The following is a 57,671-nucleotide window of genomic DNA, read 5'->3' on the forward strand; positions in this document are numbered from 1 at the left end:
TACCTTGCGATTGAAGGCGTAGCGATGGTAGCCGAAGAAGTAAAAAATCCGAAGAAAACGATTCCGCGCGGGTATCTGCTCAGCATCGGCACGCTGGTTTTCCTGGCCCTGGGCACCATGATTCTCACGGCGGGCGTTGGCGACTGGCGACTGTTGAGCAAAATCGACTACCCGCTGCCCGAAACGCTGGCGATGGTCTGGGGTCGCAACAGCCCGTGGTCGAAAGTCTTCGCCAGTCTGGGGTTGTTTGGACTCATTGCATCCTTTCACTGCAACACCATTGGCTATTCCCGCCAGATTTTTGCCCTGGCCCGGAGCGGTTATCTGCCCGGTTTTCTGGCGAAGGTCAACCGGCGGTTCCAGACGCCCCACTGGGCACTGATCTGGGGCGGTATTATCGGCTTTATCGCCCTGTTTTCCGGTACTACCGGCGACATCATCATCCTGTCGGCTCTTGGCGCGGTGGTCATGTACATCAGCAGCATGGTGAGCCTGTTCAAACTCCGCCAGAAAGAACCGGATCTCGAACGTCCGTTTATCGCGCCCTTTTATCCCTACATTCCGGCCATTGCGCTTCTGCTATCCTGCGTCTGTCTGGTTGCCATTGTGTATTACAACGTTTGGCTGAGTGTGATTTTTGCCGGATTGCTGGCGGTTTCGCTGGCGCTGTTCCGGGTTATTGGCATTCGATTGCCGGATTCGCGTTAGACCGATCAAAGAGGTTCGACAAGAGAGAAGAGACAAGAGAAAAAAGATCCAGTCCGTCATTTATTGAGGTTATTTTCTTTTTTCTCTTGTCTATCTTCTCTTGTCGAACACAAAACCTCCCGAACCTTTCAGAAAAACCGGTTGTTAGACAATATTATGTCGGTCAGGCCGGTTTTTATACAACACCTTTTGCCCGGTAGTTAACGTTTTGATATGACGTTCGAAGAGCAGCTAAACAACAACTCAACCGTACCGGATTTCCCAACCTTTTCGCCAGAACCCCTGCCGGACTGGTTGAGCGATGACAATCTGCTGCGTGACGAAGCCGCTCTTCTCGGCTTATCCCATGCTCCGCTGGAAGAAAAAACAAGCCTGATCCGTCTGTATTTTAAACAGCAAACGATTCAATTGGAACGGGAACGGGAAGAATTAGGCGAAAAAATCGGCGAGTTGAATTTAGGGATCGAACACATGACCAACCGCATTGAGGAATTGCGGCAAAAAATCACGCGCCTTGAAGCAGCCAAACCCGATGGTGAACCGCATTTTCTCAAAACCGTCACGGGTTTGATCGCTTGCCTGGGTTTGCTGATCGGGACTTACTTCCTGATTCTGGAAACCCTGAAACTGCATTTCGGAGAAAACCGCTTGATCTCCCTCGGTGTCGCTTTAGCCGGTTTTCTGGGTTTGTACCACCGCACAACGATGGCAACGGCCCCCACTACTCCTTTTTCCGTCCGGCAACTCCTGACCGACGCCGGTTTGCCCTTTGCAACCTCTTTTTTCGTCTTTATCTACGCTTACCAAACCCAATCAGCCCTATCGGCACTGGGCATTTTTCTATTTCTTTTCTTCCTGTTTCTGTCCGTCGGGAAGCTGATTCCCGGACTTTTAACGGCTTTGCAGAACGATTTTCGGTATCGAAATCAGGAAAAAAATCTAAAAAATGAGCAAAAACCGAAAACAGTAGCGTGGGAAAATGAGATTAACCTATTAACAATCAGGGTCGACGCGATCCGCGTACAGAAGTGGCAACTCTTGACTCCTCTGAATCGGGTCGAGTCGGAACTGTCTCATACCAACACCCGACGGGACTTGTTGATCCAGTTGTTTGAAAACGAATTTAACCTGGCCCGCAGCCTGCGCGACCGGCTTTCGGAGCACCAAATACGGGCCATTGTGGCGAGTGAATAAGCTGTCGGCATCCCTGACGCCCACAACTTCTAAACGGAAAACGATATGAACGAGCAGCAGCCAAAAGATAGCCAGGATTTTCAGCACGGATATACGAGCGGAGTCGAAGGAACCGACCGCCAGAATTATGAAGGCTATTTATCGAGTCAGGTCAGTGACGAGTGGATTGAGGAGCGCGTGGAGAGCAAGCGTGACGAAATCCGGCAAATCGACCAGAAACTAGCGGATACGACGGCCCAGCGCCGGGCCGCCTTCGACCGGCTTCAGGACCACATCATGCAGACGACGCTGGCCGGAAAAGGAGCCGAGCATCTGGAAGCCGAAATCAAAACCGTGGAGGACGAACGCGAGCAACTGAAAGAACGCCGGCAAAACACGGCGTCGGAATATTCGCTGCTGGCCGGCCTGATCTTTGTGGCCGCCGGTATTTCGTTCGTTGCCGGTGATTTGATCATCTCCCACGAAATTGTGGCCTATGCGCTCAACATCCGCAATAATGTGGAAGCCTGGATGTTTGCGGTAGGGCTGGCGATGGTTTCCATTCTGCTGAAACCAGCCTATGACCGGCTGATCGAGGAACCGTACCTCACCAACTCATCCCCCGAAGCATCCCGACGATACGGCTGGTTCAAAATGGGGCTGGCCATTCTGTCGATTGTTACGCTGGTGATTCTGGGCTGGTTTCGGTATGATGCCTACCGGACCGATAAACTGAAGGAAGCCATCAACAAAAGCATCAAAAACATTCAGTTGAATGCGACGCCCCTGGACCCGGCCAACCCCAATCCGGTGGCCGATCAGCGGGTTTTGCAGAAAATCGAGCGTCAGCTTCAACAGTCCGACGAGTTGAACCTTCAGTTGGTCAACAGTCCGTGGGCGTTGCTGTCGTTTGTGTTGAGTGGTGTTCTGTTTGCCCTGGCCGGAGCGGTCTGTCTGGGAATCGGCTTGCCGGTTTTGCAGAAGTTCTGGTTTCGCTGGCTCCAGGTCGACCCGCGGTTGTGGCGGCTGCGTCGCCGTCGCCGGAAGCTGGAAAAACTGTACCAGGCCGTTCAGCAGGAGGTGGCGAAACACCTGACGCAGAAGAACATCATGGACCATGAGCTGAAGATTCTGGCTTCGCTGGACGAACTGCGGCAACGTAAGCAGCAACTGACGAATGAGATTGACCAATTGATTGACGACCGCAAACTGGCCCGTACCGACAGCCGGATTGCCTCTTTCAATGATGGCTATGAGAAAGGTCAGGCGGCTCGTCAGGCCATGACCGAAGAAGAATTTAACCAGTATCGGAACGGTTTTTTCTCCGTTTCCAATCTGGCAACGAAAGCCCGCTCCTCGTCCGACCAGGAACGCTTGCCTGCCGACAAAACAACGTATGCCAACCAACGCCCCGTCAACGGCCTTCGTCCCCACCAGGCCGTCCGCCAGCACCTCGCCGATGGCTTGGATAATGATATTGAGTGAATTGTGATTGAGCGATTGAGAGAACGGCCTGTCGGTTTTTTCACTCAATCGCTCAATCACAATTCACTCAATAAAATCATTGAATCGGTGAATAGTCCGTTGCCTTCATGTAAACCGACTCGACTTTGGTGGTCAGTGGGCCATTTTTCTCAGATTCGGCTTTGGCTTTTACCCATTTCGGATCGGCCCGGAACTCATCGAAATGCTTCTTGCCTTCGGCTTCACTTGGATGCGCCAGAATGTACACCAGTTTCGACTGACCGCTTTCGTCGGGCTGCGTCGTCAGCCAGTAGCCGATGTTGGTCATTCCGTGTTGCTTAAACAGCTTGAGGGTATGGTTTTTAAAACGGGCCACCAGATCGTTCAGTTTACCGGGAGCCGGTGAATAGGTACGCAGTTCAAAAACCCGTCCCGGTTTTTTCGACGCTTTGATTTTGGGCGAAATTTCGGCCTCGGTCATGAAAATCTGGTCGACTTTGGCGACAATTTTGCCTTTCGCTTCCGTTTTTGCTACGACTTCCTTCCATTCGGGATCGCTGCTGAAGGCTTTCCACGACGCATCCCGGGCTTCGCGGTTCGGGTACGACAGGATGTAAATCAGCCTTTCCGGCGAAGCATCGGTCGGGGTCCAGTAGCCGACGTTGGTCATCCCGTGCTTTTCAAAAATTTTGGTGGTGTATTTTCGGAAACGGTCGATAATATTCTCGTAATTACCGGGCGTCGGATAATAAATCCGGACTTCGTACAAGCGCGATGGATCGGCCGGTTTGGTGGATTTCGGGTCCGAATTAGCTACCGAAAAACTTAGTGCAGTTACAACAAGGCTACAGGTTAATAGGAAATTTCTCATTGGTACGCGGCTGTTAGTTGAAGTACAAATGTAGACAGAGAAGCGACAGGATTAATTGATTAATCATAATTTCGATAAAGGCACTTTTTTCAGATAAAAAACTATCTTTACAAATCAAATATCCCTATAAAATTTTGATTTTATGCTGAGTCGCGTTGCAAACTCTATCTATTGGATGAACCGCTACATTGAACGGGCCGACAATTATTCCCGTTTTATGAGTGTTAATTTTAATCTGGCGTTGGATTTACCGCCCAATGTCGACGAACAATGGGAACCGCTTTTAATTGCCACCGCTGATAATTACCTGTTTTACAACTACTACCAGGAACCAACCCGCGAGAATGTCATCGATTTTATGACCTTCGACAAGCGGAATCCCAACTCCATTGTGAGCTGCCTGAACAACGCCCGGGAGAACGCCCGGACAATCCGGGAAAGCATTTCGAAGGAAATGTGGGAAAACATCAACGACCTGTATCTGCGCGTTCGGGACACGACCACGAAAGGAGAATCAAACCTGAACCGGTTGCAGGATTTTTTAAATAACGTCAAAAATGGTTGTCAGCATTTTTACGGCGTCATCGACTGCACCATTACGCGCAACGAAGCCTGGCATTTCGGGCGGGTGGGCCGGTTTCTGGAGCGTGCCGACAAAACCTCCCGGTTCCTGGATGTGAAGTATTTTACGCTCCTCCCCGATGCCGACGCCGTGGGTTCTACGCTCGATTTGATGATCTGGACGGCCGTTCTGAAATCGGGCAGTGCCTACAACATGTATCGCCAGCAATACAAAATGATCAGTTCATCAACCATTGTTGAATTCCTGATCCTGGACAAACTTTTCCCCCGTTCGGTTGCGCACTGCATCCGCCAGGCCGAACTGTCGCTCTACGAAATATCGGGAAATCTGATTACCAATGGGTTTAAAAACGAGGCCGAAAAAGCGCTCAGCAAACTTCGGTCAGAGATTGAGTTTACCGAAACCTCCGAGCTTTTCAAAACCGGCCTGCATCAATACCTGGATCGTTTTCAGATTCGTACCAACGAAGCCGCCAAAGCCGTTTATGAAACGTATTTCAGCTTGAAACCAGTCGAAGCCTGACAAACGCTCAACGGCTTGGGGGAATTTTCATTGACACAGAAGTTCACTCAAGCCGTTGAACTGTCGTTATTTATAAAACGGAAACGTCAGGGCGACGTACCCCATGGCGGCCCGGTTGCGGAAACGCCGGTTATCATCCTCAATATTCAAATTGCTGGCCCGCATTTCGGTGGTAATCCAGTGGTAACCGACTTTCACGCCCATCCGTCGCAACACATTCAGCCTCACATAGACTTCGCTGGAGAGTGATCCCAGATCATTATCGCCCAGCAATCGCAGATTCAGGCGCTGAGGCTGAGCGTATTGCAGGGGTGAAACCCGAAAACTCACGGTATCGATTTCTGAATCGGCATTGGTGTGTTCAAAACGACCGGTTGTCGACCGGTAGCGTCCTTCCCGGCTTTTGCCGAATCCCAGGCCGATCAGATCGGCACCAGCTCCTACTTCCACCGGTCCCAGCCGAATCTGCGCCCTCAAACCAAAATTGACGGTTGAAACCGTTACCCAATCGAACCGCATGGTATCGATGTTGGCCGCTACTTCGGGAGCAGATAAGGCCCCGAAGCCGGTTTTTTCACGGGTGAGCCGGGCGGGGGCCGTCGTATAATTCAGGTTATCTCCGTAAAAAGTCCCCCCTTTGATCGTCCAGCCAATCGAAAAAATCTTATTGGCGTCCAGATTTAACAATTCGTAGTACGTAAAAGACGGAGCCAGGTAATCTTTTTTAAATGCGGCCCCCACATCCACCCCGCTGCTGATCCGGCTGGCGGTGGGCGTTTGTGAGAAGGCGACGGCAGACGTAAAGACAAGTGCTAATGTTACTATTTTTTTCATATAGGAAACTTACTTTGTAAAGCAAAGTTAATGGGATTAACTGAAAGCTGGTGGTTTTGTTTCGCGCCGACCGCATCGTTTTTTTGCCAAAAATTCGTTCTACGGCCAATCCGATAACATTCAGGCAAGTAAATGGTTTAGAAAACTTACATGTATAGGTCACAACTGACGGTTCGTGAATCCTGCTTTGAAACCGGTGTCAAAGGCCTTGAAATCCATGATTGCCCAAACAATAATTTTCATAAAAAGTATGCCCGCGCGGGGCATACCTGAACTTTATGCTTCATTATTCTGATACTTCAGCACCACCGCTCCCAACGGCGGCACGGTGAGGATGATGGAAGCCTGACGCCCTTGCCACTCCTGCGGTTGCGAGACAAGCGGCTGGCTATTCAGCAGACCACTCCCAAAAAACGCCCGGTCATCGCTGTTGAACAACTCGACCCAGGTGCCTGCCGCCGGAACACCAATGCGGTAGTCGGTGCGGGGAATGGGCGTCATGTTCAGCACAATCACCACCTGCTCTTTGGTACGGGTGCCTTTCCGGGCGTAGACAATCATGCTATTTTCGCGGTCCGTCGTGTCGATCCACTCGAAGCCCTCGGCCACAAAGCTCTGCTCATACAGCGCCGGTTCGCTGCGATACAGCCGGTTTAAGGCTTTCATACACTCCTTCATGCCCTGATGAGGTGTATAATCGAGGAGGTGCCAGTCGAGGCTCCCATCGAATTTCCACTCCGAGGTTTGCCCAAATTCACAGCCCATGAACAGCAGCTTGGTGCCGGGATGTGTGAACATATACGTAAACAACAGCCGCAGGTTGGCAAATCGTTGCCACTCGTCACCCGGCATTTTGCTGATCAGGGCCTTTTTGCCGTAGACTACCTCATCGTGCGAAAATGGCAGCATGAAGTTTTCCGAAAACGCATACACTGTGCTGAACGTCAGCTCGTCCTGGTGCCAGCGACGGTAATACGAATCGCGCTGAAAATACCGCAGGGTGTCGTTCATCCAGCCCATCATCCACTTCATGCCGAAACCCAAACCGCCCGTGTAGGTGGGTCGGGTCACGCCCGGGAAGGCCGTCGACTCCTCGGCAATCATCTGGACTTCCGGAAAGTCCTTGTAAACCGCTTCGTTCAGTTCCTTGAAGAGCGAAATGGCTTCCAGGTTTTCCCGGCCACCGAATACGTTTGGTTCCCATTCGCCGTGGTTACGGGAATAATCGAGGTAGAGCATCGACGCGACGGCATCAACCCGCAGTCCGTCGGCATGAAACCGGTCCAGCCAGAACAGGGCATTGCTAAGCAAAAACGCCCGCACCTCGTTGCGACCGTAATTAAAAATATAGCTTTTCCAGTCGGGATGGTAGCCCTTCCGCATGTCGGGGTGTTCATACAGGTGCGAACCGTCGAACTCATACAAGCCGTGGGCATCACCCGGAAAGTGCGAAGGTACCCAGTCGAGGTACACGCCGATGTTTTCCTGGTGCAGCCGTTCGATCATGTTCATGAAATCCTGTGGCGTACCAAACCGGCTGGTCGGCGCAAAATACCCGGTAATCTGATAGCCCCACGACGGGTCATACGGATGCTCCATAACGGGCATAAACTCGACGTGCGTAAAGCCCAGTTCCTTGATGTAGGGCACCAGTGCATCGGCCACTTCGTTGTACGACAACTGCCGCGTGGGTTCCGACGGATCACGACGCCACGAATTTAGGTGAAGTTCATAGACGGAAATGGGTTTGTTGAGGGCATTGAATTTGCCCCGGTTCCGCATCCAGTAATCATCTTTCCATTCGTACCAGTTGTCCCAGACAACCGAGCCGGTTTTGGGCGGGGTTTCCCACCAGAGCGCAAACGGATCGCCTTTTTCAAGTTCCCGGCCGCTATCGTGCGTGATGGCATATTTATAAATCTCACCCCGGCCAATGTGGGGTACAAAAGCTTCCCAGATGCCCGAACTATCCCAGCGAACTTTCAGCGGGTGGCTTCCTTTGTTCCAGCCGTTGAAATTGCCGATGACGGCGACATACCGGGCCGACGGTGCCCAGACGGCAAAATACGTACCGACAACCCCGTCGACTTCGACGACGTGTGAGCCCAGCTTTTCATACAGACGGGTGTGTTTTCCGGCCCGGAAAAGATAGATGTCAAATTCGCTCAATCGACTGTAATTTCCTGAACCGGTTGAAGGCGACGGCGATTCCGGTGTTTGGTCGACAGTCTCCGTTTCCGGTTTTAGGTCAGTGGTAACAGGACTTTGTTTGGTCGTACGTTTCGCCATAAGAAAGCTATATCGTTTAGCTCGTGAAATATAGACAAATTTTCACCGATGAATCCAATGAATTCAACCGGTTTTATTCTTCGAAGACTTCGTGGAGATCGATTTGGAGGTTCGGAAAGATCAGCGGAGACAAGGTATCGCTCTCGTCGTACGGGTGTTGCCCGATAAACTGCCCCTGTTCGTTGAGCGTATAGACCAGGACGTTATCGTATTCGGGCTGAACAATCCAGTATTCCCGGACACCGGCTTCCTGATACGCATCAAACTTCTCCTTCATTTCTTTCTTCGTATTGCCTTTCGACAATACTTCGATCACCAGGTCCGGTGCGCCAATGCAACCCGCATCGTCCAGTTTGGCCACATCGCAAACGATGCACAGATCCGGCTGAACCACGGTGGTAATCGTTTCATTCGTCAGTTTATTCTTGCGGGGCAGTCGAACATCGAACGGCGCCATAAAGACCTGACAGGGTTTACCCTTCATGTAATTGCCAAACGGCAAATAGAACTTACCAACCAACTGCTGGTGTCGGCGACTGGGTGCGGGCAACATTTTCCAGATGTAGCCGCGTATCAATTCAAGCCGCTCCTGAACCCGCCACGTCAGGTAGTCGGCATAAGTGTATTGCCGGGTTAAATCCAACTGATCCAAACTGGTTATTTCCATAGAAATGCGCGTTTAGCACAAACTTACTCTTTTTTCGTCTGCAACAACCCCATTTGCAGCAGCGGGAGTTCCGAATTTCGGCTCGGGTCGGCAATCCGTATTTTTTCAATTTCCCGGATCACATCCATGATTCCCTTCAGCGGAATTTTGACCCAGGCCGGTCGATAACTGATCTCGTACCCCAGTTCATACACGGCTTTTTCCAGCAAATACACCAGCAGCAGGAAGTTCACTTCGTTGCTGTTCTTAAACAGCGGATGCGGGCTGCCAATCGTGTCCAGATAAGCATCCATGTACGTATCCCGAATGAGTTTGAACCAGCGTTCGGAAACGCGCTGCAGGTGATCAGGCTCGATACCGGCGGTTTCTGTGCTACCAAAGAGTTTGGCCGAAACCGCATAATGATACGACCGGATCATCCCGGCGACGTCTTTCAGGGGTGAATGTTTGATCTTTCGCTCGCTGATGCTGCTTTCCGGCTCGCCTTCAAAGTCAATGATAATGAAATCGTTACCCGTTGCCAGCACCTGTCCCAGGTGGTAATCGCCGTGAATCCGGATGCGCAGCGAGTCGAGCGGGCGGGTGCGAAAATCGTCGACAAATTCGTCGATCATCTCCTTAGCTTCCATGAACACCCACGCCAGGCTTTGCGCCAGCGGATCAAGTTTCGTGTAATTGTCGATGAGCAGGTTATACCGCCGTTCGAGCAGACTTTCAAACCGCCGGATGATGAACTCCCGGTAGTCGTCAGTGAAGGGTTCAGCAGCAAACGCCGGATCGCCCGATTCCGGACCGTACAACGCCAGGTGCATTTGACCCGTCCGTCGGCCCAGCAATTCTACCCGGTCGAACACGTCTTCCCGGATCGTAAATAACCGGTGCGGAACGGCATACAGAAAATCGTTGAGGTAATCCCCGGTCTGGTTCCAGCTATCCTGCTGATTTTCGACCATTCGCTGCATCATTCCGAGTGTAATGTCCGGCACCCCTTCCTGCTCCCAGATCATGCTTCCGGCGTAGGCCGGGATGTGGGCAAAGTTGCTTTTTTCGGTCAGAAAACTGACCAGATCCACTTCCGGATTGGTTTCCTGAAAAAGCTTGCGGTAAAGTTTCAGGAAGTATTTCTCACCCTGAGCCGGAACGCCAAAAACCAATGCAGAATTACTCGAGTCAACGGGCAATACGCGACTGGTAACCAGCACACTGACGTCTTCAATGGCCAATCCCTTTCCCCGGTGGAAGGTCAGTTGTCCGTCTTTTTGAGTCAGTGTTTTCTGGTTCACGAGGTTACCATACAGGGCCTGCCGGAACCGCTCGTCGTAAATGGCATCGACTACCAAACCACGTTTTTTATCAAAAACCGCAATTGTCAGAATCCCTTTCGGCACAATGGCCGGTGCGTCGGGCTGATCAACTTCAACAAATGATAAAGGAAGTAAATAACGCTCCGTTTCACCGTCGGCATAGCCCACTTCAACGATTAGCAGAAACGCTTTTTCGAGGGAAAAGGCATCGGTCTGAAACGCGATTTCGTGTATAAAACGAATACGGAATCCCTCCTGTTGGCGGGCTTTACCGGCAAACCACCGGCACGAGTTCACATAGGGAGGTAGAATCGCCGTTTCCAGGAACCGGATAGCATCCTGATCCCGGATCAGATTACTCCAGGCATGCGGGCTGGTCAGGTTGGTGGCGGTTGAGTCGAACATGGAGACAGATCGGTGGTACAGGCAAAGCGATTCTGCCCGTAATAATACAAAGTGATTCCGTAAATAAGCCTGTTTGATAAGTATAAATTGCGAATCAAAATCTCATTCCAGCAGATAATCCATGAGGATTTTCCACTGAATTTTCTGGTAGAAAAGCCAGCCTGCCGTGGCAATGACGGTATTGACCACTGCACGGCCCCCGGCTTCCGGATTCTGGTTGTTGATTCGCTCGTTCTCACCAATCTGACAAGCCGTAAGGGTATTTCCCACCCATTCCACGCGAAATGTACTGGTCGATTCATCCGTAAAAAAATGTTCAGTCCGGTTTTCGTTTTCGTGTGGATCCGCACAGGGACGGGCGGTAAAACCGGCTTTTCTTTCCTCATCAACGACCTGCGTAACCGTTACCCAGTTTTCGGGCGTTGGGCCGGGGAGTTCCAGGCGAATGAAATCGTTAACCGCAGGCCGACCCGACGGTTTTGGATGACCGGCAGCATCGTGCAACACAAACCCGGCGGTAAGACTGGATACGTCAGACCAGCGGTTGACGTCAAAAACTTTCTCTCTCGCGCGGGCGAAGGCCTGCTGGGCCGTCTGATGGTCCGGAAGATTTTTCTGACTGCAATACGTCTTGTCAACTGAATCATCCCCTTTCAAAAGATCGACACCGTGCTGAATGGTCTCTTTGATGCTGGTTTTCATACGGTTAAAGAGAAATGGTTTACCGGATAGGTATCAAAAACCCATTCCAATCAACCGATCGAAATGGGTTTTGTTAGCAAATAATCAAAAACCGTCCGCTAGTTTTCAGAACCTGCGTCACCGAACGTACGGCCTTTGCTCCGTTCTTTTTTCGTTTTAGGACTGGCTTTCGCTTTTTCTTTCACCGAGACCTTGCCGTCGGCAGTTGACGGCGACCGCGCTTCCCGACTTGCCTGCTTGCCCGAACGTCCGAATTTATTGGAGGTGCTGTTGCTATCCGGGCGAACGCCGGTTACGTTGCGGCTGATGCCCGCCCGGGTTTTGCCGGACTCCGTTTTCTGTTCTTTCACATTCGTACTCTTACCCTGAGACGGATTGGCCGCATTGCCTTCCGAGCTGGTCGTCTGAGCCTGGGTCGGCAAGGTGCTGAACAACCCGGCCACTACCGCTGCGATTAAGATTCCTTTTTTCATTCGTTGAGTTGATTAAATGACGTATTCCCGTCCACAAAAAGTCGGGTTCAGCGCATGACCCGGGGTTGAGACGGATTCAATTCACCCCAAACCCGGCATCAATGGTTGCAAAACCTACCTCGTTAACACCATTCGTTTCTGCATTGTTATCGAAAATAAGCCACGGCCCCCAACTTTATAGTCTAAAAAACCGCATCCTTCCGGCGCAGGAATGGGAATTCCGAAACGGTTCATTCTCTGATCCGGTTTCTGTATTTTGGTCCTGCTGGCAGATAGATTCGTGGAGTTGCAGGTCAGGGGCGTTAGCTCAGCCAGTTCAATGATTCCCATGTCGAAGGCGTTTTCTCCGGCACGTCCTCCTGCGTCAGGCGTTTGAGCAATTCCGCCATATCGGCCATCCGGACGCGGTGATCGACATCGACGAATTCCAGCACACTATCCGGCATACTGGGATACAGCGCATCGTCCGGTTCCTGAATAATGGTCAGACCGCCGAGCCGTTTGATGGACCACATACCCGATGTGCCGTCGTTCAGCATTCCTGTCAGCACAATGCCAATCACGCGGGGACCGTAGGTATAAGCGGCCGATCGAAACAGTGCGTCGATGGATGGACGGAAGCGGTTTTCTTTCGGACCTTTTTTGACAATGATCCGATCGTGTTCAACCAGCAGGTGATGGTCGGGAGGAGCCACATAAATCTGACCCGGTCGAACGCTTTCTCCATCCCGGGGATGAACGGCCTTCAAGGGTCCCGCGTGGGTCAGAATGTCGGGTAAAAAACTGGGCGAGTGGGGCGAAAGATGCTGTACGATAAAAATAGAAGCCCCAAAATCGGAGGAAAGAGTCGGCATCAGTCTTTTCAGAGCCGTTATGCCCCCTGCCGACGAGCCAATGACCACAATATCGCGCTTTGCCACAACCGTTTATCCGTGAACTCCTGGTAATTAGTTTCTATAGTATTCTCTTTAGACCTTTCGCTTTTTGCCCCAAAAGTGGATTTAGGAGCAAAAGCGAAAGTGCAAAGAATTATCAGACAAAAGTCCTGCTTTCATTAAAATACGGTAACAATCCTGGAAGGTCTGGAAATTCCTCACCTTCCAAACGCGCGCTCTTCCCGTTTCAAAGTAAACCAGTAACTTGCACGATAGTTTTTGGAAACTGGTATGGCAAAACGAACCGCATCGACCCATCAGCCTGCAGAGGAATTTACGCCCGTTGTTGCCATTGGGGCTTCGGCAGGGGGGCTGGAAGCGCTGACGCAACTATTCGAAAATCTGTCGTCTACCACCGGTTTTGCCTACGTATACATCCAGCACCTCGACCCTACTCAGGAAAGTCATATTTCCACAATTATTGGCCGCACAACGCCCATGCCGGTTAAAGAGGCCGAGCAGGGCATGCGGATCGAGCCGGATTATGTCTACATCATTCCACCCGACAAGGCGATCGAACTAGCCGATGGAGTCCTGATGCTTTCGCCCCGCCAGCCCCGACCCCACCTGCACATGCCGATCGACCAGTTCTTTGTCTCGCTGGCCAACCGCCAGAAAGAGGGAGCGATCGCCATTCTGCTTTCCGGCGCAGCCTCCGACGGCACCCTGGGCCTGAAAGCGATTAAAGCGGCCGGTGGCATCACCATCGTGCAGGACGAAACCGCTCAATTTCAGAGCATGCCCAAAACGGCCATTCACGAGGGCGTGGTCGATCTGGTGCTCTCCCCGAAAGAAATCGCCAAAGAACTAGAGCGGTTAAGCCACCAAAGTTACCTGTTCCGGTTAACGGCGCTGGTGGAAGGGCCGTCGGAGGTGGAAACGCCGGATGAAGACCTGAAAGCGGTGATCCAGTTTATCAAAAAGTCGACCGGTGTGGATTTCACCCACTACAAAGTGTCGACCATCCGTCGGCGCATCATTCGGCGGATGCTGCTTTACAAACTGGAAAGGTTGCAGGATTACATTCAGTATATGAAGCAGCACACCAACGAGGTCAACGCCCTGTATAGCGACCTGTTGATCAACGTGACGCATTTTTTTCGGGACGAAGAGACCATGGATTACCTGAAGAAAATCCTGCTGCCTCAGATCATTAAAAACAAGCTCCCCCGCGAACCGCTCCGCATCTGGATTCCGGCCTGCTCTACCGGCCAGGAAGCCTATTCGCTGGCGATGCTGATTCTGGAAGTTCTCGACGACCGCGTCCCCGGCCTGTCGATCCATATTTTTGCAACCGACCTGAGCGAGTCCGCCATTGCCAAAGCCCGGCACGGCAGCTACACCCGCAGTGAAGTAATGGACGTTTCACCCCAGCGGCTGCACCGGTTTTTTACAAAAGTAGACGATCACTACCGCATCAGCCGAACCATTCGTGACCTGTGCGTTTTTGCACCCCATAATATTTTCAAAGACCCGCCTTTCTCCCGGCTCGACCTCATCAGTTGCCGTAATCTGCTGATTTACCTGGACCAGGTATTGCAGAAAAAAGCCATCGCGACCTTCCATTATGCGCTGAATCCGACCGGTTATCTGTTACTCGGAAAGTCCGAAACCATCGGTTCTTCCGCGTCGTTTTTTGCTCAGTTGGAAAAGAACTACAAAATCTACGTGCGTAAAAACGACGTTACCAGCCGTCCTACGTTTGAAATGAATCCGCGGATGCCGGAAACAGAGCCTATGGAAGAACCGAATCGAAATCCTAAAAATCCCAAAACCGGCACACCCTCAACCGACCTGGACACCGTTGTCGACACGCTCCTGATGACGCAGTATGTCCCGGCCAGTGTGGTGGTCAATCAGGACCTCGACATTCTTCAGTTTCGGGGTTCTACGGGTTTATTTCTGGAGCCTCTGCCGGGAAAAGCCAGTCTCAACCTCCTCAAGATGGCCCGCCCGTCTCTGCTTTTCGAGTTGCGCAATACCGTCCACAAGGCCCATAAATCGGGGGAGACAAGCCGAAAAACCGGCCTGGAAATCAAGGTGAAAAACAAAACGCACCAGGTTGCCATCGAGGCTGTTCCGCTCAAAACCGCCACGGAAGAACGGCTTTTTCTGGTTGTCTTCGAAGAAATCAGTACCCCGGTTATTGCCGAAAGCGGATCGGCGGGTGTGCGCTCCCGCCGAATCAAGCAATTGGAAGAAGAACTGTCGACGCTGCGGGAAGACCTGCATTCGATTATTGAGGAGCAGGAAGCCAACAACGAAGAACTGCAGTCGGCCAACGAGGAGATCATCAGCAGCAATGAAGAACTGCAGAGCATCAACGAAGAACTGGAAACGAGCAAAGAAGAAATCGAATCGTCGAACGAAGAGTTGCAAACCATCAATCAGGAGTTGCAGCAGCGCAACGACCAGTTGACGGAGGCTTACGCCTTTGCCGAGGATATTTTTTCGACCATTCGGGAAGCTACGCTGGTTCTCAACAAAGACCTGCGGGTGATGAGTGCCAACCGGGCTTTCTACACCATTTTCCAGGTGCAGCCCGAAGCAACGGAAGGCCGGTTGATCTATGAACTCGGAAACCGCCAGTGGGACATTCCCCAACTCCGAAACATGCTCGATGCCGTTGTGCAGGAAGATGCCGAGTTTCAGGGCTTTGAGGTCATTCACAGCTTTCCGAAGATTGGTGAAAAAGTGATGTACCTCAACGCCAGAAAGGTGGTTCGGCAACACAGTCAGGAAGCCATTCTGATGGCCATAGAGGACATTACCGAACACCGGCAGGTGCAACGGATGCTGTCGGAACAGGAAGCGTGGTTTCATACCATTGTCGACAGCGCACCGACCCTGATCTGGGTTGCCGGCCCCGACGGCCACTACAAATACCTCAACACGGCCTGGCTGTCCTACACGGGTCATTATCTGAAGGAGGAATTGCTGCAAGGCTGGACGTCCGATATTCATTCCGATGACCAGGAATCCTATCGGCTGATGTATCAGACCTGTTTTCAAAAACGGAAGCCCTTTTCCTATGAATACCGCCTGCGCCGACAGGACGGCAACTACGGCTGGATTCAGGAAAAAGCCCGCCCTCTTTTCAAACCGGATGGCACGTTCAATGGCTATCTGGGCACTTGCACCGATGTTGATCCCGAAAAAAATCCGACGCAGGAGCTGGATTTGCGCGTTCAGGAGCGTAGCGGGGAAGTCCGGAAAACGGCCGAAAATTTACAGGCCATGCTGAACAGTTCGCTGGGAGCAGCCTCATTGATGGATCTGATGGAAACGGAGGAAGAACGGTCGCAGATGATTGGGATGATGCAGCGCAATCTGAACCAAGTAACGGCGATGCTAACCGAGTTGCAGAACTTCACGCCGTAGGAAGCGGGTCAGGTGGAGTCCGAATCAATCCCGTCAGTTGAAACAACGATCGGCGAAGGCACGGTTTTCAAACAGGTTTGCCCGGAAACGTATAAGCGGAGCGGTAGATGCACCCTCCTGGAATGCTGATGCCGATTCGTACCTGTTCCGAAAGTTCTGCAAGGGAACAAAAAAAATCGCCCCGGCTGAACACCTTCGGTGATTGGGTGTTATCATTTGTAGAATGTACTCGTTTCGCAATCCATCGGAAACATGACCTGAAACTATGACCGTCTTAAAAACATCAGCAAGCCCGAACCGACATCGCAAAGCCCGAATCCTGGTCGTTGAAGACAACGAGGATCACACGTTGCTCATCAAAAATGCCCTCCAGCATAGTTTTACTGACGTTGAAGCCGTGATGATGTCCGATGAACACACCGCGATTCATTACCTGGAGGAATGCGCTCAAACCGGACTGCGCCTTCCCCAGTTGATACTGCTGGATCTGTATCTGCCCAACCGGGAGAATGGTTGGGCTTTTCTGGAACTGGTTAAAAAACTGAGTCCGGAAATGGGGCAAATCCCCGTTGTGGTTTTCAGCAGTTCGAGCAACGACGAAGACATCGCCGAATCCTATGACCGCGGAGTGGCCTCCTACGTCGTCAAGCCTATGAATTTTGCGGAATGGACTGATTACTTTCTGACCCTGAAGGAGTACTGGTGGGAAACCGTGTCGTTGCCCAATACGCATTCAATGTACTAGCCCTCACTCCGGTATCGGCCAGTTCGGCTAGACCGGAGCTACCCGGCCATTGCCGCCTTGTGGGGCTGAAGCGACCGACAGCCAATACCGGAATAGCTTCTCCAGCACCTGAATAAACCGGGCCAGATCGGTGGGGTAAACAATGACCGAATTGGCTCCCGATGCGTACCCTTGCTGCGCCTGATCATAATTACCGGCCGACGACAGCAGGATGGTGGGAATAAATCGGAAACGGGAACTGTTCTTGAGCGTTTGCAACGTGAGCATACTGCCCGGCTGGCCCCCATCCAGCACAATGACGGCGGGCATATCGGCCTCCCCGGTGCCGGAGAGTACTTTCTGAAGTCCGTTGCCGGTGTCGAATAGTTTCAGCCCCCACTGCGACCATTTTTCACCCATCAACTGCTGCACCAAACTTCCTTTCAGCTCATCAGCCATCACCACCCACATCCGCCGGGATGCCAAAGACGGTTGCTTTTTTTCGATACACGCCGGTTCTGAAAAAGAAGGATTGGCCGACCCGGGTGTCCCGTTTGCCGGAAAGGAAAGGGGTAACATCGTAACCAGGAGCGGGTCAATGATCAGACTCCAGCGCCGACGGCTAACGGGCAGTGTTTCACCATCCCGAAGGCTGACCGAACCCGCCATTTTATGACCCGGAGGAGCTTGAAAATCAGCAATATAATGAGGATTTACCAGCGCGGTTTTGTGAACCCGAAGAAAACCGGAGAGTTGTTTTTCAAAGAAAACCAGTGATTTCGCTAACAGAACCTTGCGCCCGTCACAATAATGGACCCACGAATAATTGCTGAACCCTTTCAGGTATTTAATCAATGCGGGGTATTGAATCGCTTCCTGAATCATGTTGTTTACCGATAAAAAGTGTTTGTGCTATACACTCTATAAAGTAACCAGATTCAGGGTAATTGTAGCCGCATTTCTTAGGCAATGGCACTTCTTTTTTACGTTTTGGCGACGTCGAAACCCAGGACGTTCAGGCTTCGATTTTCAGCAAGTGCATGGGCAACAGATAGGGGTCGAGTTCAACGTAGTTCCATTGCCCTTTCCAGGTGTATTGAGCCCCGGTCAGCAAATCGTGCACCACATATTCCTGTCCTTCGGCGATGCCCAACTGCCAGATTGGCACCTGCACCATACCCGCCCGCCGGTTGTAGGCGTCCGTGTTGATCACCATCAGCAGCCGGTTGGTGCCCGTCACTTTCAGATACGCCATCAGCGCGTCGTCGTCGATGCGGCAGAACGTCAGGTTGTTGGTGGTTTGCAAGGCCGGATTTTCCCGCCGGATGCGGTTGACCAGCCCGATCAGGTACGTCAGCCGGTTGGTGCGGTTCCAGTCCCAATACCGGATCTCGTATTTTTCTGAGTCGATGTATTCTTCCTTGCCCGGAAACGGCAGATGTTCCATCAACTCGAACGACGGTCCGTAGATACCGTAGTTGGACGAAAGCGTAGCCGCCAGCAAATACCGGATCAGAAACTGCGGCTCGTGGCCCGATTGCAGGATATACGGGTTGATATCGTGCGTGGTTGGCCAGAAATTCGGACGATAATAACTTTTCATCTCCCCCTGCGTCAGCTCGGTCAGGTATTCCTCCAGTTCCTGCTTGTTGTTGCGCCAGGTGAAATAGGTGTAGGATTGGGCAAAACCGCGCTTCGCCAGTTGCTGCATCACCTTGGGTTTGGTGAAGGCTTCGGCCAGAAAAAGCAGATCAGGGTACTGCTTTTTTACTTCCGTAATCAGCCACTCCCAGAACTGAAACGGTTTGGTATGCGGATTGTCGACCCGGATGATCCGGACGCCCCACGACGCCCAGGTCAGCATCGTCTCCTTCATTTCGATCCAGAGACTTTGCCAGTCGTCGGTTTCAAAATAAACCGGATAAATATCCTGGTACTTTTTCGGCGGATTTTCGGCGTATTGAATGGTGCCGTCGGGCCGTTTTTTAAACCATTCAGGATGGTCTTTGGCCCAGGGATGATCGGGCGAAACCTGAATGGCCAGGTCCATAGCCACCTCCATACCGTGATTTCGGGCAATGGCAATCAGGTGTTTGAAGTCGTCGAGAGATCCTAATTCGGGGTGGATGGCCGTGTGGCCGCCCAGTTCCGAGCCAATGCCATACGGAACCCCAGGTTCGCCGGGTTCCGAGACCACGTTATTATTTTTCCCCTTCCGAAACGCCTGTCCTATGGGGTGAATCGGTGGCAGATAGAGCACGTCGAAGCCCATCGCTTCAATGCGCGGCAACAGCTTTTCCACATCCCGGAATGTACCGTGCCGACCCGGCTCCTGCGAAGCGGATCGCGGGAAAAGGCAATACCACGTACTGAAACCTGCTTTGGGCCGATCGACGTCGATTATGAGTTCACGGCCATACCGGGCCGGATGTTTCCGCTCGGGATACCGGTGGATTAATTCGGTAAATGATTCGCTTTCCACAAACTGAAAAGCCTCCTGGTAAGCCGCATCATTGTATTCATCGGACCCGGCTTCCAGCAAAGCGGCCAGCCCTTCCAGCCTCGCTTTGTCGTCCCCTCCGGCCCGGTGAGCCATGCCTTCGACGTACACCGCCCCGGCTTTGAGTTCACTCGTCAGGCGCTGACCAGCCGCCCTTTTCAGCTCGACTTCGTGTTTCCAGGAAGCGATGTGATCCACCCACCCTTCGATCGTGTAGGCATACAGGCCCGGTTTTTCGACCGAAAACGACGCCCCCCAGCGGTCGTTGTTGACAAAAACCATCGGCACCTCGGTCCAGGCCGAATCATCCGGATGTTTATAGAGGAGTCGGGCGGCCAGTTTATCATGACCATCCAGAAAAATATCGGCTTCAACGGCAATGACATCACCGGGAACGGCCTTGATCGGAAACCGACCGCCATCGAGTTCGGGCGAAACCCGCTCGATCACGACGCGAATCTGACCATCAGAAGGCAGGTTTGCCAGTTTATAGGCCGCAGCGGCCGAACGGGAAGTTTTGATACGGGTGGCCATAGTCAACCTGATTAGCAAGAGTTTAGCTAACGGACACGCGTTTGCAGGCCGCCAGAATTTCGTTCATCATCTCGTTGTAACCGTCCTTCGAAACGGGCTTGGATTTCACCGAAATAGCCCCCAGTTTCAGGCACTCGTCGATCAACTCCCGACCCACGTACGTTGAGTAAATGACAACGGCAATTTGCGCCAGCCGATCGGTGTCTTTGATGGCTTTCAGCGTTTCTTTTCCCGTTAACTTAGGCATGTTCTGATCCAGAATGACAATATCCGGCAGTTCATCGGGCGATGTGATCCGATGGAGGTAGTCGAGAACTTCCACCCCGGTTGTTACGCCGGGCAGCAGTTCAATATCGGTGCGATTCCCCAAAAAATCTATAAAAAACTCGCGGTCATCCCCATCATCTTCAGCCAGTAAGATTTTCTTTCTGGAAAGGTCAAAAGCCATTTCAAGCCGGTTTATGTTGCTTCAAAGGTAAGCTAATAATGAATGTAGAACCCATTCCTTCCTTACTTTGTGCCCTGATCCGTCCATTATGTTTGTCAATAATACGTTTGGTGACCGCCAGCCCGATGCCCGACCCTTCGTAGATATCTTTGGTGTTTAATCGCTGAAACAACGAAAAAATCTTTTCAACGTACTGTTCATCGAACCCGATCCCGTTGTCGGTGATCTGGATTGCACAAACCGGCTCATCCTCCGGGTTAGCCGGATCGACGGGATCGACCGCTTTAATTTCAATCACCGGCGGCTCGTCGGCTTTGGAAAACTTCAGCGCATTGCTGATCAGGTTATGGAAAACCTGCCGAATCTGCCCCTGATTTACTTCCACTTCGGGCAACGGATCGATCCGAACGCGGGCGTTTTTTTCCTGAATCCGGAGTTCAAAATCTTTCAATACTTCCTGAACCAGTGCATTTAGATCCGTCAAAACGTACGTGTCCGAATGCGTTGATAAGCGGGAATAACTCAGGATGTCGATAATCATGGTGCGCATCCGGTTGGAAGAGTCGATGATTTTTTCCAGATACCGCACGCTGTCAGCCGGTAGTTCATCGATGTGCCGGTCCTTCAACAATTCCGAAAACATCTGAATCTTGCGCAACGGCTCCTGCAAATCGTGAGAGGCTACCGATGCAAACTGCTGCAAGTCGTGGTTACTGACCTCCAGCGCCGTGTTCATCTCTTCCAGTCGTTCGTTGTTGGATTTCAGCAGCCGCTGGGTGGCCTTCTGAACGGTGAGATCGGTCACGATCACGCTCATGGAAATGCCGCCATCCAGTTCCAGCGTCGTCACAGAAAGCTGACAAGGCACCTCTCTATCGTTGCTCAGGATGCAGATTTCAATTTTGCGGTCTACCGTCCACCCTTCGTTGAACAGGCTGTTGTAGCGGTCTTTATAAGTGGCAGGGATGAATGTATCAAACGACAGGGCAATCACTTTTGACAGTGGCATGGCTACCATCGACGCAAATTTTGAATTGCAGTAGAGAATCAATCCTTCTTCATTGAGCGTAACTGCCCCTTCGTTCATCGTTTCGATGAATACCCGATACGTCTGGTCAGCGGTTTTGAGGCTATAAAGTTCGTGCCCGTCCTTTCCCTGCACCACCAACGCATCGACCTGACCCGTTCGGATCGCGTGAATGGTTTCGGTGGCCTCCTCCAACTGGATCTGTAAGGCTTCGTTTTCCTGGACGAGTTGTTCGTAGGTTTTAGCCGGTTTCATCAACTGGTATGAGTAATGCCCAGGCCTTTGAGCACCTTTTCGGTGTCCGACATATCGCCGATCAGCCTACGCTGGGGCAAGGGCATTTTTTTTATCAATAAAGGTAAAGCAATGATCTGTTCACTTTCTGCGAGCATTCGTTGCTGGTAGACATCAATAATTTCCAGGGAATAGTTTCCCGCAAGATACGTTTCACAAATGTGTTTCAGATTGGCAATGGCCCGGATTGAGTTAATCGAAGCCCCGGTTACAAACAGGCGCAATTCAAACTTCTGCCCGTCGCCATCTGAATTTATATCCGGAGTTGTTAACTGCTCGATCATTCTATTTTTTTGCCGGACGAATGTTCAGTCCAACCAACACTTTTTCTTCGTTCGACAAATCACCAATGATTTTCCGAATGGGTTCGGGGACCTTTTTGACCAGTGTCGGAATGGCCAGAATCTGATCTCCTTCAGCCAGTTGGGGCTGCACCAGCAAATCTATCACCTCAATGATGTACTTGCCTTTCAGGTGCTCTTCACAATACCGCTTCAGATTGGCCAGTGCCGTCACGGATTTTGCCGTCTTTCCGGCAACGTATAGTCTTAACTCCCAGATTTCCTCTTTTGTTTCCATTCCGTTCAGTGGCTATTGCTCATTATGGCGGCTTTTGATTAGTTGTTCCCGGTTTTTCTCCAGCACATCCTTTCGCAACTCCTCTTCCACGTAGGCTTTATTCAATTCATCCTGCACGGATTCAAATTCTTCTTTCAAACTCGCAATCTTCGACTCCAGCACCAGGCGTTTGCGTTCGATTTCCCGGTCTTTGCGATTCACGGCATAATCACGCAATGCCTTCCCGGTCGCTTCCTGCAATTGCTGGGCTTCCCGTGCGGAGCCCGTCAGCACTCCGTCGGGGCTTAAAAAGACATCCACCAGATGCAGGCCTTCGTCCGTAATCACGAACTCGCGGACCTGATTGGAATGTTTCATGCCGCGCGATTTCATGACGTACATGCCCCGGTTGCGTTCACCGTTCGACTCGATATCCCGCACCAGCAACCAGGCATCTACCAGCGACGAAACCCCCTCGTCCGTTTGTTCACTCACAATGGTGTTCAGCGAAAGTGCCGTAAACATCACGGTTATTTGCATCGATTGCAGAAAATCGATCAGCCGGATCAACATCGACTTCACCTCACTGACGGTGCCCACCGTAATCAGGTTGGTAATAGGATCCAATATAACCAACTGGGGATCAAATTCTTCAATCAGTTTATGAATCGACACCAGGTGCATTTCCAGTCCGTTGAGCGTAGGGCGGGAAGCATGGAATCTCAACAGGCCGTTGTCGATGTGCTGTTGCATATCGAACCCAATCGAGCGCATGTTCCGGATAATCTGCTGCGGTGACTCCTCAAACGCGAAGTAAATGCAACGTTCTTTCTGATTACAGGCTTCGTGGGCAAAACTGGCGGCAATGCTGGTTTTGCCCGTTCCGGCGGTTCCCGAAACCAGAATGCTGCTGCCCCTGAAAAATCCTTTTCCCTCCAGCATTTTGTCCAGCGACGGAATCCCGGACGAAATTCGTTCCGACGTTACATTGTGCGTCAGGGTAAGTGAGGTTACCGGCAGAACCGAGATTCCGCTCTGATCGATCAAAAAAGGATATTCATTGGTACCATGCACCGACCCGCGGTATTTGACGATGCGCAGAAGCCGGGTGGAAATCTGATTGGCAACCCGGTGATCGAGCAGAATCACGCAGTCGGAAATGTATTCTTCCAGCCCCTGACGGGTTAACGTACCATCCCCTTTTTCGCCGGTGATGATGGTCGTTACTTTTTTGGCTTTCAGCCATTCAAACAGCCGCCGGAGCTCTGCCCGCAGTATTCCCTGATCGAGCAGGCCCGAAAACAGGTTTTCGATGGTGTCCAGCACCACGCGTTTGGCTCCAATGCTGTCGATGGCGTGTCCCAGCCGGATGAAAAGGCCGTCCAGGTCGTATTCGCCGGTCTCCTCGATTTCGCTCCGTTCAATCCGCACATGATCAAGTCTGATCAGCTTATCATGCTGGAGTTGGTTCAGGTTGTAGCCGAGCGAAGCCACGTTTAAAACCAGTTCTTCGGCTTTCTCCTCGAACGACATAAAAACCCCCGGTTCGCCATACAGCATCGCGCCGTGAACAATGAATTCGATGGAGAATAAGGTTTTTCCGCAGCCCGTTCCCCCGCAAATCAGCGTGGGCCGGCCTTTTGGTAATCCGCCCCCCGTAATTTCATCCAGACCAACGATGCCGGTCATGGCCTTGGGGAAGGAAGGAAGAGAGAAAGAAGATTTTTTTGAGGAAGTCAGGCTCATCGATGGTGTATTTTTTCAAAACGTGTGGTGGAAAAGGGCATTTAATTTTCAAAAAACATAACCGGATTTCCCCACCGAGTGTTTAACGACCAGGACGGAATGGTTCGTTTTACGTTCGAAAATATAGTAAAAAATATACGCTTATGGCAAATACCCGAGCCTTACGGTTTTAATCTAAAAATAAAGGATAAAAGCAAACCGCTCCTACCCTTTACGACTTTTCACCTAAAATAACGGGCATAGACCAGAGAGGTAAGATCAGAGAAAAAAGTGTCAAAAAGTCTCACCTCTCTGGTCTTCCCTCACAAATACCGGGTCGTGGCCGGATGAAACGTTTCCCACGAATGCAGGTATTCCTGCGAGGCCGAAATCCGGGCCAGTTTTTTTCCTTTCAGCAGACCCTCCGTGCAGATGCCGTGCCGGTTCCAGACCGACCCGGTTTCCTGGTCCCGAAAAGAATCCGCCGAATCCGCCATAAAATGCAGGATCTGGCCGTTCACTTTCCGGTTCCAGACGTGGAAGGTCGCGCTGTCGGAGGCCACCATGAGCAACAGCGGGGTTCCCGCCAGGCTATCGTTCGTGACTTTCTGTTTCAGCAACTGACTCCAGTCGTATGCGCGGGCCGCTTTGTTGTGTTCCACGCCCACCACCCACGATTTCGGCCTCCACGACAGGCTATCGCGTCCCGTTAGTTTCCGTTTGACTTTCCCTTTTTCGTAGGGTTCCATGCTGGCATACTGCTCCCGGAAGGTCGAATCCGGCTGGAGAACCAGCGTTTCGGGATGCAGTTCGGTCCAGGCCCGTAACGTCATTTGTTCGGATTGAAAACCGGGCAAATACTGGCCTTTCAACGGGCCGGCGATGGCTTCACCGTTGACCTGCCGCCACCAGCTCCCGGTCGTTTTGTCTTCAAACATCGCATTGAAATGATCCATACCCACCAGCCGGAACTCCTCAGGTTTGTTGCCCACCAGCGGCCGAAATACGCGGCCCGTGCGGCAAACCGTGCAATACGTGATCATGACCGGCTCCCCCCCCACCGTGTCCCGAACCTGGTGGTGATAGCCAATAAACTGGATCGGATAAGCCCGCGCCTGCCCGTTTACGACCAACCCCAACACCAGCTTATCAGCCGGGATTTTACTGGCTTTCAGATCCAGCATCACGGTTTCTTTTGGCTGGTAAAACATTTTTTCGGCCAGAAACCGGAAGTTGAACAGGTAAAAGACCACGCCATAAACGGCCAGCAGTGCCAGCACGGCAACTTTGCGTCCCCTGCGTTTCGGTGCCGCCAGCAGGCGGTAGGTCGGATAGGCGATGAGCAACCAGCCCATAATCCGGATGATCCAGCTATTTTGATGAATCCAGTAGGCAAAATCAATTGTATCGGCTTCCTGACTGCCCGGCATCGGCATAATGAAGTAGACTTTCGCTATTTCAGTGGCCGTCAGCAGCAGAATGCCGAAGATAAAAACGAGCATGATTTTCATAGAAACAGGGTTTACAGTTCACTCACCGGGGCATATAGTGATCATCTGCCGTATAGCCGTACTCCGCGATTTTAGTCGCCCGAAACTTGTACAATTCCGGGTTTTCGGGTGCCCAGGTTGCCAGACCGTCGACGTATCGGTTAAACATGCAGAAAGCAGCCGCAATCAAAACCGTATCGTGAATGTCTTTATCGGTGGCTCCCTGCAGACAGGCTTCGTGCACCTGCTCGGGCGTCACCTGTTTGCCGCCTTTCTGCACACTGCCGGCAATGGCCAGCAGGGCTTTCAGTTTGGACGAAATCAGGGTTAGTCCGTAGTTTTCCTTAACGGCTTTGACAAACTCGCCGTTCTCGTCGCCCCAGTAATAACTGGCCACGGCACCGTGGATGGTCTGGCAAAAAAAGCAGTCGTTCTCGGAGGAAACGTAGGTGGCAATCAACTCGCGTTCGGCCCGGCTCAGACCGTCGTCGGTTTGCAGCAGCGCGTTGGCTAATTCATTGAGTGGCTTCGCCGTTTCGGGGCTAAACGCCATCGGCCCGCGAATGCCGGGCAGTCCTTCAGGCAATTGAATATGAGGCATATCGGATAAAAAAAAGTAAAAACAGATCGAAACCGGACTATATATCCCTGACCGCAGCGCAGCCAGGGAATATCGCACTAACCTATTATGAACGCATTGCTTTCGTAGTCGTGGCTATGGCAGGGTGTTGTCTGGATTGGTAACCACAAACGCTGCACCATAAACCCTCAACTTCTATACCACCGGTTTTGGCATCACGTAGCCCAGGGTTCCCATGCGCTCGCCCATGGCTTCGTAAGCCGCCGGGTCCGTCGGGGTCAGGCTGGCCAGTCCGTCGACATACCGGTTGAACAGGCAGAACGTGGCGGCAATTAAAACCGTATCGTGAATGTCGCGGTCGGTGGCCCCCTGCTGGCGGGCGTCGGCCACCAGTTCCTCCGAAACCGTGCGGGCATCCTGCTGAACGTGTTTGGCAATGGTCAGCAAGGCTTTCAGCTTGTCGGAAACCGGAGCGGTTTGGTAATCCGCGATCACCTGATCAACCAGTTCTTTTTCTTTTCCCAGGAGAAACCGGGCCGCAGCCGCATGGCTCCCGGCGCAGAAATGACAGTCGTTGAGCGACGACACAAAGGTCGCGATCAACTCGCGTTCGGCTTCGCTCAGGGGCGATTCGTTTCGCAACAACGCCTGCGCCAGCGCATACAGATGCTGGCCGGTATCGGGTCGGTACATCACCAGGCTGCGAATACCGGGAATGCCTTCAGGAACTTGAATGTGTGCCATTTTTTTGATGATTTATGTTTTTGCCCTGACAGCGGTTGGAAACCCTGTCAGCGGCTTTAGAATAAGCCGTAAATAATACCAATCAGCCGCTGACAGGGTCTTCGACCGCTGTCAGGGCTGATTGCTGTCTGGGTTTTGTGCGCCAGATGGCAATAAAGCCAATGACGAACGTACCGGAAAAGGCAAAAATGGCCGATCCATACCCGCCCAAGACCGCAACCAGCGTACCGATAAAAAGGACCGCCGTTGCCGTCACCAGCCGACCGATGTTGAAACAAAAACCGGTGGCCCGGCCCCGCAACGGGGTGGGAAAAAGTTCGGGCAAATAGGCCGACATGGTGCCCTGGCTGATGCCGAAAAGCAGTGCCAGCGTGGCCATTTCGACATACACCAGGAAGGAAAGGGTCTTGTTCGTTTTGAAGACCACCGCGGTCATGACGAAACAGGCAGCAAAAACAAACAGCATGGTTCGCCGGTGCCCAAACAGCTTGACGATGAAACCCGACAGGATTCCGCCCAGTACCCCCCCGCTGCCCATCAGCATCATCGATAAACCGCGCGCTTTCCGTGCATCACCCACCACCAGGCTCTGCACCCAGGTCGGCACCCACGAAAAAACCGCCCAGAGTCCCACCAGCATCGCTCCGAATGCCAGCGAACCCAGCCACAACGACCGGCGGTATTGCGGATCGAACAGGCTGGCCTTGGCATCGGCGGATTGCTGATGAACCCGTTTCCAGCCTGACGGTTCCTGTACCAAACCCGCAATCAAAGCGCCAACAACCAGCGGAATACCGCCGATCCAGAACGCCTGCCGCCAGTCGGAGATCAGGTTATTGACCCACCCGGACAACATAATTCCGACCGGAAATGCCACCGCCAGAATGCCCATTGCAACGGGCCGGTTGCGCTCCGGCCAGATTTCGGACACGATGACGGTCGTCAACACCAGCACGCCCCCAATGCCAAAACCGGCGGCAAACCGCAGCGCGACGACGGTGAGCCAGTTGGGCGCAAAAGCCGTCAGCAGGGTGCAACCGCCATACAAACATACTGCCCCAACCAGCGACGTAACGCGCCCCAGCCGGTCGCCGAAATAGCCGAAACTCATGCCGCCCAGCATCCAGCCGTACAGAAACGTGGCCCCGACGTAGGCGCTGACCCGGTCGAGTTCAGCCTGGTCGGCCTGCCCCAGCAAGTCGCGGACAACCACCGGCAGGTAAGTTGACATCAGGGTCGAAACCGTGCCGCTGAAAATATACACCAGCATACAGAGCGCAAACACCCGGCTGCGGTAGGCCGATGTCGTTGGAGAGGCCGTGAGTTGAATCGTTTCCATCTTAGCGCATTCCCTGGTCAAACGTTAACGAAATGTAATACAGACCACCCACCGCCGGAGACCCGTAAGCCTGCACGACGTACTGGTTGGTCAGGTTGCTGGCTCCCACTTTCAGGGCGGTTTTCAATGACGGCACCCGGTAGGTAACCTGCGCATCGAGCAGGTGATAGGCCTGGATCTTCCCCGCACGCAGGTCGTTGAACGACCCTACCCAGTCGAATGAATCCTGCCAGTGCCAGGCCACGTTGAAGCCGAGATTTTTGGCCAGGTTGCGGTTTCCAACCGTCACGTTCGTTTTGTATTTCGGTGTGTTAAAAGCCGGAATGTTGTTGGGATTAGCCCCTTTCAGGTTAAAGGCCGACCAGGTGCCGTTGCCGCCAATCGTAAAACCGCCCGGCACATAATACGTCAGGCCCAGCGTGGCTCCCTGTGCCGTTACGCGATCGGTAGCATTGGTATACAATTGAAAAACCTGGTATTTGGTGTTCAGAATGTCCTGCGCGGCTGCGGGATTGATTTGCCCGTCGCTGCCCAGAACCGGGTTGTCGGGCCGGATGACGACCTGATTCAGGATAAAGTTCTGGTATTCACCGAAGTAATAATTGGCATCGACAGCCAGCCGGTTGTTGATCAACCCGCGGTAACCGACCTCAAAACTCTGTACCTTTTCCGGTTTAATGTAGGCTACATTCGATTTTTGCAGTTTATCCTTGTTGTTCATCACCGCCTGTTGGGGTGTTTTTCCGGACTGCACATCGGCGAGAAAACCGTTGACAAAACCGCCGACAGACGGCGAATTGATCGAATTTTCGTAGACGTTCATGCCCGCGCTGTTGGCGGGAGCGCCCCCCAGAATCGTAATTGGGCCGACATTCAGCTTGATAAACTGGTCGCTCGGCGTCGGGTTTCGAAAACCGGTTTGAAAGGAGGCCCGGAAATTATGCGCTTCGGTCGGGGAAAAAACCAGGGACGCTCTGGGCGTGAAGTACCCGGCAAAATTCTGGTTCTTGTCGTACCGCCCCGACACCGTCAGCTTCAGTTTGTCGGCCCAAAGCCGCTGGCTGGCCTGGACGAAGGCTCCGAACTCATTGTACAGAATGCGCCCCCCTTTGTCGTCGAACAGCGTTCCGTTTGTGAACAGACTGAACTGGCGGAAATTGCCGCCGGCCAGCACTTCGGTTTTCGACAAACCGGCGGCTTCCAGGGCCGACGAAAAATTGTACTGGGCATCGGCATGGTACATTTTCGTCTGGCTCAGAATCCCGGCGCCGTTCAATCCCTGAATCGTTTTCAGCCGCGCCTTTTCGCGATCAAACTCCGCCGAACCAGGCAGATACCGCCCCTGATCGGCAAAGCGCCGGGCGGCTGTGTGATCGGCCGTCGTGACGCCCTGCACCTTGCCCTGAAAAGCCGCCGTGTAGCGTGTAAACCACATTTCATCCGCCTGATTGGCCGGAACCACCGTGCCATTCAGGTCGCGCACCCACGTCCGGCCAACCTGCTGACCCAGCGAACGGGAGTTGAACGAATCGTGCGAATCTTCCTGATTGGTGTAGCCCCGGACGAAGAAATTAGCTCCCCGCAGTTCGATCCGATGCTGAAGCAACGAAAAACCGTTGACTGAAAACCGGTTGCTGCCCGTGTAATTGGCCGTTCCTTTGGAATAACTGTAGGAATAAATCGCTTCCAGATTGGGCGTAATCCGGTAATGAAGCGCTCCGTTCAGTTTCAGGCTGTAGACGTTGTAATCCGTCAAATACCGCTCTTCGTAACCGGTGCGGGCCACTTTGCCGATGCCGGTGATGGTGCGGTTTACCTCGTCGCCGTACACATTCAGGCCGTTGTAAGCCGGGTTGTTTTGGCCGCGTCTTTCGACCGGCGTGGTGGCATCGACGTCGGTATAATCTGTGGCAAACCAGTCCAGCCCCTTCATGTAGGCGACATTCAGTTTGAAAGCCAGCTTGTTGTTAAACGCTTTCGCATACCGCAGGGCATAATCGTGGTACAGGGCCGCACCGGTGTTCGGGTCGTTGACATGGTTGACGCCCACTTTGGCCTGCGCACTCAGCCCCTGAAACTGAAAGGGATCTTTCGAATGCATCAGCAAGGCCCCGTTGAAAGCCGTCGGACCATACAGCGCCGAGGCCGATCCCGGCACCAGTTCGACGCTTTCGACATCGAGATCCGAGAGTCCAAACATGTTCCCGACTGAAAAACCGAAACCGGCGGGCTGGTTGTCGATCCCGTCGATCAGTTGCAAAAACCGGGTGTTGCCGGTGCTGGCAAAACCGCGCGTGTTGATCTGTTTGTAGGTCAACCCGCTGGTGACCATATCGACGCCCTTGAGGTTGTTGATGCCCTCGTAAAACGTCGCCGAGGGTGTTTCGCGAATGGCCCGGTTGTCCATTTTCTCGATGCTGACGGGCGCTTTCAGGATGTTTTCCTCCACCCGCGAAGCCGCTACGACCACATCCTGCAACACCTGCGTGCTGACTTTCAGCGATACGGCGATGGGTTGACCGGCATTTTGTACCGAAACCAGTTGTCGTTCATACCCCACCATCGTGACGATCAGCGTCCACGGTCCACGCCGGTTGGTGGTCAGCGAAAACTGGCCCGCAGCATCGGCGGTTGTGCCGGTCAGTTGGTCTTTGATCAGGATGCTGGCCCCCGCCAGCGGGGCTTTGGTATCGGCGTCGGTGAGGGTTCCCGACAGCCGGGTTTGCTGGGCAAACGATGTGCCGTTCAGCAAGAGCAGAAAAAGGAGGCTATATACGAATGTAAACGGTTTTGAATTCATGGTTTTCCGGGTGTTTTGGTCGTTAAGAGTGCCAGCGGGGTGCGGCAAAGCAGGCCATTTTCGTCTTTAAATTCGATCTTTTTAAGGTTGGTACGTTCCATCCGTTCGCTCCCTTCTTTCAGGTGCAGAAACTGGTTGGGTTTGATGTGGCGGAAGACCTGTTTTTTTCCGTTGCGCTGCCACCGAATTTCGATTTCGTCGATCACCGTCGCCTTTCCGATGCCGATTTCCCGGCGCAAGGGAGATGCGCCGAAACTACCGCCCGAATTGACTTCGCGGTAGACGCTCCGCCGAACGCCGTTTTCCCGAAAAGTCACTTTGACCAGGCTTCCAATGGCCGCCCGGTTGGATTGGGTGCCTTCGAGTGAGAGACAAATCCAGTTGTTGGCGTTCTGACCCGGATTTACAAAGAAGGAGTTGGGGTAAGCATCCCCGACGTAAGCGCCCCCCATTTCGATGTAGATGTCCTGATCGCCGTCGTTGTCGAGATCGGCGAAGGAAACGCCATGCCCTTTCTGGACATTTCCGACGCGGGCCGAAGCCGTTACATCGGCGAATTTCTCACCGCCCAGACTCTTGAACATCTTGTTGGGAATCAGTGATTTGAAACTCGGACTTCCGGAACCCAGGTACATATCCAGCCAGCCATCGTTGTCGATATCGCCAAAATTGGAACCCATCGAAAAGGCGGTTTTCCGAAGTCCGGCCGACTCTGCCACATTGGTAAAAGTCCCATCCTGATTATTGCGGTAGAGGTAGATCGTCCCTTTGGTGCCTTCCGGCTTGTTGAGGGCTTCTGCCGCTTCGTAGAAAGAAAGGGCTTTGTGAAAGGTGTAATCACAAACGAAGATGTCTAACCAGCCGTCGTTGTTGTAATCCCAGAACCAGGTCGGGAACGAATTTCCGGTGTCTTTCCGCAAACCGGCCTGATCGGAAACGTCTTCAAAATGAGGAACCCCGCCCTTCATGCTCTGATTTTTCAGCAAATACCGGTTGCCGTCCAGCGTCGACAGGAATAAATCCGGTCGCCCATCGTTGTCGTAATCCCCCGATGTTACGCCTTTGATAAAACCGGTAATGGCGCAACCCGCTTTTTCGGCCACATTGGTGAAAGTGCCATCCTGGTTATTGAGGTAGAGTTCGCAGGGGTGAACGGCAACAGCGCTCGTCATCGAACCGGCGGTTTCATTGCCGATAAATACATCGAGCCAGCCGTCGTTGTTGAAATCATTCCAGGTTGCGGTTTGGGTCGGATGGAACGAAAGTAGCCCGCTGGTGGTCGTCACGTCCGTGAAAGTGCCGTCGCCGTTGTTTTTCAGCAACGAGTTCGGTTGATTCCCAAACTTATCCATCCAGGCTCCGCGCAGCACGAAAATATCGGTAAAACCGTCGTTGTTGTAATCCGTCTGGGTGAGGTTCAGTCCACCCGTGATGCGCTTCAAACCCGACGGTTCAGACTGGTCGCTGAAGGTGCCATCGCCGTTGTTTTTGAAATACTGCATCGGTTCGGTCAATCCCCAGGCTGAGGTGACCAGATCCAGATACCCGTCGTTGTTAAAATCCTCAGTAATGACGCCCCCGGCCATGTTACTCATATTCAGTTTGAGCCCCGGTGCAATGTCCTGAAAAGCCCTGATCCGGTGGGTCGTATCGATCATGTTCGGAAGCAACCACCGGGGCGGAACCTGCGACGGGTACGTTCCGAGCGTCATGTAGGCCAGATTCAGCAACCAGCGCGATTCGAGGTCATCCGGGTATTGTTCCAGAATCGCTTTGTACAGTTCAATGGCTTTTCTCGAACCGGTTTGGATCGTATGAATACCGCCCCCCTGCAACGGAAGGACGCACGATTCCACCGAATGCCGCCCGACACAATTGGTTTGTTCCCCCAGTCGCAGGTAAGCCATGGCGAGGTCGGCGGCTGCCAGTTGAGAGCCTCTGATATTCCGTGGGTCAATGCGTCGAACGATTTCTTCCAGCAGGTCAATAGCCTTTTCTTCCTCCCCCAGTTTCAGGAAAGCATCGGCTTTTGCGTAGCTGTACATCAGCCGTTGCTGCTCCCCCATGGTCGGGCTGGCCAAAAGGGTATTGGTGTGCGCCAGAACAGCTTCGGGGCAAAAGCTGTTTTCAGCGGTTGCGTATTCCAGCGATAGTTTGTGTAATATACCGATCATCTCTTCGTGAGATGACGGCTTCGACTGGCAGCCAAACAGTAGGCTGGTCAGCAAAACCAGCGGAATGAACCGAAACAATAGTATCTTCATGGGCATCGGAATGGGCGTTTACCCGGTGAATGTGTGGATCCAGACTGATTAAAAACCGCCTGACAAGCCCTAAAATCCGGCAAATCCGAACGGTTAAGGCGTACTTCTGTCAAAGACGGGTCATACAAACCCTGAAAAGAGACTACATTTTGGGTGGAACCGGAAAACCGCCGGGTGGCCGTTTATAGCCCTGAACGATGCGTTCGCCGAGTCGCTGGTAATACGCCGGATCGGTCGGTGTTACGCTGGCCAGCCCGTCGACGTACTTGTTGTACAGACAGAACAAGGCCGTAATCAATACCGTATCGTGAATTTCCCGATCGGTGGCGCCCGCCTGTTTCGCCCGCTCGACGGCTTCGGGCGTCACATCCTTCCCGCTGCGCTGGGCGCGGGCCGCAATGGCCAGCAAGGCTTTCATTTTCTCGCTGACCGGGGCGGTTTCATACTCCTGTTTCACGGCCCGGGCGATTTCATCGTCACCCAGCAGCAAATCGGCGGCTTTGGTGTGCGCGGCTGTACAGAAACGGGTTTCGTTCCGGGCCGACACCAGGGTGGCAATCAGTTCGCGCTCGCCCGGCGTTAAAGTCGATTCGCCCCGCAATAGGATTTGGGTCAATTCCCGGATGGGTAAAGCCGTATCGAGACGGTATTCGAGCAAACCGGTGATGCCGGGCAAATGCTCTGGAAGGGGTATATGGGGCATTACAGTACGGTCAAAAGGTGAACGAATCGCACCGAAAACGGCTGCTTTCGGCTTACAACTTGATTCCCAGCGTCAACACACCCGTCCGACCGTCGGAGGGCCAGATTCCCGGCCCCGGATAGAAGGTTGGACGCTTGGTGAAATACGCCGTATTCAGCAGGTTATTGATACTTCCCCGCAGCATAAAACGCCGTCCGATCCGCCAGGTGGTGTTCAAATCCCAGATGCCGTAGGCCGGAACGGGACCTCGGGCCCCATTGGCTGTCGGTTCTGGAGTGTTCAACGCGTCAGAAAACGTCTCGCTGACGTAGCTAAACTGGGCGGTCAGACTAAACGTGCGGTAGCGGGCGGTTAACCCGTTGCGGCTGGTCCAGCGCGGAGCCGATTCCACCCGGTTACCATCGATGGTTTGGTTATCGGCTCCCGTTGAAACGCGGGCGTTGTGGTAACGGGCATCCACAAAGGCCGTCGAAGTAAAACCGGTCAGCGTAAACTGGTTGGTTCGGTAAAACCGGGCTTCGATCAATGCTTCAACGCCTTTGGTACGGCTGTCGCCGACGTTCGTACGGAACACGTAACTTTCGCCCGCCGGATTGGTCAGCACCAGGCTCCCCAGGCGGTTTCGGTAGGGCAGATAAAACGCACTCACGTTGACGTGCAGTCCCTGCCAGTAGCCTTCCAGGCCGATTTCGGCGTTATACCCCGTCGCATCCTTTAGGTTTTTATCGACCTGTTCGTAGACCGAGGTCGGAATAATATCCTTGAAAATCACCGGGCGATAGGCCTGCGACCAGCCGCCGTACACTTTCAGTTCCGGGCGAAACCGGTATTGGGCATTGATTCCGAGCAGGGCAAACCGGTGGTCGATGTCGTTCGGCAGCTTCAGCGGGTCATAATAGCTGATGGTTCCCCGCAACCGGGTCAAGCCGCTTTCAACCCGAATTCCGGGCGAAATGGTCAGCTTCGGCGTCAGGTGAAACTGACTTTCCGCAAAAACCGCCACGTTGCTGGTGTAAAAGTGCAGGTCGCGCCCGAATGGTCCGGTGATCGACAAGTCGAAATCGGAGCCGGTCGTGCCTTTCCCCTGCTGCCGCCGGTTCAGATCATTGTTCATGAGCTGTACACCCACCACGCCGGTAGCGGTCACATTCCCAAGCTGATACGCGTGCAGCAAGCGCAATTCGGACGTATAACTGTGAAAGTTATCGATGTCGACCTGCCGGTTTCGCGGCTGTCCGGTTGCCTTGATGAGCGTATCCGGCACATTGGCCAATGCATCGAACAGAACACTATTTCGTTGGCCCAATACGGCCGACGTCAGCCACATCAGCCGGGTTCGATCCGTTATCTGCCAGTCGAGCCGCAGCGACGGCACCCAGATGTCGGGGTTAAAGTAGTTGCGGTTTCGGGTGGCCTGCTGCGGATTTTGCGCAAACATGTCTTCCGTCAACGGACCCGGAATGCGGTAAACATACGCCGAGCGACCCAATTCCGCACTGATCCGGAGCCGTTTCGTGGCCTGATACTGTAGGCTCATGAACTGGGCCTGGGCGTTCGACGTTGCGTTTTTCCGATACCCGTCCGAATGCTTCCGGTAGTAATAGCCGTAATACGTCAGCTTCCCGATTCGACCGCCAATGGCGTTGTATGTACTCCGCAAGCCGTATGAACCCACCGAATTGATGGTTTCAAAACCAAACCGGCGGGTGGTGTCGCCCGACTTCGTCACGTAATTGAGCATTCCGCCAAACTGCGCACCGTATTGCAGGGAAGCCGTTCCGCGCACCAGTTCGACCCGTTCGATGCTTTCCATCGGGGGCGAAAAGTGGCTGGCCGGATAACCGTACATGTCCGAATTGGTCAGAACCCCGTTCTGGCGACTATTGTATTCCCAGGACCGGTGCGGGTCCAGCCCGCGCGTGGCAACGTTCGTCTGGTTGCCGGTTCCGTCCATGTCATAGACGAACAAACCCGGAAGCCGCGCAAACACCTGCCGGGCGTTTTTTTCGGCAATATTGGCGTCAATTTCCCCCAACCGCACCACCTCGGTCCGTTTGCCACCCAGCAGATACGTACCCTGCACATCGGGCAGGGACTGCGTGACCCCCTCCCGAATCCCGGTTACGTTTACCTCTTTCAAGGTTTGGCTACGCAGGGTGTCGGCAGCGGGTTTCGGGGCTGGCGATTGGGCGAACCCGATACCGGTCAGGCTGATCATCAAGCCCATAGTGATCCCCGGAATACGCGTATTCTTCTTCCAAGAGTCCATGCTGTAGCGGATTAAAGTCCGGATCCGTCGGCTTTTGCGCGGGCGATGGCGTAGTTTCCAACTTCATTTCCAGCCTTTAAGCCAGCCTCACAATCAAAACGATAATGAATCAATCCGTAGATGCGCGACACGGAGGCCTCCTGGGCCTGTTTCGTAAAGGTTTCCGCCTGATCAGGAAATAAGTAGCCCAACACCGTGGCGGCCGCTCCCGAGAATGTCGAGTGCCCGGAGGTGTACGACGGAAAATTGGGCAGTCCTACGGACGTCTTCACTTTAAACTGCTGCGGACGGGGGTAGTAGTAATAGTATTTTGAGTCCCAGCACGTGATGGCCGCATCCATTTCGGCCGTTCCCAGCAGAGCCAGCGTGCGCGCCATCCGGACTTCGCTGTGTCGGGCTTCGTGGCTCACATTGGCCGCCGTACGGTGCCAGTGGCCGGGGGGCGTGTAGCTTCCGGCTCCGTCGGCCCAGTAATTGGCAATCCGCGCCTGTTCCCGGGTCTGGTTTTTCTGAATGGTCTGCAATTCCTCCAGGTCTTTCTGAAAAGCCGGACTGTCCAGCGCCGGAGGTGGCACGGCCCGCAGTTTTTCCAGATCCGCTTTGGTGTAATTCCACGGCAGGACGGCCCCGTAATTCGGCAGCATGGGTGGGCGAAGCGGCAATTCCTGGCTCACCCAGGCTTCGCGAAGACCCCGTTCTTTGGCTTTTTCGATCATGCCCGCTGTCAACGTCTGGTTGTTCGCAGCGGCCATCCCGTCGGTTCGGGCGCGGCCCATTACCTTGGCTGCCACGACATTTCCGAGGTCAACCCCGGCAACCAGATCGCTTTCCACATTCATACCGGCCCACAAACGGCTTTCGCGGTGTTCTTTCATGCGGGCTTCCAGATACGGCACCTCGCCCGGAAACATCGCCTTCAGAATCGTCACCGAAGCGGCAGCCACGACGGCATCTTCCGAGGGATAGGTCGGAATGCTGGAAACCGGCAGGGCCACCCGAATCGTGGCGTCGGTTTTCGACGGTGCGGCCCGTTTGAACTGGTATTTGTAGTTCCAGGCGGCCACCAGCGCGTCATACTGGGCCACACTCAGGTAGGCCAGGGCGCGGGAAGCATACGGTGGATTGGCAAACGGAAACTTCGGATCAGCCAACGGATTGGCCGCGTCGGGCACCGGGTATTTCCCCTCGGCGTTGTAGGCCGGCGGAATGTTATACCGGGCCGCTAGTTCGCGGGCAATCTCATTCCAGCGGTAAACGGCCCCGGCACCCCAGTAAACGACGGCTTCCTGCTGTTCCTTCGTCAGGCTGGCGGATTTCTGCTTCAAACTGGCCAGTTCGGCCACGTATTCGGGGGAAGAAACCGCTTTGGGGGCCGCCACCGCTATTTCAGTGGCCGAGGTTAGCTGATACGTTTTCCAGGAACCCGCTTTTTCGTCGACCGACGCAGGAGCATACCCCACCCGCTGGGGTTCTTCAATGGTTTTGTCACAAGACGTCAGAACAGCCACCGTGGCAAAAACGCCGATCGCTCCTTTCAGCCTATTGATATAGATTTTCATACTTTTTCTTGATTAATCTGGGGCCATGAACCGAACGCCATTCCCCGTCCATCCTTTTTACAACGTAAACAGATACAGCACGCCCACCGTGAAACTCGTGCTCTGCCCGACATTCCGGCCGTCGGTAACATAGCCCACACGGGCGTTGACGCCGATGTTTTTGGGCTGCACTTTTCCATACCAGCCCACCGTCGTGGCCTGCATGTTGTTGGTCGGAAACGGCATGTCATGCCGGCGAATGTAGTCGCCGTGGGTGCAGGAACTGCGTTCGGCCCAGAATTCGGTCTGCCATTTTTTCCGCAGAATCCCCAGTCGCAGGCCAGCGTCATAGGCATTCGGAACACTCACTTCGTCGGTGTTGTACACCCGGCCATCGGCCTGGTACGCATCGCGGTCTACTTTGATGTTGCTCCGCCAGAGGTAGGTGCCGTGCGCGTTGAGGTACAGACCGGTTTTCGGGTGCTTGTAATTGGCAATCAGCCGCCCCGAAACCGTCCGGCACTGCAATCCAATCGACATCGGCAAAAAATCCGGGACGTAATTGCCCACCGGCAGCGAGGCTCCCGCTACGGCGTGCAGCGAAAAACCGTGCGTCTTCAGAATCCGGTATTTCAACCAGCCCGACAGATCCTGGAGACCTTTCTGGCCCAGCAGATTGCCGGCACTGGTTTCCGTCCAGACATACGGCAGGCTCAGAATGACGTTCAACCGGTTGGTGATTCCAATGGCAGGCATCAGCATCACGTTTTGGGTCGTATGCCTCCCGATGTTGGAATTGGAGCGTTTGAGCGAGTTTTCCCAGTAATCGGTCCAGGTGCTTTTGCCATACATAGCCGCCACACAAACCGAACCTTTAGACATGTAAATGGCATCGTGCGGCATTTGCGCCTTCCCCTCGCCAACTGCTAATACAGCACTGACTACCAGTAATTTGATAAAGTTTTTCATTGCATTGAAAGGTGGATACGTGTCGGAAAGACCGATAAGAAATGTCTAGAACCAGCGGCTCAGCGAAACGGAGACGGAATAATCGGCAAAAGCCGCATCACCGTGACGAACACCCAGCGGATCGAGTTTGTCGGAGTAACTTTTGATCCGGTTGCGGTAGAGCGCCACCGGGACGGTTGCCGTGGCCGAGAATTTGCCGCGCATGTAGGCCAGGCCGGGTTCAACGGCCACAATGTAACCGGGTCGACGGAATCCTTTGCTTCCCCCAAAAACATCCGACGACGGAATGCCTTCTACGCGACCGCCAAGCATCACGGCCAGACCCGGAATCACGGAAATGGACTGGCTCAGACCGACCCGGGCGGCAAATTGATCCGCCACCGAGAAATAACCGGTTACGAGATCGATGGTCGTCGCTTCGGGATTACGCAGCACGTTGTTCGTTTCGCGGGGATTAAAGAGGTAATAGCCGGAAAAATACGCTGTCAGACCGCCGGTAAGCTGCGCATAGCCCTGCCCTTCCACGCTGAAACCCACCCCCCCATCGCCCAACTGGATCGACTGATCGACCGGTTTGTTCACGATGTAGTCTCTTTTCTCCTTGTCCAGTTTGTGAAAATCGCCGGTTACGCCCGGATTTCCGGTCGGCAGTTTAACCCCCACGCCCAGCGCCAGATTGGCTTTCGAAAATTTCGCCGGATCCACCAGCCAGTAGCTGCCCGAAAACCGAACATCGCCGATGCCCTGCGAACCAGTGCGAAACCGCTTGTGCTCCGGATTGGCCGTTACCGCATTGCCATAATGTTCGTATAAGGAAGAGCGGTCGTTGTACTGAATCGGCAAGTTCACGGAAAAGGATAGCCGGGGCGTTGCCAGGTACGTGATACCCAGATCGAGGGCATGGGAAATGTTAATCACCTCCGTATTTTGCTCCAGGCGCTCTTTCTGCTCAACGTCGCCCTTGAAATGCCGGAACGACCGGAAATACCGGTAGCCCATGTTCACCTGCCACTGGCCGGTGCGCTGTTTGAAAAAATCGGCTGAGGTGGCATTGCCAGGCACGGCACAGCCCATGTGCCGAACGGCTACGCAACCCTGCGCCAGTGCCTGGGTATACAGAAGGGACAGGCACAGGAATGCCATTGATAATCGGTAAAACAATTTCATTGCTTTGAGTTGTCTGAGATGGTCATGACGTGGAGGGAGGGTGTGGCCAGAAGGCCCACCAATCTTCCAACGGATGGATAAAAACCAGTGATGAATACCCGCAGCATATGGAATTTACCATCGAACCCGTTCGGGGCAACGAATGATAACCCGCACCTGCTTAGCGGCTTACGAGAACGAATGCGCACGATTCAGCCACGACACCTAAGGTCGCAGAAAACCGGCGAATCATGAATTCATCAGGACAACAACTCGGGGGGAGGAGAATAAACCGGCAGACTGCGGGTCGACAAATGGGAAGCAAACGACGGAATTCGCACCAGCTTCTCGTTCCACTCGTAGAGAAAAAACCAGGTACGGGCGCGGTTGATGGGCGAATATTCCTTTAAAAATAATTTAAGCAGGGTATTGGCTTTTTTAGCCGATTCAGACGTTCCGGTCGCAAACTGCTCCTTCACGAAGGAAAGCAAGTCCCGCTGGAAGAAAGATTTGGTCTTATTGACGTAGCCGGAAATGTGCAGCGTATCACCCGAGACATCCAGGTTGACAATTTCGTAGAAACTTCCCCGGTATTTGAACCCTTCCGGTTTGCTCTGCGTCAGAATGGCCTCGTTGGGGTGTTTTTGAAGCGGTATTTGGAACTCGACAATGTGATCGACTGACGAAAAAACCGTGACCCGTTCCGACAATTCATGCTGTTCCTGCCACTGCATACTGACGAGCACCAGCAGATGCCCCAGCATGTGGTAAAGCAAAACAACGAATAAACCGAAGGAGATAAACCGTTTCACAAATCTTTATTCGGTAAAATTTACTCAAATATACGATATCCTTGGAATCTTGCTACTTATTGTAAAAATTTTCAAGCGAAGTTACTTCTTTCAATAAGGCGTATATAACCACACCAGCAGGTCATCCAGCCGAAACGTGGAATGGTAGGTGATCTGGAAAAGGTGCAGGTACCGATGGTCTCGCTGCGGGTTGCGAACCAAGTTCTGGAGCATATATCCCGCTTCGATGCGCCCGGCTTTCGCCGTGGTGTAGCCCACACCGGCATACGACCAGTTTTCGCCACAAAAGGCATTTTTCGAACTGACTGGGCTGTTTTTTGCACCGGTCAGACAGAGGAAAACTTCGTGGGATGCCGAAATCGAAAACCCTTGCTTCTGCGTTTTTGAATCGTATAATTGGAAATGATAACCCAGTTGGTACCGAAGCAGCGTTGCTTTCGACTGAATGTTGGTCTTCAGGTTCAGCGGATAGCGTTCTTCATACCGCAAGCGATGCGCCAAACGGCCTTTCGGGAGCGCGTGGTTGTAGACAGTCTGCGCCCAAAGCCGGTTTTCATTGACCCGAAGCCCGAATAGATTATGCCGGGCGTAGGCATACCCAACGGCTGCTTGCCAGTCCGGTTTGATTTTGTAGACAATCCCGGGCTGAACGTAGAGCTGCAGGTTCGTAGCCGGGTAGCGAATGTTCTCGACGGTCTGATCAAAGGCGTCGATCGTGGCAGACGCGTAAACCGAATACAGAATTTTTTTGCTCAGGGTACCCGTTTGGGAAAGGGCGGGAAATACACCAACGAAATGCAGCGGTTGAGCCGCCAGCCGGGGAATCGACAGCGTCAGCAAAAGGAAGAAAATGGGTTTCATGGTGGTGCGGTGGATAGAGAAATCTCATCCGCACCCTACCAAAAGCTGTGCCAAATGCCATGAGTGGCTTATTGAGCCGCCAGTTCTACCGTCAACGCAAACCGGGTCGGCGACATCGTGGGGCCACTGAAGCCCCCTCCCCCTCCTCCGCCGTACATGCCGCGCCGGCCATACATACCGCCACCGTACATGCCACCACCCATACCGCCCATGCCCATGTTGCTCGAATTGGACGAGCTTTGCTTGGGCCGTTCCGGAACGCCGGATTCAAAACCGATGGCCAGGGGTTCGCCCGAACCGGGCTTGGCATTGAGCAACGCCAGGGGGATGGTGAGGTGATAGACCAGCCGACCGGCTTTGTCTTCCAGTCGACCCGTAATACCGGACGGATCGCCGGTGGCCGACACCAGCATTTCATCTTCGGCGACGAGGTGAATGAGTTTCATCTCGATTTTGCGGTCAATCAGTTGTTTGGTCATCGTCGACCGATCTGTGGGGCCGGCTTTGGCGCCCAACGCCACGGGGCGCCCGGTAGCGGGGTCCATTTCTTCGGGCAACGGAAACTGAATGCCGCGCCAGGTTTTTTTCTTGCCTTTCTGATCGAGCCAGATGGTGCTGCCAAACAGAAGGGATTTAAACTGATCCTGGTCGTTATCCAACTGGAAAGTCAGGAACAGTTTATCGGCATTGTTAACGGCAACCACGTGTACTTTCGCATTTTCCAGAAAGACTTCCGGACGCGCCGTACTGTCGGCAATTGGTTTGGTGACGGTTGGCACACTCGTCCAGGTACTTTTCACCGGAACCGGTTTCTGGGCCATAGCCATTCCGGCGGCCAGCAATACCACTATACCGATCAATGCGTTTCGTTTCATTGCCTGAGTTGAGGAGTAGGGAATGAGCGGATTTCTATCCGTTTTTTTAGGCCCGCTAAGGTACGGTTTTTTCGTGGAAAGGCATACAGAACGAAAATCGATCCATTTCTTCGCTACTTTTTTAGCCACCGGACGACACAAAAGGCGGTTTTCATTAGTTTATTCCGGAAGGAAGTCGCACCGATCCACACATTATGAGTTCTACACCAACCAATTCCATAAATGGGACGTCTGCAGAAGAACAACTTTTTCTGATGCAATCGATGCTGGATGCTTCACAAAATGTCATGGCGTATTGCGTCCCCGTTCGCAATGAACAGGCTCAAATCGTTGATTTTTCGTATCGGATTGCCAACCAGGGACTCGCTCAGTTGCTGGGTATCGAACGGAACCAGATCATGGAAAAGTCGTTGATGCACTGGTTTCCGAACGCCAAGGAACTGGGCTTGTTTCAACAGTATGTAGACGCCATTGAGACAGAAGAATCCAAATTGGTCGAATTACCTTACGGAGACCAGGCTTGTGACGGTTGTTTTCTCATCACAGCCACTCCGCTACAGGAAGGTATCGTGCTTTCATTCGCAGACATTACCGACCAGAAACGGGCCCGGGTAGCGCAGCAGGAACAGGCTGATCTCTTGCGGGCAACGCTGGACGCATCGTTGAATAGTACCATCGCCATGCGGGCAATCCGGGACGAAAACGGGCAAATCGTCGATTTTCTGATGCAAACCGCCAACCGGGCTGTCGAACGGGATTTGTTCCTGCCACCCGAGAAGATTGCCGGACACCGGTTGCTGGAGGTATTCCCCGGCAACATCGAATCCGGCCTGTTCGAATTCTACCAGCGGGTGGCTGAAACGGGAAAAACCGACCAAACCACGCAATATTACATCGATGCAAACGGGTTGGAAGCCTGGTTTACGGTAGCCGCCGTCCGGCAAAGCACCGACCAGATCGTGATCACGTTTATGAACATTACGGAGAGTAAATTGCAGGAACTGCGGTTGAAAAAGTCCAATGAGGATTTGTTGCGATCCAACGAACTGCTGGAGCAGTTTGCCTACGGTGCCAGCCACGATTTGCAGGAACCTCTGCGGAAAATTCAGGCATTCGGTGATCTGCTTCTCGATCAGTATGGCAGCCAGTTAGGCGATGGCGCCACGGTTTTGCAGCGGATGCAGTCGGCCGCCAGCCGCATGTCCGGGCTGATTCAGGATTTGCTGACGTATTCCCGGCTTTCCACTCAGAAACCCGCTTCGGTTGCGGTGGCCCTGAACCCGTTGATCAGCGACGTGCTCTCAGACCTGGAACTGATGATTCAGGATAAAAACGCCGTCGTTGAAGTGGCTCCCCTTCCAACTATCAAGGGAAGTGTGAGCCAGTTGCGGCAACTGTTTCAGAATCTGCTCATTAATGCCCTGAAATTCTCGTTCCCGGACACCCCGCCCCACATTCATCTTTCGTTTCGGGAAGTACGACTGGGCGAATTGCCGGCAGGGCTGGTTTTTCCGGTTTTGCCCGTCGCGCTAAAACCGCTCCAGAAAACGATCCGGTTTTATGAAATCAGCGTTCAGGACAACGGCATTGGTTTCAAAACCGAATACCGCCACCAGATTTTTAAAGCGTTCCAGCGATTACACAGCCAGAACAGCCAGTACGCCGGAACGGGTCTGGGGTTGGCGATCGTAAAAAAAGTCGTTGAAAATCACTTTGGAGCGATTCTGGCAGAAAGTCAGGAAGGCCAGGGAGCGGTTTTCCGGATTTACTTGCCCACGAGTTATTGACCCGGTTCAAACCCGCTGGCATGTTCCTGACCCGCATTGAAAGACGGATGCGACTGATTACTCTTCTCCCTGTTTTACCAATCATCTAACAGACTAAAAATCAATCCAATACCAACAAAAAAAGGGACGCGAGCGTCCCTTTTTTACACTGAAATCATTCCGGCTCCTACACCCAATCCCAATCGAAGAGGGGTTGCATTTTGCGTTTGGCGGCCAGGAAAACCTGCCACAGCCGCGTCCGGCGGAAGCGTAGTACCCGTAAACCCAGCAATCCGGCCATCGCCGTCGGGGTTTGGGCGGGCGAAGCGGTCATGGACGTGGAACCGGCATCCGAAGCACCGCTGGTATCGTCCGATTCACCGCTGATTTGCGCGAGGGCTTCTTCCAGCAGATTCCGGCTGCGCGGCCCCCAGGTGGGTTCCGGTTCAGGACCGGGTTCGCCGGAGGTCCGAATAATCGGTTCAACACCCGGCTGGAAACGCTCGCCCGGTAAAGGCCGGGTCAGGTCGGCCAGCACGGCGGGGCTCAGCATATCGCTGTACATCCGCGGACGGGTTAGCAACTCCTTATAGGCCAATACCCGGTACAGGTACGTACTGGTTTCGCGGTGGAGCCGCAGGTTGTAATAACTCCGGATGCCCTGTTGATCGATGCGGTTTTGAACGTGGGTAACGCCACTGTTGTAAGCGGCAGCCACCAGCGTCCAGGAACCCAGTTCGCGGTGCAATTCGCGCAGGTACCGGCAGGCGGCTACCGTCGACTTGTAAAGATCCCTCCGTTCGTCGAGTCCATGTCTGACAATCAGACCATTATCGCGGGCGGTCTGGGGCATCAACTGCCAGTAGCCACCCGCCCCTTTGGGAGATGTGCTGGTGCCCGACAAGTCGCTTTCAACCAAAGGCAGGTACTTAAAGTCTTTGGGAATGTTGTACTTGGCCAGAATGGGTTCGATAACCGGAAAAAACTTTACCGCTCGTTTTCGAAGCCGGAGCAGATAATCCCGATGACGGGATTGTTTGAGTAAAACCGTTACCCAACGTCTGGTAACGTTGGACTGCCGAAGGGGAACAAACTCCCCACAAAATTGTACGGGTTGTAAACTTTGGATCGTTTCAGTTCCCGGCAACCTTACACTAACGGTGCCATTGGAATGGGACGTAAACTCTCTTGAATGTACGTCCAGAGGTGCCGACAAACCAATGGTTTTAAGCGTCGACAGCATCAGAATAATACTTGCTTCTTTTATCAAAACAGACTTAGTTGTTGTTTACGTCAACACGACGGTCACGGTTTAATAAAAAGTCATTCATACGAAGCTAGTTGATTTTCTGGACTTTACCAAATTCAGGTCTGTATAAATTACTAAACGGCAATCCTACTAACGCCATAGAATACTCAGAGAATACGGCCGAGCAGGGCGGCCACAATCCGGATTTTAGTGTAGTCGTAACGTCCCTGCAACGCGTCATAAACGGGCTTTAATGCGTTGTTTTCCACGCCCACCCGGGCAATGGCCCGCTCAATCTCCAGGCGGTCGGCGGTGTCGACCAAACCGGCCAGGTCGACCTCATATCCGTTGCCGGCGAGGTAGATTAAATGCATCGCAATGGTCGACGAAGACAGCTTCCGCTCCTCCGCAATTTCGTCAACGGTTTTGCCCTGCTGGTAGAGTTCGAAGGTCAGTAAATGCGTCGAGCCTTTCAAAGTCGTGCCCTCGCGCGCCTGTCCGGTGAGGAACCCGGCAATGACTTCCATGAACCGTTTCCCGAACAATTGCAGCTTCCGGTCGCCCACCCCGCTCACGTTTCGGAAGGCTTCGGGGGTGGTGGGGCGCAGGCGGCTCATTTCTTCCAGCGACGAATCCGTAAAAACCACATACGGTGGCACGTTCTGTTCGTCGGCCAGTTGTTTCCGCAACACCCGCAGTCGCTCGAAGAGATCGTCGCGAACCGTTTCGGTTTTGGTCTTCGGTTTTTGTTCGGCTTTGAGCTGGGCCGCATCTTCCGGTTTGATCAGTTGAATTTTCCGATCCTGGAACAAAACCGCATCCGCCAGAATGCCGCGTCGCAACGCATAATGATCGTCGTAGGCAATCTCAATAACCCCGATGTTGATCAGTTGCTGGATGTAACTCCGCCACTCGTCAAACTTCAGATCGCTGCCCGCGCCGTAGGTTTTAATCAGGTGATACTTATTTTGCATCACCGTCTGGTTCCGCGAACCGCGCAGAACGTCGATCAGCGTGTTGACCGGCACCTGTTCCTTCAGCCGAACAATCGCCGAGAGGGCTTTCTGGGCCAGCACGGTGCCGTCGAACATCACCCGCGGGTTCTGGCAGACGTCGCAGTTGCCACAGGGTTCACTCAGCTCTTCCGAAAAATAACTCAGCAAAACCTGACGCCGGCACGAATGCGCTTCGGCATACTGCTGAATGCGCTCCAGTTTCGCCATTTGCAACCCCAGGTTAGCCGGAGCGTTTTCGGACAGCATTTCCTTCCAACTTGCCACGTCGGCAAAGCTGTAGAACAAAACCGTATCGGCGGCAGAACCGTCGCGCCCGGCCCGGCCGATTTCCTGGTAAAAGCTTTCCAGGTTTTTGGGCATGTTATAATGAATCACCCAGCGGACGTTGGATTTGTCGATGCCCATGCCAAACGCAATGGTGGCGCAGATGATGCGAATGTCGTCCCGAACGAATTCTTCCTGCGCCTGCGAACGGCTTTCGGCACTCATCCCGGCGTGGTAATACCCGGCCCGGTAGCCCTTTTCCTGGAGTTTGGCCGCCAGACTTTCCGTCGATTTCCGGCTCTGGCAGTAGATGATTCCGGAATTATCGGGTTGCATAGCCAGAAACCGTTCGATCTGCTGAATCCGTTTCAGTCCGGGCAACACCTTCAGGCTCAGGTTCGGACGGTTGAAGGATGCCACAAAAACCTCCGGATCTGTGAGATGCAACTGGTTGATGATGTCCTGCCGGGTCAGTTTGTCGGCGGTGGCCGTCAGAGCGACCACCGGGACGTCGGGAAAATGCGTTTTCAGCATTGCCAACTGCGTGTATTCCGGGCGAAAATCATGTCCCCACGACGAAATACAGTGGGCTTCGTCGACGGCAAATAAACTGATTTGCAAGGTCTTCAGAAACACAAAAAACGATTCCGACAGCATTTTTTCGGGCGAAACGTAAAGCAGTTTCAATTTGCCGGCCTGGCAATCCTGCTCAATTTCCCGCTGCTCACGGCTGCTCTGCGTGCTGTTCAGAAAAGCCGCCGGAATCCCGTTCAGCAACAGGGCTTCAACCTGGTCTTTCATCAGTGCAATCAGGGGCGACACCACCAGGCAGACGCCCGGTTTCATCAGCGCCGGAATCTGAAAGCACACCGACTTTCCTCCACCCGTCGGCATCAGCACGAGCGAATCGCGGCCGTCCAGCAAGGTTCGGACGACGGTTTCCTGCATGGGCCGGAACCGGTCGTAACCGTAGTACTGCTTCAGGAAATCAACCGGTTTCAGCGTTTGTGTTTCGTTCATTGGTTTTGTTGGTTTTGCCCGCCCTGACAGCGGTCGAAGACCCTGTCAGCGGCAAGTCACTGCCCCGCCCCCTAAAGGGGAGAGGACGCTGCTCACTCCGGATGGTTTCGCGTCCTTTCCCCTTTAGGGGGCAGGGGCAAAATCAATCGTTCGGCCTCTGTTGGCAGAATGGTGTTGAAATTCCCCCAAAAGCGGTCATCCAACTTTCCGGTCTGCTTCGGCAGGTTTTCAGTGGTCGTCAGCACCTCCGTTTCCTGAACGGCCTGCCCGTTGGATCTGGCATATTCACCGGTGCCAAAATGCAGGGCAATGACGGCCATCATCGGCGTATTGGCGGCAACCGAAAACTGCGTTTCCAGCACCAGCCGGGAGTCCTGCAAAAACCATTTGCCGTTCAACTGGCGATAGTGGCTATGACTATAAATCCGTTTTACTTCCTTTTTTGAACGACCGGTCAGGTTCTCAAAAACCGCTTTCAGATTGGTTTTCAACACCTCCCCCGCGGCTTCGGGCGTAAATTCATACGCAATCCGGACAATGGCCCGGCTTGCGGTATCGATCAACACCTCGCCTTTCCGGGCTGCCCGAACCCGCCGACCTGCCACCGGGGCAAACGCCAGCCGGTACGCCGGGCGGTTGTCGCTGGCGGTCAGAACCGAATCCAGCCGGAATTCGTAGTCGTTCAGGTTGTCACCGTCCCAATACTCCGGCGGCCCCAGATCCATGCTGCGCGTCACGATGGCGGCTCCGTTCGGAAACGCGTATCCTTCCAACGCTTTCGGCAACGGATTCCGTACGTACTGCCGCCCTTTCACCAGCTTTACTTTTTCCGGCAATTCGGTCTGTATTTTGGGTAACTTCTCCACTTTCAGGATGGCTTCCCGTACAGTCCAGCAAACGGTATCGGTCGAAAGCGTCTCGCGGTAAAAACCGGTCAACACGGTGGGCGTCGCCTGAAAATTGGCATGAATGGCCTTCAGGGCCGAAAATACCAGCAACCGTCCGTCGGTTTGCCTCCGGAACGAAACCGCCAGGTCTGCCCGAAGCACCGGCTCCAGACTTACGACAATGGAATCGATCGGTTTCAGGTTTCGCAGGACCAGTTTGGCATTCTGGTAGCCCACAGCCGAAATGATGCCTTCTTTCTGCGAATCGATTTTAGGGTAGTTCAGCAAAAACCGCCCTTCCCGATTCGCCAGTGTCCCCCAGGCTTTGCCACTGACGCTGACGCAGGCAAATTCGACCGGTTTTCCCGTCGATTGGTCCACGACCTGGCCTTTCACCTGCTGATAGCCTTGCCCGAATGAACCTTGTATCCCCACTACCAAGAGGTATAAAACGCCTGAAAACCGCTTCATCCGGTGAAAATTAAAGAATTAAAAACCGGGTTCAGGGGGGCCGGTGGGGCCTGGTTCAGTTTTCAAAAATACGAAATTCGGCCCGTTTTTCCCCTAAAACCGACCGTAAACATAAGGCAAGTTTTTGATTGCCTGTACAAAAAATAACAATAGTTTTTCCATGTAACGACCTACTTTTTATCAGTTACACCCGACAATTCCTCAGACCGGAAACGGACCAGTGGGTGCGCCGTCCGAAAATGCCGGATTATCCGTATGTTTGAAGCTGAAAGACTTCTTCTGATTTCCCATGAAAAAAACAGGATGGCTTGGCGGCTTTTTGCTGCTCTCACTGGCTACGCAGGCACAAAATCCGCTCACACCCGAACAACTCTGGAAATGGGGCCGGGTGTCGGGACTGGGCATTTCCAAAGACAAAACCTCGGTTATTTATTCCGTCAGTACACCGAACGCGGAGGAAAACAAAAGTGCCCGGAAAACCTACACAATACCGTTGACTGGAGGTCCGGCGACCGAAATTTCAAACGCCGACAGCTTACTGGTCAACACCAAAATTTCGTCCGATGGCAAGTTTATCATCAGCAGCGAAGCCGTAAAACTGGAAGACATTGCCAGCACCGACAAATATCCTGATCTGAAAAAATCGAATGCCTACGTCTACACCTCGCTGAATTACCGCCACTGGGATACGTGGGAAGACGGCAAATACGACCATGTTTTCGTGGCTCCGCTGGTAAACGGAAAACCGGGAACGGGGAAAGATATTATGCCGGGCGAAAAGTTTGATTGCCCGCAAAAACCGTTTGGTGGCGACGAAGATTTTATCTGGAATCCCGACGGCAAGCACATCGTGTATGTGACCAAGAAAAAAACCGGCACGGCCTACGCGGTCAGTACCAATACCGACCTGTACGAATACGACATCACGACGGGAACGACCCAGAATCTGACCGAAGAAAACAAAGGCTACGACGTCAATCCCGACTACAACGCCAAAGGGCAACTGGCCTGGCTGCAAATGAAACGCGACGGCTACGAAGCCGACAAACAGGATTTGATCGTCTGGAACGGCGTCACCAAAATGAACCTGACCGGCCAACGGGACGACCTTCACGTTCAGGGCTTCAAATGGAGCCAGGACGGTTCGTCGCTTTTTTTCACGGCACCGATCGACGGCACGATTCAGTTGTTCAAGGTGACGTATCCGGGACTCACGAAAATGATGCCGATCATTACGCAGCTTACCAAAGGCGATTTCGACGTCACCGGCATCGTCGGGCAATCGGCGAATACCCTCGTCGTTTCCCGCACCGACATGAACCACCCGGCCGAACTGTTCACGGTCGATCTGGCAAACGGCGCGATGACGCAGCTCACCCACGTGAACGATGCCGTGTTGAAAACCACCGGAATCTGCAAAACCGAACGCCGTTTTGTAACGACCACCGACAACAAAAAGATGCTGGTGTGGGTCATTTATCCGCCCGGTTTCGACGCGTCCAAAAAATACCCGACGTTGTTGTATTGCCAGGGGGGGCCGCAGTCGGCGCTGACCCAAATGTATTCCTACCGCTGGAATTTCCAGTTGATGGCATCGCAGGGGTATATCGTGGTGGCACCCAACCGCCGGGGTATGCCGGGCCACGGTACCCAGTGGAACGAGCAGGTCAGCAAAGACTGGGGCGGGCAGGTGATCCGGGATTATCTGAGCGCCATCGATGCCGTTTCCAACGAACCGTATGTGGACAAAAACCGCTTGGGCTGCGTCGGTCCGAGTTTTGGCGGTTATTCGGTTTTTGCGCTGGCGGGAGTTCACAGCAAGCGGTTTAAGTCCTTCATTTCGCACGATGGCGTCTTTGATTTAAAGAGCATGTACGGCACCACCGAAGAGCTGTTTTTTGTCAACTGGGATTTTGGCGGATCGTATTGGGACAAAAAGAACGCAGCCGCCCAGCGGACTTACAGCCAGTCGCCGAGCAACTTCGTGGACCGCTGGGACACGCCGATTTTTATCATTCAGGGGGGCCGTGACTACCGCGTTCCGATCGAGCAGGGTTTGCAGGCTTTCCAGGCCGCACAATTGCGGGGCATCAAAAGCAAATTGCTCTATCTGCCCGACGAAAACCACTGGGTGCTGAGTGCGCAGAACGCGCTGGTGTGGCAGCGGGAGTTCTTTTCGTGGCTGAAGGAGACGCTGAAGTAAAACCGTTCAATCCACATTCCCTTTGACTTTCAAACCGCTGGGAACGCGGGTCGGCACGGTTTTGTCGAAGGTATCGTCATTGAGCGTGTTCAGGAATTCAACGATGCCGGAAATGTCGCGGAAATTCACGTTCATCTGCGTGGCCAGCGGGTCCATCTGGCGGGCCGAAACGTGCGGATTGAGGATTTTTCCGCCCGAAATGTCTTCATAAAACTGCAGAACATGCTCCAGCGTGACGAATTTTCCGCTGTGCATGTAAGGGGACGTATAGCGAAGGTTGCGCAAGGTTGGCGTCCGAAAGGCGTAGTCGTTGTTGATGCCGGCATCCGGTTCTTTCCGGTTTTGCGTATCGGGAACGCCCAGGGTGTGCAGCTTAAAGTCGGACAACATCGGGCCGTTGTGGCATTTGGCACAGCCGGTTTTCAGAAACAGGTTCAGTCCCTCCTTTTCACTCAGCGAGAGCGCGTTACTATCGCCCCGCATATACTGATCGAAGCGGGAGTTGTTGGCCACCAGCGTTCGCTCGTAGGCAGCAATCGCTTTCGCCATATTTTTGGCGTGAACCGGGTTTGTTTCGCCCGAAAATGCTTCGGAAAACAGCGTCTGGTATTCCGGAATCTTTCGGATTCGGGCGATAATTTCGTCCAGAACCGCTTCTTCCGCGAACGAATGGCCGCGCATTTCTTCCAGTGTGGTAATGGGTAGCAAGGCCTGCTCTTCCAGGCTTTTGGCCCGCATATCCCAGAACATGGGAGCCAGCCGGGGATCATATTCGCCGTGGTTTTTGATTCCGTTAAAAGCGGTATTCAGAATGGATTGGGAGTTTCGTTTGACAAACGGAATGGTGTTCGGAAGCCGGAACTGCCGTTTGCTGTCGCTGCCGGTTCCGTTGACGCCAATGGAGGTTTCCAGAAACTCCGCGTAGTTGAATTCGGGTTGGTGGCAGGTGGCGCAGGCAACATCCCGGTTGCCGGACAAAACCGGGTCATAAAACAGAAACCGCCCCAGTTCGACTTTTTTCGCATTCGTCAGGTTGTCCGGCGGATCGATAACCGATTCCGGCAAAGCCCCCAATACGGCGATGGATTCTGAGATCTTCTTTTCTCGCTTGTGCTTTGCGTCCCGCTCATTCCCGCAGGAACTCAAAATGAGCATGAGAACACCCAACAACAACACTGAAAAACGTTCAAAAACTGGCATTTCACTGGAATCAGACTGTTTTACCGACAAAAAAACCAAAAGCTCATTTTTCAAGTGAATGAGAAACGGCCAGCGAATTTATTAAAATGAGCTTAAAGTGTTTGGAATTTTCGCATTCTGTATTGAAAAAGCAATAATTTAATAGTCTATTTCCAACCATTTCACCCTATACTTTTCTAAAACGATGAAAAAGATTCCGTCATTTCTCGTTCTGATGCTGTCCATGCTGGTTCTAAATGCCACAGCACAGACAACCGCCGAGACCAAATCCGCCCGGAAAGAAAGCAAAGCAGCCCAAAAAGCCGCCAACGAATCGGACAATAAAGCGGTCATGAAAGAAGCCAAATCCGACAAAATGGCTTCCAATCGCAACCCCGATGGCACGTTTAAGAAGGCCGGGAAAGCTGAGGCCAAAACCGCAAAGGCCGAGACCAAAACCGCAAAGGCCGAACGCAACCCCGATGGCACCTTCAAAAGCAAGGCGGAGAAAGCGGCCATAAAAGAAGAGAAAGTCGCTGTTAGAGCTGAGAAAAACGTCAAAGTTGAAAAGACGGAGAAAGCCACGCGAGTCGAAAAGGAAGTCAAAGCCGTTCCGGAAGACTACAAAGCTGCCGTTGACAAGAGTCAGAAAGGCCCTGCCGGGGAAAAGGTTTATACCGGCCCGCGCGGAGGAAAATATTACATCACCAAAGCGGGCAACAAGCGGTATTTGAGTAGTAATTGATCAGGACCCATTTTGTCAAAAGTCACTGAACGCCCCAACAACCTTTTGAATTTTATTTCATTTTTAATGCCCAATACACTAATTTTTATAGAATAACTAAACTTGATTATTAATAATCAATCAAAATTTTTAAATTACTCCATTCTTAAGGTTAATGATATTTTTAAAGCTTAAACTTCCTGGGTTTAAGCTTTATTTTTATATATCAAAACGTATTCATAGAGCCCACCATCGTATCAATAGAAGTTAAACGCCAAAAGGGTTTATCCTTTTGAGAAGAATAAACCCTTTTGAGAATTTAAAACCACTAGTTTATCACATTCAATCGGTACGCAAAGGGTGAACTATAAAAGGCTCCGCCGGTAATGTTAACACCGGTATTGCTGGCTGTATAGGATTTCCCATTTGTCAATTTCATCACGGCTGTAATATCAAACCGATCACCGGCTGAGATATCCGTCAAAGCCAGTTTTGTAGCGGCCAATGCCTCGGCTCCCGTCACGGAAATGGTGGCTCGCGGATACCCCGTTTTGGCATCTTTCGCAAAGGCCGAAGCGGCAATGGACTTCAGGGCAACTGCCGTCGTGGTTTTGGTTCCGTTGGCCGGGGTCGCGTCCACAAAGGCAATGGACAAATCGTAGGAAGCAAACAGCGCGCCCTGGTTCGGGGTGACAGCCTCCGCCACAATCTCCATTTTGGTACCACTCATATTGGCTTTGCTGGCACTAAACGTTGCGTTGGTAACGGGATAGGGCGTCACCGTTCGGACATACCCGCCCTGCTCCATGCTGGTTTCATCGATCCGATCAATTACGTCTGTTTCACAGGCCATTGCGAACAACCCTAAAAACAGAAAGACCATGTATTTTTTCATCTATTTATGTTTTTGAATGAATGATCAACGCTCTTTTGTACTGGTAACGGGGCTATTTTAGCATCCCCGCCGGGTTGTTATCCCAAAAAACGGAAGTGGTTACGTTGGCCTTCTGCACCGCTTTGGCATTCCGGGTGATGTAGGAAGCCGGATAGTAGTATGAGCGGGGAAAACCGCCCGGACTGGGGTCGAGCGCCGGTTGCTGGTTGGACGGTTTGCCCGTCCGGCGATACAGGTTGTAGCTTTCGATGCCGTTTCCGTGCAGGGCCAGCCAGTATTCCGTTCCGATGATGTTCAGTTTCTGGGAATTAGTCGTGGCGGCATCGTAGTCGGCCAGGACTTTGGTGACGTACTTCGTCACTTCGGAGGCCCAGACCGTGCCGCTTGCTGCTTCGAAGGTGGCAATTTTGCCGCTTTCGTTGGTGCCCAGCGCCAGGGTTCGCACGTCCGCCATCGACTTTTCAATCGCTGATTTCAGCAGGTCTTTCGCCACGCCGGTTGTGCCCAAGGTCAGCGCCGACTCGGCCAGCATGAAGTCTACAAAAGACCGCATCATGATGGGATGAATGCCCGCTCCACCCCCACCGGCACCCAGCGAAACCGGGACACCCGCGTCGTTGTCGAAGGAACCACCGGCAGGATAAACACCCCAGGCTGTCCTTAACAACCCATCGGGTGGAATCCCTTCGTTGCTCAGGTGATCGCGGCCCCAGTAGCCCACCGTCGACGGCAAGCAGAACACATCCGAGTCTGAATAATGCGCGGGTTTTGAGTTGTTCACACACCGCAAGGCATTGACATCCGTCGGATTTTTGATCGTCTGGCGGTAGAAGTAATACCGAATGCGGGGATCCGGAAAACCTTTGGATGAATACAGCGTTCCCATGTACGAATTCGACTGATAATCACCGCCCCCGGTCGACGAATACTGTCCTCCGTAGCGGGGATGGCGGGTATCCGGATTGGTGAGGTTGGAACCGAATTTGAAGGCAAAGTTCTGCGTCGCCGTGGAAATCAGTTTTCCCCCGGCAATCAGCGAATTGATGGCCGTGGTTGACCCCGCAGCGTCCGTCAATCGCATGTTCAAGTAAATTTTCAATTTCAGCGTGTTGGCAACCCGCGTCCAGCTATCGGCATTTCCGGCATAGATCAGATCATTCGGCGCTCCGGCTTTGGAGGTAGCCGCAAAGTTCTTGATGGCCTCGTCCAGTTCCGTCAGTGCCGATTTGTAGATGGTGGCTCCGGCATCGACACCCGGGTTGAAGTTGGTCGGGTCGATTGCTTCCGTATAAGGCACATCCCCAAACGCATCCACCAGATTGATCAGAACGGAGGCCCGCAACGTCCGGGCAATCCCGGCATGAACGAACAATTCCGCTTTTTCAGCCAGGGGAATGATGGTTTTCACGTCCGTCAGAATGGCCGCGTAGGCCGTGGTCCAGGCACCGTCGAAGTTGCCCGGCGAAACCGCATTGTCATAAATGGCCGACCCCTGGTTGAGCATCCGGGTTAGTCGCATACCCGGATCACTCAGCGAGTTAAAGTGACCGGCGTAGCTCAACTCGATTTGATTGAGCAGGTAGTTGATGTCGGTATTACTGGTCGTTACCGCATTCGGATTATCCAACAAATCCAGCTTGCAGGAATTCAGTACGACCAGACACAAAACCAACAAGGTTGTGCTTATTTTCTTGATCATCGGTTGATTGATTTATTTTTTTGAATGAATGATGAAGCACTCAACGTGCGTCATTCAGCGTCTGTAGCCGGTTTTCGGATTAGAAAGTCAGCCGCAACGTTCCGCCGAGCCGTTTGGAACTCGGCCCTGTCAGAAACTCGAAGCCCATGCCGTTGCCGACTCCCAGACCCAGGTTATCGGTGTCGAAGTTGAGGCCCTTCGGAATATGGATCGCCCTGTACCACAGGTTATTCCCCGTCAACGAAACGGAGATGCCTTTGAAGAACGTCTTGCCCAGCAGTTTTTTAGGTAACTGGTACGACAGCGATACTTCCTGCAAACGGATGGTGGAACCGTCGTAAATCCGGCCTTCATCCCCGAAGAAATAGTAGTTGTTGAAGTAGAAATCCGAAGCCGTGATCTGAATGTCGTTCGGGGTTCCGTCGGCCAGTTTAACGCCGGGAATCACGAGCGTTTGCGCCCGATCGAACCCGGTTTCCAGACCAATGTCGGTGGTCATGCCCCGGCCCAGCAACGCACCCGCCGTGGAGGCATACATGGCTCCGCCGTGCCGGTACGACATCATCACGTTGAGCGATAAGCCTTTAAAACTAAATTCGTTGATGAGGCTGCTCGTAAACGCCGGGTTTGGATCGCCCAGGACAATCGGCGAGGTGGTCGCCAGCAAATAACCACCGGCATCGATCAGGTACTGCCCCTGCTCGTTCCGACGGAAACCGGTGCCTTTGATAACGTTAAAGGGCTGACCCACAACGGCATAATTACCCAGCGTTCCGCCAAAACCGGCCACCTGAACTTCCTGTAACGTACCACCCAGATCGAGTACTTTAGGCCGGTTGCGTGAGAAGACGCCCGTTACGCCCCAGGAGAAATCGCCCACTTTGACGGGCGTTGCCGACAGGCTGATTTCGATGCCTTCGTTCCGGATTTTCCCGATGTTGATCGTCGTGGCGGTATAGCCCGTCGATGCATCCAGGGGTGTACTGGTAATCAAATTCCGGGTGTTGCGCTGATACGCCGTGACGTCAAAGCTGAGGGCGTTGTTGAAAAGCCGCCCTTCGATGCCCAGCTCCACTTCGGTGTGCAACTCGGGTTTCAGGTTGGCGTTGCCGAGTCCGTTGTCGACCGAGTGGGTCTGTACCGTTGCTCCGGACGAGGTCAGCCAGGCTCTGGCGTTCTGATTCAGCACGTTGCGGGTGCTGTAGGGATTGGGGAAACCGGCGGAAGTTCCGACACCCGCCCGAACTTTCAGGAAGTTGATCAGGTTGCTGGACTGCAAGCCTTTAAAAGCCGAGGTCGGCACGAACGAGACACTAGCGGAGGGATAAAAAATCCGGCGGTTCGGTGTTTCTACGGTCGATGTCCAGTCGTTCCGGCCTGCCAGGTTCAGAAACAAAAAGTCGTTGATGTCGGCGGTTATCTCCCCAAAGATCCCGATCCGGGTTTGTTCGGTCATGCCATCCGCGGCAACATTGTCGATGAAGTTGTTGTGGCGGAACAGATTCCGGGCCAACTGATTCTGGCTCGTCACGAAAAGGCCGTTCGTCACGTCATTCCGCATGTTACCGCCAATCCGTCCCGACAAAACGATCCCGTCGTTGATCGATTTGTTGTAGGACAAGATCATGCTGTTATCCCAGATTGTATTCTGGATATCATACGTATTGTAGAACCCATTCACAAAATCAACGCCCCCCTTGTTGAACTTGTATTCCTGCTTTTCCGTGTAGGTATCCAACCCGACTTTGTAGACCAGGATCAGGTCTTTCGCAATATCATAGTTAATA

At 53.1% G+C, this 57,671-nt stretch carries 45 protein-coding genes (2 of these 45 only partly in view); 9 read left to right on the forward strand and 36 right to left on the reverse strand.

Features of this window, described 5'->3' with window-relative positions; translation table 11 throughout:
• From eat to F0P93_RS22495, 3 genes are all read left to right on the forward strand, one after another.
• Positions 1 to 708, forward strand: partial view of an ethanolamine permease gene (eat, locus tag F0P93_RS22485; protein ID WP_150880298.1) — the 3' portion only. Its footprint begins 639 nt before the window's first position; the window shows 708 of its 1,347 coding nt (coding positions 640-1,347); its start codon lies off the left edge, out of view; it ends in the stop codon at positions 706 to 708.
• Positions 709 to 921: 213 nt separating this feature from the next.
• A complete protein-coding gene (locus tag F0P93_RS22490; protein ID WP_150879987.1) occupies positions 922 to 1,902 on the forward strand; it encodes a hypothetical protein in 981 nt (326 codons plus the stop codon).
• 45 nt (positions 1,903 to 1,947) lie between these two features.
• On the forward strand, positions 1,948 to 3,366 hold the full coding sequence (locus F0P93_RS22495) for a hypothetical protein (protein WP_150879988.1): 1,419 nt from the start codon (positions 1,948 to 1,950) through the stop codon (positions 3,364 to 3,366).
• 76 nt (positions 3,367 to 3,442) lie between these two features.
• Here the strand turns inward: F0P93_RS22495 and F0P93_RS22500 are convergent, their stop codons facing one another.
• Positions 3,443 to 4,216, reverse strand: a complete 774-nt coding sequence (locus F0P93_RS22500) for an NIPSNAP family protein (RefSeq protein ID WP_150879989.1) — start codon at positions 4,214 to 4,216, stop codon at positions 3,443 to 3,445.
• Between the two features lie 142 nt (positions 4,217 to 4,358).
• Here F0P93_RS22500 and F0P93_RS22505 point away from each other — a divergent pair, with 142 nt between their 5' ends.
• Entirely contained in the window at positions 4,359 to 5,321 is a 963-nt protein-coding gene (locus F0P93_RS22505; RefSeq protein ID WP_150879990.1) for an alpha-E domain-containing protein, read from the forward strand.
• 66 nt (positions 5,322 to 5,387) lie between these two features.
• On the opposite strand, the gene F0P93_RS22510 is transcribed toward F0P93_RS22505, so the two are convergent.
• The 7 genes from F0P93_RS22510 to F0P93_RS22540 form a co-directional block, all read right to left on the reverse strand.
• Positions 5,388 to 6,155 carry a hypothetical protein gene (locus F0P93_RS22510; RefSeq protein WP_150879991.1) on the reverse strand — a complete coding sequence of 256 codons (768 nt, stop codon included), beginning with the start codon at positions 6,153 to 6,155 and terminating at the stop codon, positions 5,388 to 5,390.
• 276 nt (positions 6,156 to 6,431) lie between these two features.
• A complete protein-coding gene (gene glgB / locus F0P93_RS22515; protein WP_150879992.1) occupies positions 6,432 to 8,444 on the reverse strand; it encodes a 1,4-alpha-glucan branching protein GlgB in 2,013 nt (670 codons plus the stop codon).
• Between the two features lie 73 nt (positions 8,445 to 8,517).
• Positions 8,518 to 9,111 carry a Uma2 family endonuclease gene (locus F0P93_RS22520; protein ID WP_150879993.1) on the reverse strand — a complete coding sequence of 198 codons (594 nt, stop codon included), beginning with the start codon at positions 9,109 to 9,111 and terminating at the stop codon, positions 8,518 to 8,520.
• 23 nt (positions 9,112 to 9,134) lie between these two features.
• The gene (locus F0P93_RS22525; RefSeq protein WP_150879994.1) at positions 9,135 to 10,820 is read right to left on the reverse strand and encodes a putative maltokinase; all 1,686 of its coding nucleotides are present in this window, start codon (positions 10,818 to 10,820) and stop codon (positions 9,135 to 9,137) included.
• A gap of 102 nt (positions 10,821 to 10,922) precedes the next feature.
• On the reverse strand, positions 10,923 to 11,522 hold the full coding sequence (locus tag F0P93_RS22530; protein ID WP_150879995.1) for a hypothetical protein: 600 nt from the start codon (positions 11,520 to 11,522) through the stop codon (positions 10,923 to 10,925).
• Between the two features lie 98 nt (positions 11,523 to 11,620).
• Positions 11,621 to 11,995 (reverse strand): hypothetical protein, encoded by a 375-nt coding sequence (locus tag F0P93_RS22535; protein WP_150879996.1) that lies wholly within the window; start codon positions 11,993 to 11,995, stop codon positions 11,621 to 11,623.
• Positions 11,996 to 12,297: 302 nt separating this feature from the next.
• Positions 12,298 to 12,915, reverse strand: a complete 618-nt coding sequence (locus F0P93_RS22540; RefSeq protein WP_150879997.1) for a chemotaxis protein CheB — start codon at positions 12,913 to 12,915, stop codon at positions 12,298 to 12,300.
• Positions 12,916 to 13,161: 246 nt separating this feature from the next.
• Between F0P93_RS22540 and F0P93_RS22545 the strand changes: the two genes are divergently transcribed.
• Both F0P93_RS22545 and F0P93_RS22550 read left to right on the forward strand, forming a co-directional pair.
• Complete coding sequence (locus F0P93_RS22545) at positions 13,162 to 16,311, forward strand: CheR family methyltransferase (RefSeq protein ID WP_150879998.1); 3,150 nt, start codon at positions 13,162 to 13,164, stop codon at positions 16,309 to 16,311.
• A gap of 265 nt (positions 16,312 to 16,576) precedes the next feature.
• Positions 16,577 to 17,056, forward strand: coding sequence for a response regulator (locus F0P93_RS22550; RefSeq protein ID WP_150879999.1), 480 nt, complete (start codon positions 16,577 to 16,579; stop codon positions 17,054 to 17,056).
• Between the two features lie 27 nt (positions 17,057 to 17,083).
• Here F0P93_RS22550 and F0P93_RS22555 read toward each other — a convergent pair whose 3' ends face one another.
• The 21 genes from F0P93_RS22555 to F0P93_RS31560 all read right to left on the reverse strand — a co-directional run bounded on the left by F0P93_RS22555 (position 17,084) and on the right by F0P93_RS31560 (position 42,511).
• Positions 17,084 to 17,920, reverse strand: coding sequence for a response regulator transcription factor (locus F0P93_RS22555; RefSeq protein ID WP_150880000.1), 837 nt, complete (start codon positions 17,918 to 17,920; stop codon positions 17,084 to 17,086).
• Between the two features lie 130 nt (positions 17,921 to 18,050).
• Complete coding sequence (locus tag F0P93_RS22560) at positions 18,051 to 20,069, reverse strand: alpha-1,4-glucan--maltose-1-phosphate maltosyltransferase (protein WP_150880001.1); 2,019 nt, start codon at positions 20,067 to 20,069, stop codon at positions 18,051 to 18,053.
• Between the two features lie 22 nt (positions 20,070 to 20,091).
• The gene (locus tag F0P93_RS22565) at positions 20,092 to 20,517 is read right to left on the reverse strand and encodes a response regulator (protein WP_150880002.1); all 426 of its coding nucleotides are present in this window, start codon (positions 20,515 to 20,517) and stop codon (positions 20,092 to 20,094) included.
• A 1-nt stretch (position 20,518) separates the two neighbouring features.
• Positions 20,519 to 21,799, reverse strand: a complete 1,281-nt coding sequence (locus tag F0P93_RS22570; protein ID WP_150880003.1) for a sensor histidine kinase — start codon at positions 21,797 to 21,799, stop codon at positions 20,519 to 20,521.
• On the reverse strand, positions 21,799 to 22,122 hold the full coding sequence (locus F0P93_RS22575) for a circadian clock KaiB family protein (protein ID WP_150880004.1): 324 nt from the start codon (positions 22,120 to 22,122) through the stop codon (positions 21,799 to 21,801). The genes F0P93_RS22570 and F0P93_RS22575 overlap by 1 nt, the downstream gene beginning before the upstream one ends.
• Position 22,123: 1 nt before the next feature.
• On the reverse strand, positions 22,124 to 22,417 hold the full coding sequence (locus F0P93_RS22580) for a circadian clock KaiB family protein (RefSeq protein ID WP_150880005.1): 294 nt from the start codon (positions 22,415 to 22,417) through the stop codon (positions 22,124 to 22,126).
• A 12-nt stretch (positions 22,418 to 22,429) separates the two neighbouring features.
• The gene (gene kaiC / locus F0P93_RS22585) at positions 22,430 to 24,142 is read right to left on the reverse strand and encodes a circadian clock protein KaiC (RefSeq protein WP_150880006.1); all 1,713 of its coding nucleotides are present in this window, start codon (positions 24,140 to 24,142) and stop codon (positions 22,430 to 22,432) included.
• Positions 24,143 to 24,444: 302 nt separating this feature from the next.
• Positions 24,445 to 25,632: a DUF3179 domain-containing (seleno)protein gene (locus F0P93_RS22590; RefSeq protein WP_150880007.1), complete on the reverse strand. Its 1,188-nt coding sequence runs from the start codon at positions 25,630 to 25,632 to the stop codon at positions 24,445 to 24,447.
• 22 nt (positions 25,633 to 25,654) lie between these two features.
• Entirely contained in the window at positions 25,655 to 26,212 is a 558-nt protein-coding gene (locus tag F0P93_RS22595; protein ID WP_150880008.1) for a carboxymuconolactone decarboxylase family protein, read from the reverse strand.
• Positions 26,213 to 26,386: 174 nt separating this feature from the next.
• A complete protein-coding gene (locus F0P93_RS22600) occupies positions 26,387 to 26,935 on the reverse strand; it encodes a carboxymuconolactone decarboxylase family protein (RefSeq protein ID WP_150880009.1) in 549 nt (182 codons plus the stop codon).
• 82 nt (positions 26,936 to 27,017) lie between these two features.
• A complete protein-coding gene (locus F0P93_RS22605; RefSeq protein ID WP_150880010.1) occupies positions 27,018 to 28,274 on the reverse strand; it encodes an MFS transporter in 1,257 nt (418 codons plus the stop codon).
• A 1-nt stretch (position 28,275) separates the two neighbouring features.
• Positions 28,276 to 31,074: a TonB-dependent receptor gene (locus F0P93_RS22610; RefSeq protein WP_150880011.1), complete on the reverse strand. Its 2,799-nt coding sequence runs from the start codon at positions 31,072 to 31,074 to the stop codon at positions 28,276 to 28,278.
• A complete protein-coding gene (locus F0P93_RS22615) occupies positions 31,071 to 33,338 on the reverse strand; it encodes a CRTAC1 family protein (protein ID WP_150880012.1) in 2,268 nt (755 codons plus the stop codon). The genes F0P93_RS22610 and F0P93_RS22615 overlap by 4 nt, the downstream gene beginning before the upstream one ends.
• A gap of 142 nt (positions 33,339 to 33,480) precedes the next feature.
• On the reverse strand, positions 33,481 to 34,041 hold the full coding sequence (locus F0P93_RS22620) for a carboxymuconolactone decarboxylase family protein (protein ID WP_150880013.1): 561 nt from the start codon (positions 34,039 to 34,041) through the stop codon (positions 33,481 to 33,483).
• A gap of 52 nt (positions 34,042 to 34,093) precedes the next feature.
• Entirely contained in the window at positions 34,094 to 36,310 is a 2,217-nt protein-coding gene (locus tag F0P93_RS22625) for a TonB-dependent receptor family protein (RefSeq protein WP_150880014.1), read from the reverse strand.
• 11 nt (positions 36,311 to 36,321) lie between these two features.
• On the reverse strand, positions 36,322 to 37,869 hold the full coding sequence (locus F0P93_RS22630) for a vanadium-dependent haloperoxidase (RefSeq protein WP_150880015.1): 1,548 nt from the start codon (positions 37,867 to 37,869) through the stop codon (positions 36,322 to 36,324).
• 57 nt (positions 37,870 to 37,926) lie between these two features.
• Positions 37,927 to 38,817, reverse strand: a complete 891-nt coding sequence (locus F0P93_RS22635; protein WP_150880016.1) for a hypothetical protein — start codon at positions 38,815 to 38,817, stop codon at positions 37,927 to 37,929.
• 45 nt (positions 38,818 to 38,862) lie between these two features.
• Entirely contained in the window at positions 38,863 to 39,984 is a 1,122-nt protein-coding gene (locus F0P93_RS22640; protein ID WP_150880017.1) for a hypothetical protein, read from the reverse strand.
• Positions 39,985 to 40,223: 239 nt separating this feature from the next.
• Positions 40,224 to 40,775: a hypothetical protein gene (locus F0P93_RS22645; protein ID WP_150880018.1), complete on the reverse strand. Its 552-nt coding sequence runs from the start codon at positions 40,773 to 40,775 to the stop codon at positions 40,224 to 40,226.
• 90 nt (positions 40,776 to 40,865) lie between these two features.
• Positions 40,866 to 41,636: a DUF2490 domain-containing protein gene (locus tag F0P93_RS22650; RefSeq protein WP_150880019.1), complete on the reverse strand. Its 771-nt coding sequence runs from the start codon at positions 41,634 to 41,636 to the stop codon at positions 40,866 to 40,868.
• Positions 41,637 to 41,704: 68 nt separating this feature from the next.
• Positions 41,705 to 42,511, reverse strand: a complete 807-nt coding sequence (locus F0P93_RS31560) for a hypothetical protein (protein WP_191908890.1) — start codon at positions 42,509 to 42,511, stop codon at positions 41,705 to 41,707.
• Positions 42,512 to 42,705: 194 nt separating this feature from the next.
• On the opposite strand from F0P93_RS31560, the gene F0P93_RS22660 reads away from it, so the two are divergent.
• Entirely contained in the window at positions 42,706 to 44,298 is a 1,593-nt protein-coding gene (locus F0P93_RS22660; RefSeq protein WP_150880020.1) for a sensor histidine kinase, read from the forward strand.
• Between the two features lie 166 nt (positions 44,299 to 44,464).
• On the opposite strand, the gene F0P93_RS22665 is transcribed toward F0P93_RS22660, so the two are convergent.
• The 3 genes from F0P93_RS22665 to F0P93_RS22675 form a co-directional block, all read right to left on the reverse strand.
• Positions 44,465 to 45,547, reverse strand: coding sequence for a lytic transglycosylase domain-containing protein (locus F0P93_RS22665; RefSeq protein ID WP_150880021.1), 1,083 nt, complete (start codon positions 45,545 to 45,547; stop codon positions 44,465 to 44,467).
• Positions 45,548 to 45,693: 146 nt separating this feature from the next.
• A complete protein-coding gene (gene recQ, locus F0P93_RS22670) occupies positions 45,694 to 47,826 on the reverse strand; it encodes a DNA helicase RecQ (protein ID WP_150880022.1) in 2,133 nt (710 codons plus the stop codon).
• 92 nt (positions 47,827 to 47,918) lie between these two features.
• Positions 47,919 to 49,184: a carboxypeptidase-like regulatory domain-containing protein gene (locus F0P93_RS22675; protein WP_150880023.1), complete on the reverse strand. Its 1,266-nt coding sequence runs from the start codon at positions 49,182 to 49,184 to the stop codon at positions 47,919 to 47,921.
• Between the two features lie 289 nt (positions 49,185 to 49,473).
• Between F0P93_RS22675 and F0P93_RS22680 the strand changes: the two genes are divergently transcribed.
• Entirely contained in the window at positions 49,474 to 51,387 is a 1,914-nt protein-coding gene (locus F0P93_RS22680; RefSeq protein WP_150880024.1) for a S9 family peptidase, read from the forward strand.
• A 6-nt stretch (positions 51,388 to 51,393) separates the two neighbouring features.
• On the opposite strand, the gene F0P93_RS22685 is transcribed toward F0P93_RS22680, so the two are convergent.
• Complete coding sequence (locus F0P93_RS22685) at positions 51,394 to 52,587, reverse strand: cytochrome-c peroxidase (protein WP_150880025.1); 1,194 nt, start codon at positions 52,585 to 52,587, stop codon at positions 51,394 to 51,396.
• A 184-nt stretch (positions 52,588 to 52,771) separates the two neighbouring features.
• Between F0P93_RS22685 and F0P93_RS22690 the strand changes: the two genes are divergently transcribed.
• Positions 52,772 to 53,311, forward strand: a complete 540-nt coding sequence (locus F0P93_RS22690; RefSeq protein WP_150880026.1) for a hypothetical protein — start codon at positions 52,772 to 52,774, stop codon at positions 53,309 to 53,311.
• 307 nt (positions 53,312 to 53,618) lie between these two features.
• Here the strand turns inward: F0P93_RS22690 and F0P93_RS22695 are convergent, their stop codons facing one another.
• The 3 genes from F0P93_RS22695 to F0P93_RS22705 all read right to left on the reverse strand — a co-directional run.
• On the reverse strand, positions 53,619 to 54,185 hold the full coding sequence (locus F0P93_RS22695) for a hypothetical protein (protein ID WP_150880027.1): 567 nt from the start codon (positions 54,183 to 54,185) through the stop codon (positions 53,619 to 53,621).
• Between the two features lie 52 nt (positions 54,186 to 54,237).
• A complete protein-coding gene (locus F0P93_RS22700; protein ID WP_150880028.1) occupies positions 54,238 to 55,884 on the reverse strand; it encodes a SusD/RagB family nutrient-binding outer membrane lipoprotein in 1,647 nt (548 codons plus the stop codon).
• 79 nt (positions 55,885 to 55,963) lie between these two features.
• Positions 55,964 to 57,671, reverse strand: the 3' portion of a protein-coding gene (locus F0P93_RS22705) for a SusC/RagA family TonB-linked outer membrane protein (protein ID WP_150880029.1). 1,499 nt of this gene lie beyond the right edge of the window; the window shows 1,708 of its 3,207 coding nt (coding positions 1,500-3,207); its start codon lies beyond the right edge, outside the window; it ends in the stop codon at positions 55,964 to 55,966.

The organism is Larkinella humicola (genome assembly GCF_008727875.1).
GTDB classification, from domain to species: domain Bacteria; phylum Bacteroidota; class Bacteroidia; order Cytophagales; family Spirosomataceae; genus Larkinella; species Larkinella humicola.

Excerpts from the sequence above, each read along its gene's own strand:
- F0P93_RS22490 (WP_150879987.1), top strand. The coding sequence starts at position 922 with ATGACGTTCGAAGAGCAGCTAAACAACAACTCAACCGTACCGGATTTC.
- F0P93_RS22495 (WP_150879988.1), top strand. The coding sequence starts at position 1,948 with ATGAACGAGCAGCAGCCAAAAGATAGCCAGGATTTTCAGCACGGATAT.
- F0P93_RS22500 (WP_150879989.1), bottom strand. The coding sequence starts at position 4,216 with ATGAGAAATTTCCTATTAACCTGTAGCCTTGTTGTAACTGCACTAAGT.
- F0P93_RS22505 (WP_150879990.1), top strand. The coding sequence starts at position 4,359 with ATGCTGAGTCGCGTTGCAAACTCTATCTATTGGATGAACCGCTACATT.
- F0P93_RS22510 (WP_150879991.1), bottom strand. The coding sequence starts at position 6,155 with ATGAAAAAAATAGTAACATTAGCACTTGTCTTTACGTCTGCCGTCGCC.
- glgB (WP_150879992.1), bottom strand. The coding sequence starts at position 8,444 with ATGGCGAAACGTACGACCAAACAAAGTCCTGTTACCACTGACCTAAAA.
- F0P93_RS22520 (WP_150879993.1), bottom strand. The coding sequence starts at position 9,111 with ATGGAAATAACCAGTTTGGATCAGTTGGATTTAACCCGGCAATACACT.
- F0P93_RS22525 (WP_150879994.1), bottom strand. The coding sequence starts at position 10,820 with ATGTTCGACTCAACCGCCACCAACCTGACCAGCCCGCATGCCTGGAGT.
- F0P93_RS22530 (WP_150879995.1), bottom strand. The coding sequence starts at position 11,522 with ATGAAAACCAGCATCAAAGAGACCATTCAGCACGGTGTCGATCTTTTG.
- F0P93_RS22535 (WP_150879996.1), bottom strand. The coding sequence starts at position 11,995 with ATGAAAAAAGGAATCTTAATCGCAGCGGTAGTGGCCGGGTTGTTCAGC.
- F0P93_RS22545 (WP_150879998.1), top strand. The coding sequence starts at position 13,162 with ATGGCAAAACGAACCGCATCGACCCATCAGCCTGCAGAGGAATTTACG.
- F0P93_RS22550 (WP_150879999.1), top strand. The coding sequence starts at position 16,577 with ATGACCGTCTTAAAAACATCAGCAAGCCCGAACCGACATCGCAAAGCC.
- F0P93_RS22555 (WP_150880000.1), bottom strand. The coding sequence starts at position 17,920 with ATGATTCAGGAAGCGATTCAATACCCCGCATTGATTAAATACCTGAAA.
- F0P93_RS22560 (WP_150880001.1), bottom strand. The coding sequence starts at position 20,069 with ATGGCCACCCGTATCAAAACTTCCCGTTCGGCCGCTGCGGCCTATAAA.
- F0P93_RS22565 (WP_150880002.1), bottom strand. The coding sequence starts at position 20,517 with ATGGCTTTTGACCTTTCCAGAAAGAAAATCTTACTGGCTGAAGATGAT.
- F0P93_RS22570 (WP_150880003.1), bottom strand. The coding sequence starts at position 21,799 with ATGAAACCGGCTAAAACCTACGAACAACTCGTCCAGGAAAACGAAGCC.
- F0P93_RS22575 (WP_150880004.1), bottom strand. The coding sequence starts at position 22,122 with ATGATCGAGCAGTTAACAACTCCGGATATAAATTCAGATGGCGACGGG.
- F0P93_RS22580 (WP_150880005.1), bottom strand. The coding sequence starts at position 22,417 with ATGGAAACAAAAGAGGAAATCTGGGAGTTAAGACTATACGTTGCCGGA.
- kaiC (WP_150880006.1), bottom strand. The coding sequence starts at position 24,142 with ATGAGCCTGACTTCCTCAAAAAAATCTTCTTTCTCTCTTCCTTCCTTC.
- F0P93_RS22590 (WP_150880007.1), bottom strand. The coding sequence starts at position 25,632 with ATGAAAATCATGCTCGTTTTTATCTTCGGCATTCTGCTGCTGACGGCC.
- F0P93_RS22595 (WP_150880008.1), bottom strand. The coding sequence starts at position 26,212 with ATGCCTCATATTCAATTGCCTGAAGGACTGCCCGGCATTCGCGGGCCG.
- F0P93_RS22600 (WP_150880009.1), bottom strand. The coding sequence starts at position 26,935 with ATGGCACACATTCAAGTTCCTGAAGGCATTCCCGGTATTCGCAGCCTG.
- F0P93_RS22605 (WP_150880010.1), bottom strand. The coding sequence starts at position 28,274 with ATGGAAACGATTCAACTCACGGCCTCTCCAACGACATCGGCCTACCGC.
- F0P93_RS22610 (WP_150880011.1), bottom strand. The coding sequence starts at position 31,074 with ATGAATTCAAAACCGTTTACATTCGTATATAGCCTCCTTTTTCTGCTC.
- F0P93_RS22615 (WP_150880012.1), bottom strand. The coding sequence starts at position 33,338 with ATGAAGATACTATTGTTTCGGTTCATTCCGCTGGTTTTGCTGACCAGC.
- F0P93_RS22620 (WP_150880013.1), bottom strand. The coding sequence starts at position 34,041 with ATGCCCCATATACCCCTTCCAGAGCATTTGCCCGGCATCACCGGTTTG.
- F0P93_RS22625 (WP_150880014.1), bottom strand. The coding sequence starts at position 36,310 with ATGGACTCTTGGAAGAAGAATACGCGTATTCCGGGGATCACTATGGGC.
- F0P93_RS22630 (WP_150880015.1), bottom strand. The coding sequence starts at position 37,869 with ATGAAAATCTATATCAATAGGCTGAAAGGAGCGATCGGCGTTTTTGCC.
- F0P93_RS22635 (WP_150880016.1), bottom strand. The coding sequence starts at position 38,817 with ATGAAAAACTTTATCAAATTACTGGTAGTCAGTGCTGTATTAGCAGTT.
- F0P93_RS22640 (WP_150880017.1), bottom strand. The coding sequence starts at position 39,984 with ATGAAATTGTTTTACCGATTATCAATGGCATTCCTGTGCCTGTCCCTT.
- F0P93_RS22650 (WP_150880019.1), bottom strand. The coding sequence starts at position 41,636 with ATGAAACCCATTTTCTTCCTTTTGCTGACGCTGTCGATTCCCCGGCTG.
- F0P93_RS31560 (WP_191908890.1), bottom strand. The coding sequence starts at position 42,511 with ATGAAACGAAACGCATTGATCGGTATAGTGGTATTGCTGGCCGCCGGA.
- F0P93_RS22660 (WP_150880020.1), top strand. The coding sequence starts at position 42,706 with ATGAGTTCTACACCAACCAATTCCATAAATGGGACGTCTGCAGAAGAA.
- recQ (WP_150880022.1), bottom strand. The coding sequence starts at position 47,826 with ATGAACGAAACACAAACGCTGAAACCGGTTGATTTCCTGAAGCAGTAC.
- F0P93_RS22675 (WP_150880023.1), bottom strand. The coding sequence starts at position 49,184 with ATGAAGCGGTTTTCAGGCGTTTTATACCTCTTGGTAGTGGGGATACAA.
- F0P93_RS22680 (WP_150880024.1), top strand. The coding sequence starts at position 49,474 with ATGAAAAAAACAGGATGGCTTGGCGGCTTTTTGCTGCTCTCACTGGCT.
- F0P93_RS22685 (WP_150880025.1), bottom strand. The coding sequence starts at position 52,587 with ATGCCAGTTTTTGAACGTTTTTCAGTGTTGTTGTTGGGTGTTCTCATG.
- F0P93_RS22690 (WP_150880026.1), top strand. The coding sequence starts at position 52,772 with ATGAAAAAGATTCCGTCATTTCTCGTTCTGATGCTGTCCATGCTGGTT.
- F0P93_RS22695 (WP_150880027.1), bottom strand. The coding sequence starts at position 54,185 with ATGAAAAAATACATGGTCTTTCTGTTTTTAGGGTTGTTCGCAATGGCC.
- F0P93_RS22700 (WP_150880028.1), bottom strand. The coding sequence starts at position 55,884 with ATGATCAAGAAAATAAGCACAACCTTGTTGGTTTTGTGTCTGGTCGTA.